Consider the following 57,671-nt stretch of genomic DNA (forward strand, 5'->3'; position numbering starts at 1 on the left):
GCCAGCCGTGACGTACCGATTGGTCCGTTCCGCTGTTTACCGATGATGATTTCAGCAATGCCCTTGTGCTCGGTTTCCGGGTGATACACCTCGTCCCGGTATACGAACATGATCACGTCAGCATCCTGCTCGATCGCTCCGGATTCCCGGAGGTCGGAGTTGATCGGGCGTTTGTTCGGTCGTTGCTCCAGGGAGCGGTTGAGCTGGGACAGCGCCACCACCGGGCAATTGAATTCCTTGGCCAGGGCTTTCAAGGACCGGGAAATCTCGGAAATCTCGTTGGTCCGGTTGTCGCCACCGGAACCTGGAATCTGCATCAATTGCAGGTAGTCGATCATGATCAGGGCGATGTCGCCGTGTTCACGCACCAGACGCCGGGTCCGCGCGCGCATCTCCGAGGGGCTGATACCCGCTGTATCGTCGATGAACAGTTTGCGATCGTTGAGCAGATTGACCGCCGAGGTCAGGCGCGGCCAATCGTCATCGTCCAGGCGACCGGCCCTGACCTTGGTCTGGTCGATACGGCCAAGCGACGACAACATACGCATGATCAGCGATTCGCCTGGCATCTCAAGCGAGTAAACCAGGACGCACTTGTCGCTGCGCAACACGGCGTTTTCCACCAGGTTCATCGCAAAGGTGGTTTTACCCATGGACGGACGGCCGGCGACGATGATCAGGTCGGACGGCTGCAGGCCGCTGGTCATCTCGTCGAGGTCGGTGTAACCGGTGGACAGGCCGGTAATGGCGTTGTCGGTGTTGAACAAGGTGTCGATGCGGTCGATAGCCTTGGTCAGCAGGTCATTCACGCTCACCGGGCCGCCGGTTTTTGGCCGGGCCTCGGCAATCTGGAAGATCTGCCGTTCGGCTTCATCGAGAATCTCTTCAGCCGTGCGGCCTTCAGGGTTGAAGGCGCTGTCGGCAATCTCGCTGGCAATGCCGATCAGTTGCCGCAAGGTCGCTCGCGCACGAACGATCTGCGCATAGGCCTTGATGTTGGCGACGGACGGCGTGTTTTTCGCCAACTCACCCAGGTAACCGAGACCACCGACTTGCGAGGTCTGACCCTCCTTGTCCAATTGCTCGGCAAGGGTCACGACGTCGATCGGCGAGTTCTGATCGGCCAGTTTGGCGATCGCCCGGAAGATCAAACGGTGGTCATGTCGATAGAAATCGCCATCCGAAACCTGATCCAGCACGCGTTCCCAGGCGTTGTTGTCCAGCATCAGACCACCGAGCACGGCCTGTTCGGCCTCGATGGAATGCGGCGGCACCTTCAGGGCAGCGGTTTGCAGATCGTATTGCTCGGGTGCGGAGATATCGTTCATGGCCACTTGAATAGTTGTGTAAATCAGGAACTGCAGAAAGACAAAGGGCACGACCTGTAAACAGGATCGTGCCCGATGTTACCGGCAAGCACCCGAGGGTGCCAGCCGACAAGTGCTGCTTAAGCTGCTACCACGACAACGCGTACGGTGGCTTCAACTTCGGCGTGCAGGTGCACGGCTACGTCGAATTCGCCTACGTTGCGGATGGTGCCGTTCGGCAGACGAACTTCGCTTTTTGCAACTTCAACGCCAGAGGCGGTCAGTGCATCAGCGATGTCGTGAGTACCGATCGAACCGAACAGCTTGCCTTCGTCACCAGCGGTGGCAGTGATAGTCACTTCCAGCTCAGCCAGTTGGGCGGCACGGCTTTCAGCCGAAATCTTACGGTCTGCTGCAGCTTTTTCCAGCTCAGCGCGACGCTCTTCGAACGCAGCCAGGTTGGCAGCGGTCGCAGCGGTAGCTTTGCCGTAAGGCAGCAGGTAGTTACGACCGTAACCAGCCTTGACGTTTACTTTGTCACCCAGGTTGCCCAGGTTGGTGACTTTTTCCAGAAGGATCAGTTGCATGTGAAAATCCTCTTAACTTTTAACCTTCACCGTTCGCGCTATCGGCGTCTTTCGGCGCCGAACGACCGCGAAAATCAATCAGGCTGTCGACGATGGCCAAGACCACCAGCAACGGATAGATCAGCTGCATGAACAGCAACAGCGTGACGTACAACCCCACCAGCCAGAACCTGGCCAGTCGCTTCTTCGCCACCAGCCCGTGAATCAGGGCCAGCCCGGCGAACACCAGCGGAACACTGCACAACGGTGTCAACATCGCCATCTGCGGACCGATGTTCGGCCCCAGAAGCATCAACACCAGCATTGCAATCGCCGGTCCCAGCGGGAATCGGATGGCGCGAAACTCGCGACCAAAACCACCCGGGTTGTACAACAACGCCTGCCAGTAGCGCCCGACAATCAGGCTCAGCACACTGACGATTTGCAACAAGGCCGCAATCAAGCCGGTCAGGACCGGTGCAATCAGGGACGCAAAATGCGCTTGCTCGTCTACCGACAACTTCTGGTAGACATCACCGAGTAGCGACGGCATGACCTTTATCAAGGCCTGCGCCAGCATCTCGATCTGGGGCGCAAAAGCCGCCCCCAGCACCACCGAAAACACCGTTCCCACTGCTACGCTGACCAGCAGCACGCGGACCCAGGACTCGCTTGCGCGCAAAACCAACGCAAGACTCGAAGACCCCAGCAGCACCAGAAGTGCCCGTGGGTCGTCGGAGTAAAGCCACCAGACCAATGCCGGCAGCAATCCCAGAGCAAGTACGCCAATGGCGTCCTTCAATCCGCGCCGCAAGAGCACGAGGCATCCAGCGGCAGCACCCAACCAATACAACAACGGCAATGTTGCGCATCCGGCCACTACGAGAGTGGCCTGCATACGGCCGCGCATGATGAACTCAGCTAAGGCACGCATGCTTTCAATCCTTTGCTACGTGTCGACTGCCCGGTCTCAGCGGCCGTGGCTGTCGGTGTAGGCCAGCAGGGCCAGGAAGCGGGCGCGCTTGATAGCGGTGGCCAGCTGACGCTGATAACGTGCTTTGGTACCGGTGATGCGGCTTGGAACGATTTTGCCGGTCTCGGATACATAAGCTTTCAGAGTGTTGAGATCTTTGTAATCGATCTCTTTCACGTCTTCAGCGGTGAAGCGGCAGAATTTACGACGACGGAAGAAACGTGCCATTTGATAGGCTCCTTAAAAGGTCCGTGGATTACTCGTCAGCGTTATCGCTGTTGTCGCTGTCATCACTATCAGCGCTTTCAGCGCCTTCGTGCTCAGGACGGTCGCGACGCTCACGGCGCTCACTGCGGTTTTCTTCAGCCTTGAGCATCTCGGATTGGCCGGTAACGGCTTCTTCGCGACGGATGACCAGGTTACGGATCACTGCATCGTTGTAGCGGAAGTTGTCTTCCAGCTCGGCCAGGGCCTTGCCAGTGCATTCAACGTTCAGCATCACGTAGTGAGCCTTGTGAACATTGTTGATTGCGTAGGCCAGTTGACGACGGCCCCAATCTTCCAGACGGTGGATTTTGCCGCCGTCTTCTTCGATCAGCTTGGTGTAACGCTCAACCATGCCGCCGACTTGCTCGCTTTGATCCGGGTGGACCAAAAAGATGATTTCGTAATGACGCATGAATGCTCCTTACGGGTTGTAGCCTGCCGCTCAAAAGCGGTCAGACAAGGAGTGAATGACACTAATGGACTTGCTTGCGATAGACACATGCGTGCCTGCCGTCACAGCAAGGGGCGCAATTGTAGAGAAGGGACAGGAGAGGTGCAAGGCAATTGGTGATTATTTGAACAGTTCGTTCAACCGCCTATTTCGCCTCGGCACAAACCACTGTGGGAGCGAGCCCGCTCGCGATTGGGCCGCAACATCCAACATTAATGCAGAATGTTACGCCGCTATCGCGAGCAAGCCCGCTCCCACAGGGATTACCACAGACTTAGGACTTTTTGGTGGTCCCGGCTGCTTTCACGCTACGCTGGCGTTGCGCTTCGAACAGGCAAACGCCAGTCGCCACGGATACGTTGAGACTGCTGACGCTGCCAGTCATCGGCAAGTGCACCAGGTAGTCGCAAAGATCGCGAGTCAGGCGACGCATGCCGCTGCCTTCCGCCCCCATGATCAGGATGGTCGGGCCGGTCATGTCTTGCTGATACAGACTTTGCTCAGCCTCGCCCGCCGTACCCACAACCCACAAGCCGCGCTGCTTGAGCTTTTCCAGGGTGCGCGCCAGGTTAGTCACGGCAACCAACGGAATCACTTCCGCCGCACCGCAGGCGACTTTTCGCACCGTCGGGGTCAGCGTGGCCGACTTGTCTTTCGGAACGATCACCGCCAGAGCGCCGGCCGCATCGGCAGAACGCAGGCAAGCGCCAAGGTTGTGCGGATCGGTCACACCGTCGAGCACCAACAGCAGTGGCGCGCCTTCGGTGCGATCGAGCAGCTCATCGAGCATCGCTTCGCCCCAGACCTGGCTCGGACTCACGTCCGCCACCACGCCCTGGTGCACGCCTTCAACCCAGGCATCCAGTTCACGGCGCTCGGCGTTGCCGACCGCTACGCGATTTTCCGCCGCCAGTTGAATCAGGGTCTGCACACGCGGATCACTGCGGCCTTCAGCCAGCCAGATCTGCTTGACGCGTTTCGGGTGGTGACGCAGCAATGCTTCTACCGCATGCACGCCGTAGATTTTTTCCAACTGACTCATGACTTGGCCTTAGGTTTACGCGCCCCGCCGCTTTTGGCTGGGGCTGAACCCGCTTTCGGCGGGCCTTTACGGTGTTTGCTCGGTTTGCTGCCGGAAGCCTTGTCAGGCGCCGACCGTCCGGTCTTTCCCCCAGACGCCGCTTTACCGCCGCTTTTCGCTTCAGACAGCAACGCCTGTTTCAGTTCACGGCTTTTACGCAGTTCGGCATTTTTTGCCGCAGCATCGCTCGGGCGATACGCCTCGACAGCCTTTTCCTTCGCAGGACGACGACCGGTTTTCTCCGGAGCCGGCTCTGCAGCGGTTTTAGCAGCAGTCTTGGCGGCTGGCTCACTCTTTTCAGTACCGCGCTTCTTGCGGCCGATCGGCGCGCTGATGGTTTTTTCAGCCATCTCGAAGTCGATCTTGCGCTCGTCGAGGTCAACCCGCATGACGCGCACTTCAACGGTATCGCCAAGGCGGAAGCTGCGACCGGTACGCTCACCGGCGAGGCGGTGGTGCACAGGATCGAAGTGGTAGTAATCACCCGGCAGCGCGGTGACATGCACCAGGCCTTCGACGTAGATGTCGGTCAGCTCGACGAACAGGCCAAAACCGGTCACGGCGGTGATCACACCCGGGAACGACTCGCCAACACGATCTTTCATGAACTCGCACTTGAGCCAGTTCACAACGTCGCGGGTCGCTTCGTCGGCACGGCGCTCGCTCATCGAGCATTGCTCGCCGAGCTGCTCCAGCGCTGCTTCGTCGTACGGATAAATGCGCGCTTTCGGAATGGTCATCGCGCCGGCACGGCGAACGTGCGGCGTGTCCTGCTTCGAATGGATAACGCTGCGGATCGCCCGGTGCGTGAGCAAGTCCGGGTAGCGGCGGATCGGCGAGGTGAAGTGGGTATAGGCTTCATAATTCAGGCCGAAGTGGCCCTGGTTATCGGCGCTGTACACCGCCTGGCTCAACGAACGCAGCATGACGGTCTGGATCAGATGGAAATCCGGACGATCCTTGATGCTTGCCAGCAAAGCCTGGTAATCCTTCGGCGACGGGCCGTCCTTGCCTTTGTGCAGGGACAGGCCGAGCTCGCCAAGGAAGGCGCGCAGTTTTTCCAGACGCTCCGGTGGCGGACCGTCGTGGACGCGATACAGCGCAGGGATTTCGTGTTTTTTCAGGAATTCGGCGGTGGCCACGTTGGCCGCCAGCATGCATTCCTCGATCAGCTTGTGCGCATCGTTGCGAACGGTCGGACGGATTTCGGCAATCTTGCGCTCGGTCCCGAAGATAATCCGGGTTTCCTGGGTTTCGAAATCGATCGCGCCACGCACGTGACGAGCGGCCAACAGCACTTTGTACAGTGCGTAAAGCTGCTTGAGGTGCGGCAGGACGTCGGTGTACTCGCCACGAAGCTGACGCGCTTCGGTGAGTTTCGGCGTTTCCAGCATCGCGCTGACTTTGTTATAGGTCAGGCGGGCGTGGGAGTGAATCACCGCTTCGTAGAAGCAGTAGTCGGTCATCTCGCCGGACTTGGAGATGGTCATCTCGCAAACCATGGCCAGGCGATCGACGTGCGGGTTCAGCGAGCACAGACCGTTGGACAGCTGCTCAGGCAGCATCGGCACGACGCGCTCGGGGAAATACACCGAGTTGCCGCGAACCTGGGATTCATTGTCCAGGGCCGAACCGATTTTCACGTAGCTGGAGACGTCGGCAATCGCCACGTACAACTTCCAGCCACCGGAGAACAGGCGCAGCTTGCCCGGCTTGGCTTCGCAGTAAACCGCGTCATCGAAGTCGCGAGCATCTTCACCGTCGATGGTCACGAACGGCAGATGACGCAAGTCGATGCGCTTCTCTTTGTCTTTCTCTTCGACTTCCGGCTTGAGCTTGGCGGCTTCTTTGAGCACCGCCTCAGGCCAGACGTGAGGAATATCGTAAGTGCGCAGGGCGATGTCGATTTCCATGCCCGGTGCCATGTAGTTGCCCACGACTTCAACCACGTCGCCTTGCGGCTGGAAGCGTGGCGTCGGCCAGTGAGTGATCTTCACTTCGACGAACTGACCGATCTGCGCATTGGCGTTACGGCCCGGAGTGACCAGCACTTCTTGCTGGATCTTCGGGTTATCCGCCACAACGAAACCGATACCGCCCTCTTCGAAGTAGCGACCGACGATGCTCTCGTGGGCACGGGACACCACTTCGACGATCATGCCTTCACGGCGACCGCGACGGTCGAGACCGGAGACGCGGGCCAGGGCGCGGTCGCCGTCGAACACCAGACGCATTTGCGCCGGGCTCATGAACAGGTCATCACTGCCGTCGTCCGGGACCAGGAAGCCGAAGCCGTCACGGTGACCGCTGATGCGGCCAAGGATCAGGTCGAGCTTGTCCACCGGCGCGTACGTGCCGCGACGGGTATAGATGAGTTGAGCATCGCGCTCCATGGCGCGCAGGCGGCGACGCAGGGCTTCGATCTGGTCTTCTGTGGTCAGACCAAACTCTTCGACCAGCTGCTCGCGGTTAGCAGGCGAACCCCGATCAGCAAGGTGCTGAAGGATCAGTTCGCGGCTAGGAATAGGGTTGTCATATTTTTCCGCTTCACGAGCGGCCTCGGGATCGAGGGACTGCCAATCGGCCATTAGAGAGTTTTCACCTTGTCTATATGCGGGTTAGTTTGGCATAGGCGTAATGAAACGGGAAATTTCAGGCTGTGACAGCCCATCTAAAGCACTTTATCGACAACCCAATGATGATTTGAATGCCACTGGTAACATTTTTCAGGTTTTTTTAATTCCAGGGGTTTACAGTTAAAAAGACGCTCCGTATAGTGCGCGCCATCGACGACGCACTAGCGCTGCCGATACTGCCCAGATGGTGAAATTGGTAGACACGCCAGCTTCAGGTGCTGGTGACCGCAAGGTCGTGGAAGTTCGAGTCTTCTTCTGGGCACCAATTTCGAGCTTGAGATTAGATCAATTTCAAGGCTCGCACAAAAACCCGCGAAAGCGGGTTTTTTGCATTCTAAACATCTGATTTATTAAATCTAAATCAGGGGTTTACAGATCAAAACGCTCTCCGTATAGTGCGCCACATCAACAGCGGCAACGCTGAAGATCATGCCCAGATGGTGAAATTGGTAGACACGCCAGCTTCAGGTGCTGGTGACCGCAAGGTCGTGGAAGTTCGAGTCTTCTTCTGGGCACCAATTCAAATTTCAGAGTCGATCTGGAATTGCACAAAAACCCGCTAAAGCGGGTTTTTGCGTTTCCGGGCGTTGAAAAGTTATAGCGCACCGCTCTAACAACGCCTTGACAGCCCGGCAAGGCGTACTTGAGAAGCAATATCGTTTATCATTGTTGCAAGTTTTTGCAATGCGACAGTGAGGAACCCTGCGAATGATGTTTCGAAATACCCTGCGCCGCGGCCTGACCTTCACCCTGCTCAGCCTGGCCCTCGCCACTCCCCTCACCCAGGCTGCTGATCCAGTTTCGCTGACACTCTATAACGGTCAACACAAAGAAGTTGGCGATGCCGTCGCCAAAGCCTTCGAAGCCAAGACCGGCATTCACGTCAACGTGCGCAAAGGCAGCAGCAACCAGCTGGCCAGCCAGGTCGTCGAAGAAGGCGATCGCTCCCCCGCCGATGTGATCTACACCGAAGAATCGCCTCCGCTGAACAAGCTTGGCGAACAAGGCCTGTTGGCGCAAACCGATGCCGCCACCCTTGCCGTCCTGCCCAAAGACTACGTCGCCGGCAACGGCACCTGGATCGGCATCACCGCCCGGGTCCGCGTGGTTGCCTTCAACCCTAAACTGATCGACGAAAAAGACCTGCCCAAGTCGGTGATGGAGTTCTCCGATCCGAAATGGCAAGGCAAGGTCGGCTTCGTGCCGAGCAGTGGCGCGTTCCAGGAACAGGCCGTGGCAATCATCAAAGTGCACGGTATGGATGCCGCCGAAGAATGGCTGACCGGCCTGCGCGCGTTCGGCAAGACCTACAGCAACAACATGGTCGCCCTCAAAGCCGTGGAAAACGGCGAAATCGCCACCGTTCTGGTGAACAACTACTACTGGTTCGCCCTGCAGCGCGAAAAAGGCCAGCTCGATTCGAAATTGCATTACTTCACCGGCGGCGACGTCGGCGGACTGATCACCGTTTCCAGCGCTGCCGTGCTGAAATCGACCAAACATCCAAAAGAAGCCCAGCAACTCCTTGCCTACATGGCCAGCGAAGAAGGTCAGCGCGTGATCACCCAGACCACCGCTGAATACCCGCTGCACAAAGGCATGGCATCGGATCGCGGCCTCAAGCCGTTCAGCGAACTGCAAGCGCCAAAAGTCACCCCAGCCGACCTTGGCAACGCCGAAGAAGCCCTGGACCTGGAACGTGACGTTGGCTTGAACTGATGTGCGCATCGCTATCCGCCCCCGCCGACAGCGGGGGTTACGTGCCACGGCCCAAGCGGCCATCGATCTGGCTGCTGCTACCGGTGTTGCTGTTGGTCGTACTCAGCCTGTTGCCGCTGGCTTATGTCGGACTCAAAACCTGGCAGGCCGGCTGGGCCGAGGCGCTGCACCTGCTTTGGCGGCCGTACGTGTTTGGGCTGCTGCGCAATACGCTGGCACTGATGGTCGGTGTAACCGTTGCCTGCGGCGTGATCGGGCTGTCGCTGGCCTGGTTGCTGGAACGCAGCAACCTACCGGGGCGCCGACTGTGGGGCGTGATTCTGTGCTTGCCGTTCGCCGTACCGGCGTTTGTCAGCAGTTTCACCTGGGTCTCACTGAGCGCTCACTTCGAAGGCTTGGGCGGGGCGATCCTGGTGATGACCCTGTCCAAGTACCCGCTGATTTTTCTGCCGGTCGCGGCAACACTGCGCAATCTCGATCCTTCGCTTGAGGAATCCGCCCGGACCCTTGGACAGAATCGCTGGGGTGTGTTTTTCAAAATCACCTTGCCGCTGCTGTGGCCGTCTTTACTGGCCGGCTCGCTGCTGATCGCTTTGCACATGCTGGTGGAGTTCGGCGCGCTGTCCATCATCGGCCTGCAAACCTTCACGACAGCGATCTATCAGCAGTTCGAACTGGAATTCAGTAACGCCAATGCAGCAATGCTTTCTGCGGTGTTGCTGGCGCTGTGCCTGATGCTGTTGTGGCTCGAATTACGGGTTCGCGGCAAGGGCCGGCATGTGCGCACCGGCCAGGGCGCTGCTCGACGCGCGGAGCAGGTTCGGCTGGGGTCTTGGTCGGCGCTTGGCCAGGTTTATTGCCTGGCGCTGGCGGTCATCGGCAGCGGTATTCCGCTGGGCATGTTGGTGTACTGGCTGGCAGTGGGATCCTCTGCCGCATTCCCCGTGGCGGCGATCAGCGAAGCGTTATTGTCGTCGCTGGCACTTTCCCTCGGTGGCGCAGCAGTGTGCCTGGTACTGGCGGTGCCGGTCGGGCTGCTGGTAGTGCGCCATAAAGGTCAACTGGCAATCTGGGCCGAACGCTTGCCGTATCTGCTGCATGCACTGCCAGGGCTGGTGATCGCACTGACGCTGGTGTACTTCGCCCTGCACTATGTGCCGGCGCTGTATCAGACTTCGGCGTTGCTGCTGATTGCTTATGCGCTGCTGTTCCTGCCGCTGGCTCAGGCACCGATTCGTACGGCCCTGAACAAAGCCGCACCACAATTGGAAGAGGCAGCTCGCACGCTGGGGGCGTCGTCATTCAGCGCGTTTTGCCGAGTGACGCTGCCGATCATTTTTCCGGCTTTGGGCGCGGCGTTTGCGTTGGTCTTTCTGGATGCAATGAAGGAGCTGACGGCGACGCTGCTGCTGAGTCCGACCGGGCTTAATACGCTGGCTACTGAAGTGTGGGCGCATACTGCGAACGTGGAGTTTGCGGCGGCGGCGCCTTATGCGGCGTTGTTGATTTTGGTGTCGGGATTACCGGTCTATTTGCTGACGACGCGGATGTATTTGAGCCGTTGAGATAGCCATCGCGGGCAAGCCCGCTCCCACATTTTTCTTCTGTAAATACACAATTTGTGCGCAACAGAATCACTGTGGGAGCGGGCTTGCCCGCGATGGCGCCAACCCTAAAACACACTAAGCCCTGAACTGCCCCAGGCTCGCCTTCAACTGCGCCGCCAAGCCATCCAGCACTTTGCCGCTGGCGGTGGTTTCCACCACCGCCTGTGCGGCTTTCTCAGCCTGAGCGTGAATGGTCTCGACCCGACCCCGCACAGCCTGCGCACCTTGCGCCTGATGCGCCGCTGCCTGAGTCGCCAGACCAATCGCCGCATGCACTTGCTCGACCGACGCCTGCACCGATTGCTGCAACCGCGCACTGTCACGCAGCACCAGCAAACCTTCACTGGCTTGACGCCCGGCCTGGCCAATCGCGGCCACCGCTTCACGCGCCCCTTGCTGCAAGGCCACGATGTGCGCCTGGATGTCGCCTGTAGAGCTCTGGGTCTTGCTCGCCAGCGCCCGCACTTCGTCCGCCACCACCGCAAAGCCACGACCGGTCTCACCCGCTCGCGCCGCTTCGATGGCGGCGTTCAGCGCCAGCAAGTTGGTCTGCTCGGCGATCCCGTGGATCACCGTCAGCACCACTTCAATCTGCTCACTCTGCTGCGCCAGCCGCTCAATGACTTTCGCCCCGGTATCGACCTGACCGGCCAATGCCTCGATCAGGCTGCCGACCTTCGCCGACGTCCGGGTGTTTTCATCCGTGGCCGAACGAATGTCCACCACTTGCTGCAAGGCTGCCTGCATCGCATGGCTTTCAGACTGGGCTTCATCCGCCATCTGCGACAACGCACGCAGGCTCTCGGCCACTTCATCGCGCTGCATGCCGGCCGCTTTATCGGCACCGGCATTGCGCAGGGTCATGGCGCCAATTTCGACACCGGTGCGCTGAGCCACATCGCCCGCTTCGCGCACGATCGGCTGCAACTTGTCGACGAAGCGATTGACCGCCGAGGCCATGTCGCCGATTTCATCCTTGCTGCTGATTTGCACACGCTTGGTCAGGTCGCCCTCGCCTGCCGCCAGATCATCCATGGCGCTGATCAGCATCTTCAAGCGATTGACCACTCGACGCCCCAGCACCACCGCCAGCAACAGCAGCACGCCGCAACCGACCAACGCCAGGCCCATGCCGATGCGCCAGCGCAACGTCGCCGCCGCTTCCTGCACTGTGCTGGTGGTGTTGGCTTTCATTTCAGATGCGGTCGACTGCGCGGACGTCAGGCGTGCGCGCATCGCCGTGGCACTGTCCGCCGCCGCGCCCTTGAGGCTGTCGCCGACCAGCTGATCGCTACTGGCGATCAGCGCCGCGAAGCGCTTGTCCAGGGCGGCCAGGTCGGTTTCCACCGACGCCGTGGAAACACCCATCAAGACCTTGCCGATTTCCACGCCGTTGGGGTTGATCGAGGCTTCGAGGTAGTAGACCGACGGATCGTTCTTCGCCGCATCCAGCACCTTGTCCAGCGCACGCTCGCCCTGGCCTTTCTCCAGCAACGCCTTGTTGATCGGATTTTCCCGATTGAGGTAGCGCGTCAGGTGCTGGCCCGTGGCGTCGTCGTAAACCACGAACAACACGTTGGGGTTGCGCTGCGCGCGGCGGGCGAATTCAGACAGGGTCGGAACGTCGCTGTCCCACATCGCCCGAGGTGCGACCGAGGCCAGCAATTGCGCCATGTCGTTGGCCGAATCTTTCAGATCCTTTTCCAGCGTCGCCCGCAATTGCACCTGCTCGTCCTTGAGTCGCGAAGACAGGCCGGCGGTGAGTCGCTGACGCGTACTGGTGGAAAGGTTGTCCAGGCTCGACGTGACTTCACGCCCGGCCTGCTCAAGCTCGCCAGAAAGTTTTTGACTGTCGGCACCCAGACGCACACCCAAATCAGCTTCAAGCGCAGTCACCGTGCTCCGAGTCAGAGCCACAGCCACCAGCACCTGCACCAAAAGGGCGATACCAAGAGTAACGAACACAGGCCGCAGTAGACGGCTTTGTAACAGTGAGAGAACAGCCGACACTTGATATCCCTCTGCATTGACGCCATTAAATTGATGGCACGCCAGAAGCGATGCTATTAATGAGGATCACACGCAAAGGTCATGCCGTCCGAGAGGCATAAACGACAAAGGGCCCCATAAGGGGCCCTTTGTGTTTTACATCAACGACTTATTAAGCGAACGGGTGACGCAGAACGATGGTTTCGTTGCGGTCCGGGCCCGTCGAAATAATGTCAATCGGCGCACCGACCAACTCTTCAACGCGTTTGATGTAGTTGCGAGCAGCTTGCGGCAGCTCTTCCAGCGTCTTGGCACCAACGGTGGATTCGGTCCAGCCCGGCATCTCTTCGTACACCGGCTCCAGGCCGATGTAGCTGTCGGCATCAGTCGGTGCGTCGATCACTGCACCATCCTGGTTCTTGTAGCCAACACAGATGTTGATGGTTTCCAGGCCGTCCAGCACGTCCAGCTTGGTCAGGCACAGGCCCGAGATGCTGTTGACGTCGATGGCGCGGCGCAGGATGACGGCATCGAACCAGCCGCAACGACGGGCACGGCCAGTGGTAGCACCGAACTCGTGACCACGCTTGGCCAGGAATGCACCCACGTCGTCGAACAGCTCAGTCGGGAAAGGACCCGAACCGACGCGAGTGGTATAGGCCTTGGTGATGCCCAGGATGTAATCCAGGTACATCGGGCCAAAACCGGAACCAGTGGCGATGCCGCCTGCGGTGGTGTTGGAGCTGGTGACGTACGGGTAAGTACCGTGGTCGATGTCCAGCAAGGAGCCCTGGGCGCCTTCGAACATGATGTCTTTGCCAGCGCGACGCAGCTCGTGCAGCTCAGCGGTGACGTCGAGCATCATCGGCTTGAGCAGCTCGGCGTATTCCATGCACTCATCAAGAGTTTTCTGGAAGTCGATGGCCGGCTCTTTGTAGTAATTGACCAGCACGAAGTTGTGGTAATCCAGCAACTCGCCCAGCTTGGCGGCGAAACGCTCACGGTGGAACAGGTCACCGATGCGCAGGCCACGACGTGCAACCTTGTCTTCGTACGCCGGGCCGATGCCGCGACCGGTAGTACCGATCTTCAGCTCGCCACGAGCCTTTTCACGGGCCTGGTCCAGCGCGACGTGATAGGACAGGATCAGCGGGCAGGACGGGCTGATACGCAGGCGCTCACGCACCGGTACGCCTTTCTCTTCCAGCTTGATGATTTCCCGCAGCAGAGCATCGGGTGCAACCACCACGCCGTTGCCGATCAGGCACTGAACGCCTTCGCGCAGCACGCCCGACGGGATCAGGTGCAAGACGGTTTTCTCGCCGTCGATCACCAGCGTGTGACCAGCGTTGTGGCCACCCTGGTAGCGCACTACGGCGGCAGCATGTTCGGTCAGCAGATCAACGATCTTGCCTTTGCCCTCATCACCCCATTGGGTGCCCAGGACTACGACATTCTTACCCATAACACTTGTCCTCATTCGCGCAAACTTGGTGCCGGCGGCGAGCCGGCAGGAAAACTCAAGAAGCCAGCGGCAATACTTGCCAAAGCCCGTTCTGCTGAATCAATTGCCGGTCGCAGTCCGCTTCACGGGCGGCGGCCAAAGGTTGCCCAGGCAATGCCTGAACGACACGCTGACCCTCACTGCGCAACTGGCAAACCTGCTGCCAGAGTGCCGCATCCGTACTGTCAGGCATCCAGATACCGCCAGACGGTAACTTGATCTCAGCACGCCCCAGGGTCACCAGGGTTTTTAAATCGGTGGAAAATCCGGTGGCCGGACGCGCGCGACCGAAATCGGCGCCGATGTCGTCGTAACGACCACCCTGGGCAATGGACTGGCCAACACCCGGCACGAACACCGCGAACACTACACCGGTGTGGTAGTGATAACCGCGCAACTCACCGAGGTCGAAATACAGCGGCAACTCCGGGAATCGCACGGAAAGACGCTCGGCAATCGCCAGCAAATCATCCAGCGCCGCCAACACCGGCGCCGGCGCAGCCGCCAGACGCTCGCGGGCAGCGCTCAATACTTCACGACCGCCACACAGGTCGACCAACGCTCGCAGCATGCCCGACAGATCGGCAGGCAAGCCTTCGGTCAAGGTAATGACCTCGTCGATGGCTTTACGTTGCAACGCATCGAACAACTGCTGCTCGACTTCACCGGACAAACCGGCGGCGCGGGCCAGGCCGCGATAGATCCCCACATGACCGAGGTCCATGTGTACATCCGGCACATCGGCCAGTTGCAACATGGCCAGCATCAGGCTGATGACTTCCACGTCGCTGCTCGGGCTGGCATCGCCGTACAACTCGGCGCCCAGTTGAATCGGGCTGCGCGAGGATGACAAGGCCCGCGGCTGAGCATGCAATACGCTACCGGCATAGCACAGGCGACTCGGCCCTTCGCGACGCAGGGTGTGCGCATCAATGCGCGCCACTTGCGGCGTGATGTCGGCACGGAAACCCATCTGCCGGCCCGATTGCGGGTCAATGACCTTGAAGGTACGCAGATCGAGATCCGAACCCGCACCGGTCAGCAGGGATTCCAGGTACTCGATATGGGGAGTCACGACAAACTCGTAACCCCAGCTCTGGAACAGATCCAACACCTGACGACGCGCGACTTCAATACGCGCGGCTTCTGGTGGCAGTACTTCTTCGATGCCATCTGGCAGCAGCCAGCGGTCTACCGTTGCCATTACGCCATTCCCCTATGATCCGGGCGGCAAGCCGTTGGGCGAGCCTTGAGTGAAGCAGAAAATGATCGGCTCATGTGCAAACAACGCGCATAAACAACGTGGCGAAAAGCCTGAAACCGGCTTCGCCCTACCACTTTCCTCGAAAAACCTGTTGTGCCTGCATAAAACAAAAAACAGCAATCAAACGTGCAGACGCAAAAAAGCCGGGAATTTCCCGGCTGCCGCATCATACACACGTTTTCCCAAAGGATCACCCCGCCCGAGGCTTTAGCCGCCAGGCGGGGGATGATTCAGGTCAACGTCGTATCAAGGCTTGGCTTTTTCCAGGTAACGGAAGAAGTCACTGCTTGGGTCCAGGACCATGACGTCGGATTTGTTCGCGAAGCTTTCACGGTAGGCGCGCAGGCTACGATAGAAACCGTAGAACTCCTGATCCTGGCCGTAGGCCTTGGAGTAGATTGCAGCGGCCTGGGCATCACCGTCACCGCGAACTTCTTCGGATTCACGATAGGCTTCAGCCAGCAGCACGCGGCGTTGACGATCGGCGTCGGCACGGATGCCTTCTGCCAGTTCGTTACCCTTGGCGCGGTGCTCGCGAGCTTCACGCTCACGCTCGGAACTCATGCGTTCGAAAACGCTGCGGTTCACTTCCTTCGGCAGGTCGATAGCCTTGACCCGGACATCGACGACTTCGATGCCCAACTCTTTTTCCGCCATCTTGTTCAACGATGCGGTGATATCGGTCATCAGCGCATCGCGCTCACCGGATACCACTTCATGCAGCGTACGCTTGCCGAACTGGTCACGCAGGCCCGATTCCAGACGACGGGAAAGACGTTCGTCAGCAATCTGCTTGAGGCCGGAGGTCGCGGTGTAGAAGCGCTCGGCATCTTTCACGCGCCACTTGGCGTAGGCATCAACCATGACGGCTTTCTTTTCCAGCGTCAGGAAGCGTTGTGTCGGTGCATCCAGCGTCATCAGGCGTGCGTCGAATTTACGCACCTGGTTAACGTAAGGCACCTTCACGTGCAAGCCTGGTTGAACGTCAGCCTGAACCACACGACCGAACTGCAGCAGCACCGCACGCTCGGTCTGAGCCACGATGTAGAAGCAGTTCCAGGCTGCGATCGCCACGACGACGCCGACAATAAGGGCGATCAGCGATTTATTGCTCATCAGCGACTCTCCCTGGTACGTGCCGGCTGCTGCAGATCAGCTGCTGCACGCGTATTCGCTTCGTTGCTGGTAGCTGCCGCACCGGTCACCGGAGTACTGGTGTTGCGACCACTTTCGACCATCTTGTCCAGCGGCAAGTACAGCAGATTGCTCTGGCCATTCTTGTTGCCAGTCACGAGGACCTTGCTGGTATTGCTGAAGACTTCCTGCATGGTGTCCAGGTACAGACGCTCGCGGGTGACTTCAGGCGCCTTGCGATATTCGGCCACCAACTTGGTAAAGCGATCCGCTTCACCCTTGGCGCGCGATACCGTTTCGTCACGGTAACCGTTGGCATCTTCAAGGATGCGCTGGGCCTGACCACGGGCTTCCGGCACGACGCCGTTGGCATAGGTTTCAGCCTGGTTACGCGAACGCTGCTCGTCTTCACGGGCACGGATCACGTCATCGAAGGCTTCCTGTACTTCACGCGGTGCAGCTGCGCTCTGTACGTTGACCTGGGTGACAGTGATGCCGGTGCGATAGGTATCCATGAAGCGTTGCAGACGCTCCTTGATTTCGCTGGCCATCAATTCACGACCTTCGGTCAGCACCTGGTCCATCGCCGTGGAACCCACGACATGGCGCAATGCACTTTCGGTCGCGTGCTGCAGGCTGATTTCCGGCTGATCGACGCTCAGCACGAAATCCTGCAGGTTGCTGATCTTGTACTGCACGGTCAACGGCACTTCGACGATGTTCTCGTCCTCAGTCAGCATTTGACCCTGCTTGGTATAGGCACGCTCACGCGTGACGTTTTCCAGGTACTTGTGATCGATCGGCGGGAAGTAGATGTTCAAGCCTGGGCCGACCGTCTCGTAGTACTTGCCGAAGCGCAGCACCACGGCTTGCTCCTGCTCGTCGACTACATAGACTGCGCTGTACAGCCAAATAGCTGCCAGCACGACAAGGCCGATGCCGAGCAGGCCGCCGAAGCCACCACTCCTGCCCGGACCACCGCCGTCATCACCGCGTTTCTTACCACCACCGAACAACCCGTTCAGGCTTTCCTGCAGCTTTCGGAAGGCCTCGTCGAGATCCGGTGGTCCCTTGCGGTCGCCGTTATTGCGGCGCTTGCCACCCCAAGGATCCTGATTATTCGAGTTGCCACCCGGCTCATTCCAAGCCATAGCGCTCTCCATCTGATAAAGCAAAGACGCACCCACGGCGCGCCGACCAATGCTACAGAATGCCTGTCACCACGGCACAACCGCTTTCTCAGGCTTTTATTGCAAAGTGTGTTGCTCGATGAAGTCCATCGGCTGCAATCCTTCGCGGCTCACCAGTCGATTCAACTCGATTCGTGGCAAACGAACGGCCAGCAGGCTGACGCCTTCTTCGTCGTGTTCTTCTTTCTGTACCGCACCGGCTTCGAAAAACTGCGCACGCAGTCGAGCAAAACGTTGCGGCAAGCGCAAGGTGCCAACAAACAAATCATTGCCGAGCAGTTCGGCCACGGCCTGCTTGAGCAGGTCCAGACCTGTACCGTCCTTGGCCGACAACCAGACCCGCAGCGGTTTGCCATCGGCATCGCGCTGGATCTGTGGCTCAACGCCCTCAAGCAAATCGAGTTTGTTGTATACCTCGAGGATCGGCAAGTCCTGGGCACCGATCTCGCCCAGTACCACCATCACCTGCTCGATCTGCAACATGCGATCCGGTTCGGCCGCATCGATCACGTGCAGCAGCAGGTCCGAGTTGCTCGACTCTTCGAGCGTAGACCGAAACGCCTCGACCAGTTTGTGGGGCAAATGACGTATGAAACCCACAGTGTCGGCCAGGACAATCGGCCCCAGGTCGTCGATTTCCAGACGGCGCAAGGTCGGGTCCAGCGTGGCAAACAACTGGTCAGCCGCGTACACGTCGGATTTCGTCACGTTATTGAAGAGCGTGGATTTGCCGGCGTTGGTGTACCCCACCAGGGACACGGTAGGAATATCCGCACGCGAACGGCCGCGTCGCGACTGTTCGCGCTGGCTGCGCACTTTTTCCAGTCGGCCCTTGATCTGTCTCAGGCGAACCCGCAGCAAGCGGCGGTCGGTTTCCAGCTGGGTTTCACCCGGGCCACGCATACCGATACCGCCACCCTGACGCTCAAGGTGAGTCCAGCCACGAACCAGCCGGGTGCTCATGTGGTCAAGCTGGGCCAGTTCTACCTGGAGCTTGCCTTCATGGGTACGGGCGCGCTGGGCAAAAATATCGAGAATCAGACCGGTACGGTCGATCACGCGACACTCGAAAACACGTTCGAGGTTACGTTCCTGACTGGGCGTGAGGATGTGATTGAAAATCACCAGATCTGCCTTTTCGGCATGGACCAGGTCGCGCAGTTCCTCGACCTTGCCGCTGCCAATCAGGAATTTGGCGGTTGGCCGATGACGCGGCACGTTAAAAAACGCAACGGTCTCGGCGCCAGCCGAATTAGCCAATTCCTGAAACTCCTGCGGATCTTCGCGCGCCTCAGGGTCCTGTCCATCCAAGTGAACGAGGATTACTCGCTCACCACCACCGTGGCGCTCAAAGAACAAAGGAGACTCCTATCAGGCGTTACCTGGCTCAGCGTCACCTGCTTCGGATTCGGTTGCGCTAGGCAGACGAATTGGACGAACCGGCACCACTGTAGAGATAGCGTGTTTGTAAACCATCTGGCTGACGGTGTTTTTCAGCAGGATAACGAACTGGTCGAAAGACTCGATCGTGCCTTGCAGTTTGATCCCGTTGACCAGGTAGATGGACACCCCAACTTTCTCTTTACGTAAAGTATTCAAGTAAGGGTCTTGTAGCGAATGCCCTTTTGACATGTGCCGCACTCCTTTAAGGATTCAATATAAAAAATAGGTAAACAGATGACTTGTGGCCGTCACACCCCCAAGGATAGACGGCAATTGCAAGGACTCAGCTCAATATGGAGATGGTCCCCAGGTATTTCAAGGCGCGCGGCAGATTGTCGCAATCCAGGCTGTCCAACCAGTGTAAATCAGCCCAGCTGCGCAGCCAGGTGAACTGGCGCTTTGCCAATTGGCGCGTGGCAATGATTCCACGCTCCTGCATCTCGGCTTGCGTCAGCTTGCCATCCAGGTAGTCCCAGACTTGTCGATAGCCTACCGCACGTATAGACGGCAACCCTGAATGCAGGTCACTGCGTTTACGCAGGGCTACGACCTCGTCAATGAATCCCTGTTCCAACATGTTCGTGAATCTTTGTTTAATTCGCTCGTGCAGTACTTGGCGATTTGCCGGAGCAATGGCCAAGTTCGCGACAGTATAGGGCAATTGTTGCAGTCCCGAAGCGGCTGCTTCAGTACTTTGCGCAGATTGTCGCAACCTGAGCTCAGTCATGCTCTGACCACTGACGCGATAAACTTCCAGCGCTCGACTGAGCCGCTGGGGATCGTTCGGATGAATACGCGCGGCAGAGACCGGGTCGATGACCGCCAATTGTTCGTGCAGCGCAGGCCAGCCGAGGCGTGCAGCCTCTTCTTCAATCTGCGCCCGGACATCGGGATCAGCAGCCGGCATGTCCGCCAGGCCTTCGACCAAAGCCTTGTAATAGAGCATTGTGCCGCCTACCAGCAGCGGAATTTTACCCCGTGCGGTGATCTCGGCCATTGCTTCCAGGGCGTCACGACGAAAATCCGCTGCCGAATAACTCTCTGCCGGGTCGAGAATATCGATCAGACGGTGTGGGAATTCGGCCAACAATTCTCTGGAAGGCTTGGCGGTGCCGATGTCCATGCCGCGGTAAACCAGCGCTGAATCGACACTGATCAGCTCGCAAGGCAGGACCTTGGTGAGTTCAATGGCCAGGTCGGTCTTGCCGGCGGCGGTCGGGCCCATCAGGAAAATCGCAGGAGGGAGCTGGCTCATCAACGACCGCGCAAAAACAGTTTGTCCAGATCGTCCAGGCCCAGTTGGGTCCAGGTCGGTCGGCCATGGTTGCATTGACCGCTACGCTCGGTGTTTTCCATGTCGCGCAGCAGACCGTTCATCTCCGGCAGCGCCAGTCGCCGATTCGCCCGAATCGCGCCGTGACAGGCCATCGTGCCGAGCAGTTCGTTCAGGTGCGCCTGAATCCGGTCGCTGGTGCCGTATTCCATCAAATCCGCCAACACATCGCTAACCAGTCGGTTGGCCTCGGCCTGTTTCAGCAACGCGGGGATTTGCCGGATGGCCAGTGTTTCCGGGCCCAAGCGCTGCAGTTCAAAGCCCAGGCGCTGGAACCAGGCGACGTTTTCTTCGGCGCAATCGGCTTCGCGCTGGCTGACCGCCAGGGATTCCGGCACCAGCAAAGGCTGGCCACTCAGCCCTTCACTGGCCATGGCGACTTTCAGGCGCTCGTACATGATTCGCTCATGAGCGGCGTGCATGTCCACCAGCACCAGGCCCTGGGCGTTTTCCGAAAGGATGTAGATGCCTTTGAGCTGCGCCAGCGCATAACCCAGCGGCGGAATATCGTCCTGTCCGGCCGGTAATGCGACGGCGTTGGCTTCTGGCAGCGGTGCAAAAAATTCGCGGTATGCAGCCTGCGCTTCAGCCACCGGGACACCGGACTGAGGCCGGGGGGTGTATTGATACTGATAACCCGCGCCTGCGCCCGAGCCGGCCGGCGTGTTGAACGACGGCTGCGCCTGAGGCTGTTCCAGCAAGGCATTGGCCGCCAGGCGCATTTCGCCCTGTGGACCGAATTCGCCAGCATCGATGCCGGTGGGTCGCACGATGGCGGTCGCCACCGGGCTAGCCAAATGATCTTCCGGACGCACATCGCCCAAGGCGCGGTGCAAGGTGCCATAGAGGAAATCATGGACCATGCGCCCGTCACGGAAGCGTACTTCGTGTTTGGTCGGGTGGACGTTGACGTCGACGCCCGCCGGATCGACTTCGAAAAACAGCACGAACGTCGGGTGCCGGCCATTGAACAACACGTCGCGATAGGCCTGGCGTACCGCATGGGCCACCAGCTTGTCGCGGACCGCACGGCCATTGACGAAGAAATACTGCAAGTCCGCCTGGCTGCGGTTGAACGTCGGTAACCCGACCCACCCCCACAAGTGCAGACCATTGCGCTCGATTTCGATCGGCAGCGCCTGCTCGAGGAAACCGGAACCGCAGATGGCCGCCACACGCCGGGCACGGGCCGCGTCGTCATGGGCTTCGTGCAGACTGAGGATGGTCTTGCCGTTGTGGCGCAAATGGAACGCCACGTCGAAACGCGCCAACGCCAGACGCTTGATCACTTCTTGCAGGTGATCGAATTCGGTTTTTTCAGTCTTGAGGAATTTGCGTCGCGCCGGGGTGTTGAAAAACAGGTCGCGCACTTCGACCGAGGTGCCCACCGGATGGGCTGCAGGCTGCACGCGAGGCGCCATGTCCCGACCTTCGGTCTCGACCTGCCAGGCCTGATCGGCATCCTTGGTGCGGGACGTCAGGGTCAGGCGCGCAACGGAGCTGATCGAAGCGAGGGCCTCACCGCGAAACCCGAGACTCATGACTTGCTCGAGGTCTTCGAGGTTACGAATCTTGCTGGTGGCGTGTCGCGCCAGGGCCAACGGCAAATCATCGGCAGAAATGCCGCTGCCATCGTCGCGAACCCGCAGCAACTTGACGCCGCCCTGCTCCACGTCCACATCGATGCGTCGTGCACCGGAGTCGAGGCTGTTTTCCAGCAGCTCCTTGATCACCGACGCCGGGCGCTCAACCACCTCACCCGCGGCAATCTGGTTCGCCAGCCTTGGGCTGAGCAGCTCGATGCGAGCTGCCGGGGTCACCACCTGATTCATTCCTTGGCCGCCAGTTCGGTGCCAGGAATGGTCAAGGTCTGACCGATTTTCAGCTCATCGCTTTGCAGGTTGTTGGCGCTGCGCAGCGTGGCCGGCGATACCTGATAACGCACCGCGATCATCGCCAGTGTCTCGCCCGGGCTCACCCGGTGATCGCGAGGGCCTTGCACGATTTTCCCGGAGTCACGCAACCAGGCGATGTAAGTACCCGGCGGTGGGTTCTGCTGGAAGAACTGACGCACGCCACTGCTGATCGAACGCGCCAGCGCCTGCTGGTGATTCGCTGCCGCTAGCTTGGACGCTTCGTTGGCATTGGAGATGAACCCGGTTTCGACCAGGATCGATGGAATGTCCGGCGACTTCAGCACCATGAACCCGGCTTGTTCCACGCGCTGCTTGTGCAACGGCGTGACCCGGCCAATGTTGCTCAGAACCTTCTGGCCAACGTTCAGGCTGGAGGTCAGGGAAGCGGTCATCGACAAGTCCAGCAATACGCCCGCAAGCATACGGTCCTTGTCGTCAAGGCTGACGTTGCCGGCGCCGCCGATCAAGTCGGAACGGTTTTCGCTGTCGGCCAGCCAACGGGCGGTCTCCGACGTCGCGCCGCGATCGGACAAGGCAAACACCGATGCACCGAAGGCAGCAGCCGAAGGCGCGGCGTCGGCGTGGATCGAAACGAACAGGTCAGCGCCCTTCTTGCGGGCGATTTCAGTACGGCCGCGCAACGGAATGAAGTAGTCACCGGTGCGGGTCAGTTCTGCGCGGAAGCCTTTCATGCCGTTGACTTGACGCTGCAATTCACGGGCGATGGCCAATACCACGTCTTTTTCCTTCTGGCCGCGAGAACCTGAGGCGCCCGGGTCTTCTCCACCGTGGCCGGCGTCGATCACCACCAAGATGTCGCGCTTGCCAGCCGGTGCGGGCGGCAGCTTCACTGCTGGCTCCGTCGGAGTCACCGGAGTCACCGGAACTGGCGCTACTGTCGCAACGTTGGTTGGCACGGGAATTGGCGCGGCGGCATCGGCGCTATCGAACAGGTCGACCACCAGGCGATTGCCGTATTGGGCGTTTGGCGCCAAGGTAAAACTTTTCGGGGTGACGGCTTTTTTCAGGTCGATGACCACCCGCAGGTCCGTCGGCGTGCGCTGGGCCGAACGCATGGCGGTGATCGGGGTGTTCGAGGTGTTGAGCTTCAGCGGCGCAGCAAGGGTCGCGCCATTGATATCGATGACCAGCCGGTCCGGGGCGCTCAAAGTGAATACGCTGTGTTGCACCGGCCCCGTCAGGTCGAACACCAACCGTGTGTTGTCCGGAGCCCGCCACAGGCGAACGCTGTTGACCTTTGTCTCGGCCACAGCGTCGACGGTCACCGCCAAAAACAACATACCTACGGCAGCTACCATCGCGCGAAAGCGCATACCTAACCCCATCATTTAATTGGTTTCCAATGCCAAAACGGCACACCACGACTCGCCACGCGAGCCTTGGGACAAAATTTTCAGCGAACGCCCGCTGTCTTGCGGGCTAATGGTAATGGTCAGGTCGGGCTTTGGCAAAAAGCCTGCACCCTTCTGGGGCCATTCGATCAGGCAAAGCGCATCGTCTTCGAAATAATCGCGGATGCCCAGGTACTCCAGCTCCTCAGGGTCGACCAGTCGATAGAGGTCGAAATGGAAGGCCCGGATGTCGCCGATTTCGTAGGGCTCGACCAAGGTGAACGTCGGGCTCTTGACCGCCCCGACGTGCCCCAGGCCACGGATGATGCCCCGTGACAGCGTGGTTTTCCCCGCCCCCAGATCCCCTTCCAGAAAAATCAGACCGTGCCCTTGGGTGGTTTTTGCAATGCGTTCGCCAAATGCGGTCATCGCCTCTTCATCAGCCAGATACAGGGTTACTTCAGACACGGTGCTTGCTCCTCCAACAACTGACGAATGGCCGGGATCAGATCACTGGCCGCCAGCCCACGGCCCGATTTACCGACTTGCGCGCCAGCATTGGCGTGCAACCAGACCGCCAGGCAAGCAGCGTCGAACGTGTCCATGCCTTGGGCCAGCAGTGCGCCAACCAGACCGGCCAGCACGTCGCCCAAACCAGCGGCAGCCATTGCCGGATGGCCCTGATGACACACCGCCAGTCGCCCGTCAGGACAGGCGACCAGACTGCCGGCACCTTTCAAAATCACTACTGCTGTATATTTTTTGCTCAGCGCATGGGCCGCTGCCGGCCGATCGGCCTGAACCTCGGCGGTGCTAATTCCCAATAAACGCGCCGCTTCCCCTGGATGCGGCGTGATCACGCAATCCTTGGGCAAGCTCACCTGCCCTTGCGCCAGCAGATTCAGCGCATCGGCATCCCAGACTTGCGGCAACGGTGCATTGGCCGCCGCCGACAATAGGCTGCGCCCCCAGGAAGTCTGGCCCAGGCCCGGGCCGACCACCAGTACGGAAACCTTTTGAAGCAGTCCCATCAGCTGATTGGCCGACGAAACCCCGAGCACCATCACCTCAGGGAGTCTCGCCAACGCCGCCGGAACATGTTCACTGCGCGTGGCCACGGACACCATGCCCGCACCGCTGCGCAGGGCACTTTGCGAACTCAGCAGGATCGCGCCACCCAAGCCACGGTCACCGCCAATCAGCAAAACATGGCCGAATTTGCCTTTGTGCGATGTTGGCGCACGGCTCGGCAGACGCGGCAGGTTACCGGTCGACAGACGGCAAGCGCTGACAGCGACCCCACTGATGGTCTCGGCGCTCGCTTGCAGATCATTGAAAACCAGCTCCCCCACCCCATCCGCCGCGTCACCGGTAAACAGCCCCAGCTTCAAACCAATGAAGGTCACGGTCAGATCAGCACGAATGGCCACGCCGAGTACGCGCCCGGTATCGGCACTCAGTCCGGAAGGAATATCCACCGCCGCCACAGGCAAGCCACTGGCATTGATCGCTGTGATTGCGCTGGCATAGGGCTCTCGCACTTCACCGGTCAGACCGGTGCCGAGCAAGGCGTCCAACACCACACCCCGCAGCTCGGAGTGCGGGGCCCAGGCTTGTACGGCGACGCCTTCCGAAACGGCCTCGGCGTGAGCCAACGCCGCATCGCCCTGCAAATGCAGGGGATCGCCCACCGCCAACACCCGCACGTGCCAGCCGGCACGCCGGGCCAGCACCGCCACCAGATAACCGTCGCCGGCGTTGTTACCGCGACCGGCCACGACCGTCAATTCGTTCGCCGTCGGCCAGTGACGGACCAGCGCACGCCAGGTCGCCCGGGCAGCCCGCTGCATCAATTCGAAGCCCGGCGTGCCGGCCGCGATCAGGCTCGCGTCGAGGGCTCGCACTTGCGCGGCGCTGTACAGCGCGTCGGGTAAATCATCTTTAGTGTGCGGCATGCGTCTTCGGGCTCCGATGTCTGGCAGAATTATACGCACCTCAGCTCCGGTTTCTCTCGCCTCATGCCTGCTATTAACACAGACCTCCCCGCCCTCGCCCAATCCATCAAGGACTGGGGCCGCGAGCTGGGCTTTCAGCAAGTCGGCATCAGCGGCCTGGACCTCGCCGAGCACGAACAGCACCTGGAACGCTGGCTTGCGGCCGGCTACCACGGCGAAATGGAGTACATGGGCGCCCACGGCAGCAAACGTTCGCACCCGGGAGAGTTGGTGCCCGGCACACTTCGAGTCGTATCCCTGCGCATGGACTACCTGCCGGGCGACACCGAAATGGCCAAACGCCTGACTCAACCTGCAAAAGCCTACGTCTCGCGTTATGCCTTGGGCCGCGATTACCACAAATTGATCCGCAAACGCGTGCAACAACTGGCCGAAAAAATTCAGGCAGTGATTGGGCCATTCGGTTACCGCGCCTTTGTCGACAGCGCTCCGGTGCTGGAAAAAGCCATCGCCGAACAAGCAGGTCTTGGCTGGATCGGCAAAAACACCCTGGTCTTGAACCGCAAGGCCGGCAGTTATTTCTTCCTCGCCGAACTCTTTGTCGATTTGCCGCTGCCGATGGACCCGCCACACAGCACCGAGCATTGCGGCCGCTGCACCGCGTGCCTGGACATCTGTCCGACCAACGCCTTCGTCGGCCCCTATGTACTGGACGCCCGGCGCTGCATCTCGTACCTGACCATCGAACTTAAAAGCGCAATCCCGGAAGATTTGCGCCCGCTGATCGGCAATCGGGTGTTCGGCTGCGATGACTGCCAGATCGTCTGCCCGTGGAACCGCTTCGCCCGTCCGTCCGGAGAAAGCGACTTCAAGCCACGGCACAACCTGGACAACGCCGAGCTGGCTGAACTGTTCATGTGGGATGAGGACAAATTCCTCAGCAGCACCGAAGGTTCTCCGCTGCGCCGGGCGGGTTACGAGCGCTGGCTGCGAAACCTGGCGGTGGGTCTGGGGAACGCGCCGTCGAGCATTCCGGTGCTGGAAGCGTTGAAGGCGCGCCGCGACTATCCCTCAGAGCTTGTGCGTGAACACGTCGAGTGGGCGTTGAAGCAACACGGCCTGTAATTTCAAGCCTCGTCGTTGTAAACGAACTTTGGCATTTCCCAGTGAAAACGAATCGCCAGCAACCGCAACAGGAAGCCGCCAAACAGGGTGATCAAAATCGCCTGTTCGCCCGGCAGTTGCAGGTAAATGCAGAGCATGTAGCACCACGCCGCCGCGAACGAGACGCTGGCGTACAGCTCGCGCCGGAAGATCAGCGGGATGTCGTTGCAGAAAATGTCGCGCAGGATGCCACCGAAAACCCCGGTGATCACGCCGCTGACCGAGGCCACCAGCATGCCGTGGCCCATTTCCAGGGCGGTCATGCAGCCGATCAGGGTAAACGCCACGAGGCCGACGGCATCGAGCACCAGGAACAGCGAGCGCAGGTGACGCATCCAGCGTGCAGCGAAGACGGTGAACATGGCCGCGATCGAGGTCAGCACCAGGTATTCCGGGTGCTTGACCCACGTCAGCGGGTAGTGGCCGAGCAGCACGTCGCGCACTGAGCCGCCACCGAGGGCCGTGATGCAAGCAATCAGCACCACGCCGAACCAGTCCATGCCTCGCCGACCCGCAGACAGGGCGCCAGTCATGGCTTCGGCGGTGATGGCAATCAGGTAAAGCATCAGCAACATGGTGGCGGTCCTTGCAGGAAGGCGCGCAGTCTACTCACTTCACTGAAGCCCCAAAAGAGGGCGCCAGAGAATCCAGCCAATCGCCACTGGTGACTGTACTGGCCCATCGCGAGCAAGCTCGCTCCCACAGGGACCGCGCAATCCTGTGGGAGCGAGCTTGCTCGCGATGGGGCCGGAACAGGCTCCGATGGATCAGAACTTGATGAAATGCTTGCGGTAGTGCTGCAGCTCGGCGATCGATTCGCGGATGTCGTCCAGGGCCAGGTGAGTGCTGCCCTTTTTGAAGCTGTCGCGCACATCCGGCGCCCAGCGTGCGGCCAGCTCTTTGAGCGTCGACACGTCGAGGTTGCGGTAGTGGAAGTAGCTTTCCAGGGATTTCATGTGGGTATAAAGGAAGCGACGGTCCTGGCAGATGCTGTTGCCGCAGATCGGCGACTTGCCCTTCGGCACCCATTGTTCCAGGAAGGCGATGGTCTGCGCTTCGGCTTCGGCCATGCTGATGCGGCTGTCGCGAACCCGTTGGGTCAGGCCCGAGCCGCCGTGTTGACGGGTGTTCCACTCATCCATGCCGGCGAGGATCTCGTCGCTGTGGTGGATGGCGATCACCGGGCCCTCGGCCAACGTGTTCAGGTCGCTATCGGTGACGATGGTGGCCATCTCGATGATGACGTCGGTGTCAGGGTTCAGACCGGTCATTTCCAGGTCGATCCAGATCAGATTCTGCGGGTTTTGCATGTGTCGGCTCCTAGGCAATGCTGCGCAGTTTAGCCTAGGGCAGCGGCCGGGCGTGCTAAACTCGCGACCGTTTTACCTAATCGCTGCATTCTTCATACGGAACACCCATGGCCAAACGCCAACTCAATCGTCGTCAAAACTGGCGCATCGAAAAGATTCAAGGCGAACGCGCTGCCCGCGCCGCCAAACGCGAGTCCTCGGCTGTCGAGGCACTTGAAGGTGGCGACCTGGGCCCGGAACAGACCGGCCTGGTGATCGCGCACTTTGGTGTGCAGGTCGAAGTCGAAGCGCTCGATGGCGATTTGGCCGGCCAGGTGTTCCGCTGCCACTTGCGTGCCAACCTGCCAGCGCTGGTGACCGGCGATCAGGTGGTCTGGCGTGCAGGCAACCAGGGCATTGGGGTGATCGTGGCGCAATTGCCACGCAAAACCGAACTCTGCCGCCCGGACAGCCGTGGCCAGCTCAAGCCGGTAGCGGCCAACGTCGACATGATCGTCATTGTCTTCGCCCCGCTGCCCGAGCCTCATGCGAACCTGATCGACCGTTACCTGGTCGCTGCCGAGCATGCCGGGATTCGCCCACTGCTGCTGCTCAACAAGTTCGACCTGATCGACGAGCAGAACGCCCCGGCGCTGAACGCCTTGCTGGCGGTTTACCGCACACTCGGTTACCCGGTGCTGGAAGTCTCCGCGCACCACGGTAACGGCATGGAGCAACTGCAGAAGCAACTGGACGGACGCATCAGCGTTTTCGTCGGCCAGTCCGGCGTCGGCAAGTCCTCGCTGGTCAACAGCCTGTTGCCGGAAGTCGAAGCCCGTGTCGGCCCGCTGTCCGAGCTGTCCGGCCAAGGCACTCACACCACCACCACCGCGCGGTTGTTCCACTTCCCCGGTGGCGGTGAGTTGATCGACTCCCCGGGTATCCGCGAATTCGGCCTGGGCCACGTCAGCCGTGCCGATGTCGAAGCCGGCTTCATCGAGTTCAACGACCTGATCGGCACCTGCCGCTTCCGCGACTGCAAGCACGATCGCGAACCGGGTTGCGCGCTGCTCAAGGCCCTCGACGAGGGTCGCGTGCAGCAGCAACGGATGAACAGCTACCGCTCGATCATCGCCAGCCTGCCCGAAACCAGCTACTAAACAGACACGCCCACCGCCCCGAGCCTTTCGGGGCGGTGGGTGGCTCGTCCGTCCTACAAAAACCCTTGCGAATTAAACGTCAGACCTTTCTGTCAGGCCTCTTCGCGCCTGCTTGAAGGACACGTCTCTTTAACCGCGCAGGCCTTGTTGCCGCCACTCAAGTGCATACATTCAAGCCCTCTTCGCACTCTGGCGATACCGAGGGACAGCCATGCAAACCTACCATTTGTTCATCAGCCATTCGTGGAATTACCCGCACGCCCACGACAATCTCGTGCGCCTGCTGAACGCGAAAACCGACTTCACGTTCAAGAACTTTTCAGTGCCGCCGGACAACCCGATCGTTGGCGCAAAAACCGATGCAGCGCTGGAAGAAGCCATCGAAAACAAGATTCGCCCCTGTTCGGCGGTGCTGATCATGGCGGGGATGTATTCGACCTACAGCAAGTGGATCAACAAGGAAATCGAGATCGCCCAGCGCATGGGCAAGGTGATCATTGCGGTTAAACCGTTTGGTGCCGAGCGGATCTCCACCGTGGTCCGGCGGGCGGCACATGCCGAATGCGCCTGGAACACCAACAGCATCATCAGCGCCATTCGCACTCACGCGGCGGGTTGAACCATGCGCAAGGGACTGTTCATTGGAATCAATCACTACCGCCACGTTTCACCACTCAGTGGCTGCAACAACGACGCGATGGCCATGGCTTCGGTGCTGGAACGCCACGCCAACGGGAGGCCCAATTTCAGCAGCAAGGTGCTTACCTCATCCGAGGAAAACCTGACTCATGCCACGTTGAAGCAGCACATTCAGAGCCTGTTTTCCGGTGATTGCGATGTCGCACTGTTGTACTTTGCCGGCCACGGCCAGTTCGATACCAGCATCGACGAGGGCTTGCTGATCCCGCAAGACTTCGGTCAGGGCATCGAAGGCATTCGCATCAGCGACATCCTGAACTGGGCGGACAACGCCACCCAGATCAAGAACAAAATCATCATCCTTGATTGCTGTCAGGCCGGTGCGGCAGCCGCCATGCGCGGGTTGCGGGGCGGCAGCAGCGTGATCGGCGAAGGCATGACCATCCTCACCGCCTGCAAGAAAGAACAGGTTGCTCTTGAAGGTGGCGGCCACGGCGTCTTCACCGGCCTGTTGCTCCAGGCGCTGCATGGCGGAGCCGCCAATGTATTGGGCAAGGTCACGCCCGGCAGTGTGTATTCCTTCGTCGATAACGCGCTGGGTGCGTGGGAACAACGGCCCGTGTTCAAAACCAACGTCTCGCAGTTCGTTCCCTTGCGCGAAGTCACGCCACTGATTGCCGAAGAGACCCTGCGCAAGCTCAAGGACTGGTTCCCGGAACCGAGCCATGTCTTTGCCCTGGACCCAAGCTACGAACCCACAGAAGCCTCGTACGACCCAGAGCACGGCGACGTGTTCGCCCAACTGCAAAAGTGCAATCGCCACAGCCTGATCGAACCAGTCGACGCCGAGCACATGTATTACGCCGCCCTGAACTCAACAGGCTGCCGCCTCACGGCCCTCGGCGCCTATTACCGCGAACTCGCAATCAAGGGACACTTCTGATGCCAGTGTTTATTAGCTATCGCCATACCGACCGGCCACACGCTATCGCCATCAGCTCCCGCCTGATTCAGGCAAACATCAAGACCTACTTTGACGTGCTGGATCCGGAATCACAGACCACTGACGACATCACCGGAGTCATCACCCGCAACATCACAGCGTGCACGCATCTGATAGCAGTGGTCTCGGACAAGACCGCACTGTCTTGGTGGGTGCCCTTTGAAATCGGTGAAGCGACGATCAGTAACCGACGGATCTGCTCATTCAGGACAGAGCCGACGACACTGCCGCTGTACCTCGATAAATGGCCAAAGCTCAGCACCGACAAGGATCTGGAGTTTTTCATCGATGCCTATCGAGAAGAAGTGGCAACCAAGCGTTCAATGACGCTGGATTCGATCAACGAATCCCTATACGGCACCTACAGTCGCAATGCCGAACTGTTCCACGACCATCTCAAGAACCGCATCAAGCGCGGTTTCTGAGTGTCTAGTCCTGAAATAGGTGTGAACCTGATTCAGGACGAAACAACAGGCACAATCAAGCCGACATTTCTGTCGGCTTGATTGTTGCGGATCACCGCTTTGGAGAATCAGCCGATTGTTGATCGTTCCCATGCTCCGCGTGGGAATGCCGCCGGGGATGCTCTGCGTTCCGCTGTCGACACCAGGCTCGTGTCTTGCGCAAGGTGACGCGGAGCGTCACGGGATGCATTCCCACGCAGAGCGTGGGAACGATCACTACGCGCAAGCGTTGAGCAATCAGGTCGGCCCGTAGGCCGCCTCGCTTTGCTTTGGCGGTGCACGCCCCCTCGAGAGGCCGAGTGGAGGTTCTGCGTAGTGGGCAACCCGGCATGGATGCCGGGTTAGCCGCCCCCGGCCATGGATGGCCGATGGCGGCGGGCCCACGGAGCAGGACCGGAGCGAGGGCATGCCGAGCCTTGGCGAGGCACCGAACGTCAGGGGCAAAAGCGCTTGGTTACTTGGCGCTCTTCCAAGTGACCCGCCGTCAGGGCGGAACCAATAGCCGCCGTTACCGCAGAAACGGATATGCCCCCCCTAGATCGGAAGTGCACAAAAAAGCCGACATCTCTGTCGGCTTGATTGTTGTGGATTACTGCTTTGGCGAATCAGCCGGTTTGGCCGGTCCACCCGGTTTCGGCGCCGCATCCTCGAACAGGTTCAAGCGTTCGCGCAGTTCGTGGGCCGGTACCGGTTGCTGGTCCGGTGGCAATGCATTTGGATCAACCGGTTTGGCAGCGTCATCACCCGGCGCCGTCGCAGGGGCCGGCTCTGCACCTTGCGAACCTTCGATGGCCTCCTGGGCCTTCTTCGTCAGCACGACGATGTCGATACGACGGTTGACCGGGTTGAACGGATTCTTGCGATCGAACAATGCCGACGACGCATAACCCACAACGCGAGCAACCTGCGAATCCGGATAGCTACCGGCAACCAGCGCACGGCGAGCGGCGTTGGCTCGGTTGGCCGACAGCTCCCAGTTACCGAAGTCGCCCGTGCCGGTGTAAGGCTTGGCATCGGTGTGGCCGCTGATGCTGATCTTGTTCGGCACCGCTTTGATGGTGTCAGCCATGGCCAGCAGGATGTCTTCGAAATACGGTTTCAGGCGAGCTGAACCAGAGTCAAACATCGGACGGTTTTCGGCGTCCATGATCTGGATGCGCAAGCCGTTCGGAGTGATTTCGAACAGGATCTGATCCTTGAATTTTTGCAGCTGCGGATTTTCATCGACCTTGTTCTGCAACTCTTGCAGCAACAGTTCAAGGCGCTCCTTTTCCACCTGCTCGGCCATGCCTTCGACCTGATCGGTGTCGACAGTGACTTTGTCCGGCTGCGGCTGGGACTTCACCTCGGGGTTGAGGGTTTTCTCCGGCGCGAGGGTCGGGGAACCGCCCAAATCGATGATGAATGGCGTGCCGCTTTCGCTGAAGCCGACCGGGTCCTTGAAGTAACCGGCGATGGCGATCTTCTGTTCCGGCGTTGCGGTGGACAGCAGCCACAGCACCAGGAAGAACGCCATCATCGCCGTCGCGAAGTCCGCGAAGGCAATTTTCCAGGCGCCCCCGTGATGCCCGCCGGCGATGCGCTTGACGCGCTTGATGATTATCGGCTGGTTATTTTCCATGATTTAGCGACCGCGAACCGCTTGTTCCAGCTCAGCGAAGCTAGGACGGTGCGCCGGGTACAGAACCTTGCGACCGAATTCTACCGCCAGCGATGGCGGCATGCCGGAAGCCGAAGCCACCAGCGAAGCCTTGATGGCTTCGTAGACGTTGAGTTCTTCCTTGGCATCGTGGGCCAGGGAATGGGCCAGCGGACCGAAGAAACCGTAAGCTGCGAGAATACCGAAGAAGGTACCGACCAGGGCCGCCCCCACGTGCAGGCCGATGGATTTCTGATCGCCTTCACCCAGGGAAGCCATGGTCACCACGATACCGAGTACCGCCGCGACAATACCGAAACCAGGCATGGCGTCGGCAATACCGTTCACCGCGTGGGACGGATGCTCAAGGTCTTCCTTGAGGCTGTAAAGCTCCATGTCGAACAGGCCTTCAAGCTCATGGGGAGCCATGTTGCCGGAGGACATGATGCGCAGGTAATCGCAGATGTACGCGGTCATGCGCTCATCTTTCAGGACCGTCGGGTACTTGGCGAAGATCGGGCTCGCGGCGGCATCTTCGATGTCGCCTTCAATCGCCATCATGCCTTCGCGACGGCTCTTGTTGAGGATTTCGTAAATCAGCCCCAACACTTCCAGATAGAACGTGTGGGTAAAACGCGAACTGAACATGCCCAAGGATTTCTTGAGCACGTGCATGGTCATGTAACCAGGGTTGGCCTGGAGGAACGCGCCAAGGGCCGCGCCACCGATAATCATCACCTCGAAAGGCTGAATAAGGGCGGCAATCTTGCCGTGTGAAAGCACGTATCCGCCGAGCACGCTCGCGAATACGACGATGATGCCGATAATTTTAGCCATAGGTAGGAGAGCACTTACTGAGTCGGGTTCAAGGTCATATTCGGAAGTTAAAAAATCTCTTCTTCTACTTATCGGCAAAACTGCGCCAGACTATAGCCAGTTCAGGCGAAAAGCTAATTTAGCCCTCCTCGGGCAAAGGTAATGCAGACGATGATCACGTCCAACCATGGCTAACGAAACGAACATTCCGACCGCGAAACCAACCACGCTTGAAGGCTGGGTCAAACTGCTTGATGGCGTGCGCCTGCCGGTTCCGCAAGACAGTCACGACCGTGTCTGCAAGGCCATTGCCGATAACCGCAGTTCACTTCGCGACATCGCCGAGTTGTTGCAAGGCAGCCCGGCCCTGGCCTTGAGTGTGATTCGCGAAGCCAACCGCCATACCCACGGCAGCATGACCGAGCCTGCTGAAAACCTCGAGGTGGCCCTTAATCGCCTCGGTTTGAAACGCACCGAAGAATTGCTCGCCCGACTTCCCGCCGAACCCGTGTCACAAATACCGGTCGCGCTGCGTCAGCTTCAACTGATAAGTCAGCACGCAACCCAACAGGCCAACGGTTTTTTCGCCAGTCGTCTGGCGCGTTTGTGGCAGGACATCCACTGGGGCAGCCTGCTGTTTCTTTCACCGCTGTGGCCGATGGCGCTGACTCATCCACAACTGCTTGAAGAGTGGGAACTGCGGGTCATTCATAAAGGCGAGTCGGCTCGCATCGTCGAAAAACAATTGTTCGGCGTGCGCTTGCTGGATATCTGCCTGGCACTGGTGGACATATGGCGCCTGCCGATCTGGGTCCAGCAAGGCTATCGACTGCTGCTGAACGAGCAGCGTGAACTGGTTAAAGTGCTGCGCATCGCCCGCGACGTCGACCATCCGCTGCGCCAGCAAAACCGCCTCGATGACGATCCGACCCTGCGCCGGTGGCTCAATCAGCCCGCCAATACGGTGTTGCTGGCCAATGGTCTGGCGCTGTCGGCGCAACATGCCTGGGACAGCCCGCATTGTCAGCGCTGGCAGTACCTGACCAGCCTTTATCTGCAATTGCCAATGAACGAGGTGCAGCAGCAATTGCACCAACAGGCGGCCAACAGCGCGCACCACCATGCCATGCCGGACCTCTGGCACCCGGCCGTCTCGCTAATCTGGCCTACAGGCATGAACCGCATTCACGCCGGTTTGCTCCCGGCCGCGGCCCCCACCGCCGAGGACTTGGCGAACTGGCGCAAGCAATGCGCCGAACTGCTGGTCGAGCCGAGCCGTTTCACCAACGCCATGCACTTGACCACCTCGGCACGGGACGCACTGGTCGCGTGCGGCATGCGGCGGGTCATGATTTTGATGGCAGACCGTACGCACGCCAATTTGCGCGTGCATCAATCGGCCGGGCTGACAAAGGAAGCGCAAGGCCTGAACTTTGTAGTCAGCCAGAGCACCGTGCTGCAACGCTTGCTCTCGCAACAGGCCCAAGTGCGCCTGACGCCGGCCAACAACGCGCAGTTTTCAGCTTTATTACCCGCCAGTTTGCGCGCGCTGTTTCGTGGCGAACACTTGCTGCTGCGATCATTGGTCAACAATGGTCGAGTGATCATGGTCGTTGTTGCCGATCAGGGCGGCGGGCCGTTCTCGGAGATCACCGTGCAAGCCTTCGGTAAAACCGCGCAGTGCATCGAAAAGGCCCTGCACAGCTTTAGCCACCGCGGCCAATAAGGCTGCGTTACAATCCTCTCCCTTTGTGCTCTGGAGACCTCACATGTCTGACTTCTCTGGCTTGGCGCTGGTCATCGAGCCGAGCGACTTGCTCCCTCGCCTTGAGTCCCGCGAACTGATTCTGGTGGACCTGACCAGCAGCGCCCGCTATGCCGCAGGGCATATTCCCGGAGCGCGCTTTGTCGATCCCAAACGTACGCAACTCGGCCAGGCGCCTGCGCCAGGGCTGATGCCGCCGCAAGCGGCCCTCGAAGCATTGTTCGGCGAATTGGGACACAACCCCGATGCCGTCTATGTGGTGTATGACGACGAAGGCGGCGGCTGGGCCGGGCGCTTCATCTGGCTGCTGGATGTCATCGGTCATAAAAAATACCACTACATCGACGGTGGCCTGACGGCCTGGTTGGCAGAAGGATTTCCAATGTCGATCCAGATCCCGCCATCCGCTGGAGGCCCGGTTGCGTTGACCTTGCACGACGAACCCACCGCCACCCGTGAATACCTGCAAAGCCGTCTCGGCGCCGCCGACCTGGCCATCTGGGACGCGCGCGGCCCGCTGGAATACTCCGGCGAGAAGGTGCTGGCGGCCAAGGCCGGGCACATTCCCGGCGCGGTGAATTTCGAATGGACGGCCGGCATGGATCAGGCGCGCAACCTGCGCATCCGCCAGGACATGCCGCAGATCCTGGAACAACTCGGCATCACCAAAGACAAAGAAGTGATTACCCACTGCCAGACTCACCACCGCTCTGGCTTCACCTATCTAGTGGCCAAATCCCTCGGTTATCCGCGGGTCAAAGGCTACGCCGGCTCTTGGGGCGAATGGGGCAACCACCCTGATACGCCCGTAGAAATTCAAGGTTTTTAAGGACAGTTAATGAATAAGCGTTTGTTTATCCTCAGCCAATACCTGCTGCCTCATCACCTGCTGTCGCGACTGGCCGGCTGCATTGCCGAATGCCGCGTGCGCTGGTTCAAGAACGCCTTTACCGCCTGGTTCGCCAAGCGCTATCAGGTGGACATGTCCCAGGCGCTGGTCGAGGACCTGACTGCCTACGAGCACTTCAATGCGTTCTTCACCCGCGCGCTGAAAGACGGCGCTCGCCCGCTGGACGAAACCCCGGGCGCCATTCTCAGCCCGGCCGACGGCGCAGTCAGCCAGCTCGGCCCGATCGAACACGGTCGCGTGTTCCAGGCCAAGGGCCACAGCTTCAGCGTCCTGGAATTGCTCGGTGGCGATGCGGCGAATGCTGCGCCGTTCATGGGCGGTGATTTCGCGACGATCTACCTGTCGCCGAAAGACTATCACCGCGTACACATGCCACTGGCCGGTACCCTGCGCGAGATGGTCTACATCCCGGGGCGGATTTTCTCGGTCAACCAGACCACCGCTGAAAACGTACCGGAGCTGTTCGCCCGCAACGAGCGCGTGGCGTGCATTTTCGACACCGAGCGCGGGCCGATGGCCGTGGTGCTGGTGGGCGCGATGATCGTGGCTTCGATTGAAACCGTATGGGCCGGGCTGGTGACGCCGCCCAAGCGCGAACTGAAAACCTTCCGTTACGACGAAGCTGCCCGTGCACCGATCCATCTGGAGAAAGGCGCCGAACTGGGTCGCTTCAAACTGGGTTCGACCGCTGTCGTGCTGTTCGGGCCGGACCAGGTGAAATGGGCTGAAGGCCTCGGCGCTCTGTCGCCGGTTCAAATGGGCCAGGCACTCGGCCTGCCAAACGCCTGACCTGCCTCATCCGCCCCATCGAATGTGTTCGACGGGGCGGACATCGCGGTAGCACCCTCGCTCGATTTACCACGAAAGCCCCAACGGCACGCGCCTGACAGACAAACAGTCGAGGCGCATAGCTGCTACAGTCACGCCATTCACTGCCCATTTCCCGGTTGGAGTTTTTCCACGGCATGAATGAGACCAGCCCCCACCTGCTGTTACGTGTCCCGATCCCGACGCAACTGCGCCTGTCGTTCTGTGAACCCACGCCGCGCGACCTCAAGCGCTGGATCGCCGACCTGCCCAAAGCCAACATCGGCGAAACCGCTCGCTTGCTCTATCAAGGCTTGAGCGAACTCAACCAACTGCTCACCCCCAGCGACAATCGCCTGCAACTGCTCGAACTGCTGCGGCCCGAGGTGTATTTCGTCTGCAAACACCTGGAACGGCATTTTCTGCATCAAGCCATTGTGCTCGACGAGCGCTCGCGCAAGATCGCCAACCTCTGCCAGGCGCTGCAAAATCACTTGGCGACCGGCTACAAACAGATCGTCGTGCGCATCACACCGCGTTTCAGCAAAGACCGGGCGCCATTGCTGGCACAGGCGCTACAGCGGGCGATCCATTGCCTCAATGGCCCCCTGATCCGTGCGACACAACTCTACTGCCCAGTGCCGGAAGGGCTATGGCTGGAGCTGCATCAGCTGTACCGGATCGCCTGCGCGCATAAGCTCCAGCACTTGAGCCTGCGCGATGAACTGGCCAGCCAGACACGAACCCTGAGCATCGAACAGACTTACGTGGTCGCCCTGCTGCTGGGCGCCGCACGCTGCAATCAGTTGCGCCAGAACCAGATCGCCCGACTCGCCGAGGTACTTGAGCCCTGGAGCCAATGGATCAAGTTGCAGCCCTCCAACCCCCTAGACGGGCTGTTCGCCGTCGCACCGGACCTCGACGTCGCGCCACGCTATCGCTCCAAATTCAGGGCCGAGCAGCAGGCCAGTTTGCTGGGCGTTGACCCTCAGCCCCTGGTCGCCGCCATCGAAGCTCACCTGCAGGGCGATAACAGTGGCTCAACACCGCTGCCGATACCCGCCGGCTTGACCCTGGATACGCTGCAACACCTGCACGCCGCGTGGGGGCAGGCGGCCGAGCGCAGCTTTCAACGTACCGTCGGCCAAGGCACCCTGACCCTATGCGTGGGCATGAGCGCGCTGCACTTTTACCTGGGCGGCGAACGTTCATTCAGCGACATTCTGAAAAACCCCGGCACCCGACTCGCGAAATTCTCGGCATTGCCCCTGACAGGCCAGGGAAAGGACCAATGGAGCCATGCCTTCGATGCTGCGCCCAACGCCAGCACCGATGCCTTGCTGCCTTATGAAGAAATTGAATACCCACACCTGCAGAACGACGACGGCAAGGAAGCCGCCGACAGCAATCGGCATTTTCCGACCTATGCCCTGCCAATCATCAACCACAGCCCGGGCGGATACTGCCTGGCGTGGCCCGGCGCGGTGCCCGCCGAGCTACAGGCCGGCGAGATGGTCGGGATCGAGGACTCCGCCAATAAAGGCTGGAGCATTGCGGTGGTGCGCTGGATTCGTCAGGTGCGTGGTGGCGGCACGCAGATGGGCATCGAACAGGTCGCGCCTTATGCCGAGCCGTGCGGGTTGCAACTGGTACGTTCGCAGGACGATCACAGCCAATATCTGCGTGGCCTGTTGCTGCCCGAGATCAGCGCCATCGACCTGCCCGCCACCCTGCTCGCTCCACGCCTGCCGTTCCAGGAAGGCAATAAAGTGTTGATCAACACCAACGGCCAAGAGCGCCGGGCCGGACTCGATCGGCGAGTGGCGAGCACCAACAGTTTCAATCAGTTTGCTTATCGTTCACTGGAAGCGAGCAGAAACGACAACGCCGCTGGAAGCGGCGTTGAGGAGGAGTTTGATTCGTTGTGGAAGTCGCTTTGAGTGCGGTCTGAAAGACTGAGGTGCCAGCATCGCGGGCAAGCCCGGCTCCCACAGGGTCTCCGCAGGTCACAAAAAGGAGATCTATGGGGTAGCCGGGCTTGCCCGCGATGGGCCACTCAGACAGCGAAGTCCTTAGAGCTGTCCGTCACGATCGCGGAAGCCCAACAGGTACAACACCCCATCCAGCCCGAGGGTGGAAATCGCCTGTTTCGCCGACTGCTTCACCAGCGGCTTGGCGCGGAACGCTACACCCAGACCGGCAATCGCCAGCATCGGCAAATCGTTTGCACCGTCACCGACCGCGATGGTCTGCTCCAGCCGCAAACCTTCCTTGTGCGCCAGCTCGCGCAGCAGATCTGCCTTGCGCTGCGCGTCGACAATCGGCTCGACAGCAACGCCGGTAACCTTGCCGTCGACCACTTCCAGTTCATTGGCAAACACGTAGTCGATGCCCAGCTTGGCCTGCAATTGCTTGGCGAAGTAGGTGAAGCCACCCGACAGGATAGCGGTCTTGTAACCCAGACGCTTGAGCTCGGCGAACAGTGTTTCGGCGCCTTCGGTCAGGCGCAGGGAGGCGCCGATCGAGTCCAGCACACTGACGTCCAGCCCTTTGAGCAAGGCCAGGCGCTCTTTGAAACTGGCGCGAAAATCCAGCTCGCCAGCCATCGCACGTTCGGTGATTTCAGACACCTGATCGCCCACACCGGCAGCCTTGGCCAGTTCGTCGATGACTTCGGCCTCGATCAGCGTCGAGTCCATGTCAAATACCGCCAGACGGCGGTTACGGCGAAACAGCGAATCTTCCTGGAACGCGATGTCGACGTTCAGTTCCTGCGCAACACTGAGGAATTCAGCCCGCAGCGCCTGCGGATCAGCCGCCTCGCCACGCACGGAAAACTCGATGCAGCCCTTGCCCTTGTCGGCCGGGGTATCCAGCGGCATGCGCCCCGACAAGCGGTCGATATGATCGATGTTCAGGCCATATTTGGCGGTGATCGAACTCACGGCCTGCAATTGACCGGCGGTCACTTTGCGGGTCAACAGGGTCACGATGTGGCGTTTTTTGCCTTGATTGCCGACCCACTGCTGGTAATCCTCTTCGGATACCGGGGTGAAACGAACTTGTTGATCAAGCTCGTAACCCTTGAACAGGATGTCCTTGAGCACTGACTTGCCTTGCTCGGTGCCAGGAATCTCAACCAGGATGCCGAACGACAGGGTGTCGTGGATCACCGCCTGACCGATGTCGAGAATGTTCACACCACCCTGGGCCAGAACGCCAGTTATGGCCGCAGTCAGACCCGGACGGTCGACTCCCGTGATGTTTATCAGGACGATTTCGCGCAAGGCGCACCCCCGCAGGTGGAAAAAAACCGCATTCTACCCACTTTCAGTGACCATCGGGCACCGTCAGCGCTTTGCCGGTCTAGGGCCTGTCGCTATACTGCGCGTCAACTTCACGGACAAAAGAGCCGAGCTCAAGTGAACCGGCCCACGCCAGTAAAAACCGATAACTTCTTTCTGCTGATCTTCCGGGCACTGCGCCATCGCCGTGTACCGATTGCATTGCGCATCGCCAGCCATAACGTGATCCTGGTCGCTCTGGCCCTGGTCATCTATGCCTGCGTGATGGGTTTGCAGTTCAAGCAGGCCATGCACGAGCAGGCAGATGCGCTGGGCGAAAGCCTGACCACGCAGACCGCCACCTCCGCCACGGAGCTGTTGGTGTCCAACGACATCCTCAGTCTCAACGTGCTGCTCAACAACCTGACCAAAAACAAACTGGTGGCCCACGCCGCCATTTATAGCGTGGATAACCGCATCCTCGCCGAAGCCGGTCAGCGTCCCAAGCACAGCCTGCTGGGCGAAGCCGAGGGCATGTACCAGAGCAAGATCACCTTCCAGGACGTGACCGCCGGGCAACTGCGCATCAGCCTGGACATGGATCAGTTCCAGCAGCCGATGACCATCAGCCTGCAAAGCATGGGAATTTTGAGTGCGATCCTGCTGGCCCTGTCCCTGGCGCTGAGTTTGCGCCTGGGGCGCAATATCTCCACACCGCTGCTGCAACTGCGCGTGTGGCTGCGCAATATCGACGAATACACCCCCGCCACCGAGCGCCAGGATGAAGTTGGCGACCTCGCCCGCCAGCTGCATGCCAACTTCGCGCCGGAACCGGCAGAGCCTGCGCCTGCGCCACAGCCCGAGGTCGACGATAACGAATACGAAGACACGGACGATAACGAGCCGACCTTCGAAGTGCGCAACCTGCGCGACCCAAGCTTTGATGAATCCAAGCCCGTGGCGGGGCTCAAGCCTGCGCCACGGCGCAGTGTCAGCACTGTCGAAGACGATGATGACGATGACGCGTTTGCCGACTTGATTGACGAATCGGCAACCAGCGCGCCGATAGCAAAGGTAAAACCGGTCGTCTCGAACGTGCCACAGCACAGCGCGGTACTGGCCGTGCAGCTGGGCGCGCAAGATCAACTGCGTCGTCTGCCACGTACCCGTCTGGAAGAACTGCTGAAACGCTATCGCGATTGCCTCGATCAGGCGGCCTCGCTCTACCAGAGCGAGCTGCACACCCTGAACGACGGCAGCACGCTGATGCTGTTCCACACCGAAGACAGCGGTGACGACTACCTGACCAACGCGATCTGCTGCGGTGAGCTGTTGCGAGCCCTTGGCCATCAGCTGCAGATCGAAGTTGCGGACAGCGGCATTACCCTGCAATTGCAGCTGGGCCTGACGCTGGGCGATGAGTTGTTCGGTCTGAGCCAGATCGACCTGCTGCTGACCGAAACCGCTCAGGACGCCTTGGCCCTGTCGCAACACAGCCGCAACCTGCTGCTGGTGGAGCGCAAGATCGGTGACGACGCACTGATTCGTCAACGCGCGCGGATTCGTCCGATTGCCAGCCCTGAGGGCGCTTGTTGCGTGGAACGGTTGATGGAGCCTTATCCGTCGATGCTGGAACGGCAACTGGCGCGGATGCACGAGCGTCGGGCGTAAGCCTTAAAGCCCAGAAGTGAAAAAGCCCGCAGATGAGTGATCGTCTGCGGGCTTTTTGTTGCCTGTCCCGGCCCCATCGCGAGCAGGCTCGCTCCCACATAGGATTTGTGGGGCGCCGAGATCACCTGTGGGAGCGGGCTTGCCCGCAATGAGGCCGGAACAGGCACCGAAGATCTGCACCCTGCAGAAACAACAAAGCCCGCATCTCTGCAGGCTTTGTGTTGAATCAATCCAGCGTCAGAACCTGAACACTTCCATATCCGTGCGGATTGGCGAGGCCATCGGGATCTTCGGCTGTTTATCCTGCTCGGCTGCCGGCGCAGCAGGTTTCGGAGCAGACTTGCGTGGTGCTTCGGCAATAGGTGGCTGGTTCGCCAACGGCTTGAGGGCCACCGACAATTGCTCGGCCAGACGTTGCAGCAACACACCCTGCGCCTGAACCTGAGCCGCCGTACTGCCAGCATGCTGTTCTTGCAGATGAATGATGCGGTTATCGCGAACCTGACCACGACGGTCAATCAGACGCCATTGCGCATCCAGGATCGCTGGCTGCGATTTGCCCGAATCCAGACGGGTAATCGTCAGTAGCACCTGAACATCCGGCGTGAAACCCAAGGTTGCCGGCGCCAGGACAACACGCTGGCTGTCCAGGCGAGCGGCGACCTGACGCAACAACAACTGATCGATGTCTGACGACAAGCTCCCGGCCCAACGACCGTCGGTCGACGCCTGGAGGCTGCCATCGGGCTGCCGCTGGAGCAAGGTTTCACGTTGCAGGTAATCTGCAACCGTTACCGGACCCAACAATACCCCCATGCCCGCGCTTTGCGCAGGCGGAGCCGGACTACCGCTGTCCAGCTGATACAGCGACACCGGTTGGTGAACGCTGCAACCCGCCAGGCCAAGAACGCCAGCGAGCATCAAAATAAAAGGAAGGCGCAGAGCAGTCATCGTCCCATCCAGGTGGTTGCCACAAGGCTTACCACAGTGAAAATACTCAATAAAAATGAAGAACGCTCGGCCACGCCGGCGCTTGAAAGGCCATATCATCCGTGAATATGCGTTCCGACTCCAGCGGCAAAGCGTCGATCTACGCGTTAAATCGTAGATCGAGCGCTCTAGGACGCTTAATTGAGGTTTTCGACGAGCAGCGCATCTACCCTCTGGAAGCCACGTGGCAGTTTGTTGCCACGACGCCCACGTTCACCTTTGTAGTGTTCGAGATCGTCAGCTTTTAGTGACAAGGTACGTTTTCCGGCCTGCAATACCAGCGTGGCGCCCTCCGGCAGTACGGCGATGTCCGTGACATATTCTTCGCGACTGGCCACACGCTCACCGTTGATTCCGATGATCTTGTTGCCTTTGCCCTTACCTAATTGTGGCAGATCGCTGATCTTGAAGATCAGCAGGCGACCTTCGGTGGTCACCGAGGCCAGCCAATTATTCTCGCGGTCCGTTACCGGACGCGGAAGAATGACCTTCGAATTGTTGGGCAGGCTCAACAGCGCCTTGCCGGCCTTGTTCTTGGCTTGCAGGTCTTCACCTTTGACCACGAAACCGTAACCGGCGTCGGAAGCGATCACGTACAGCGAATCGTCTTCCGGCATCAGCACGCATTCGAAGCTTGCCCCTGGCGGAGGTGTCAGACGGCCGGTCAGGGGTTCGCCCTGGCCCCGGGCCGATGGCAACGTGTGTGCGGCCACCGAATAGCTGCGACCGGTGGAGTCGATAAACACCGCAAACTGGTTCGAGCGGCCTGGTGCCAAGGCCTTGAAGCCATCGCCAGCCTTATAGGAAAGCCCGGTGGCGTCGATTTCGTGGCCCTTGGCCGAACGCACCCAGCCTTTTTCCGACAGCACGACGGTCACTTTCTCGTTCGGCAGCAGATCGTGCTCGGTCAGGGCCTTGGCCTCGGCGCGCTCGACGATCGGCGACCGACGGTCGTCGCCGTAGGTTTCGGCGTCCTTGATCAGTTCGGTGCGTACCAGTTTTTTCAGCTTGGCTTCACTGCTCAGCAGGGCTTGCAGCTTGGCCTGCTCTTTGAGCAGTTCATCTTGCTCGGCACGCAGCTTCATTTCTTCCAGTCGCGCCAATTGACGCAAACGGGTATCCAGAATGTAGTCGGCCTGGATCTCGCTCAGGGCGAAACGCTCGATCAAAGCGGCTTTGGGGTGTTCCTCGGTACGGATGATGTGGATCACTTCATCCAGGTTGAGGTAGGCGATCAACAAACCGTCCAACAGGTGCAGGCGACGCTCGACCTTGTCCAGGCGGAATTGCAGGCGTCGACGCACGGTCTGGACCCGGAACTCCAACCACTCGACCAGCAGCGCACGCAGGTTTTTCAGCTGCGGCTTGCCGTCCAGGCCGATGATGTTGATGTTGACTCGGTAGCTCGACTCCAGCTCGGTGCTGGCGAACAGGTGCGTCATCAGTGCGTCGTGATCGAAGTTTTTGCGCGCGCCGGGAATGATCACGATCCTGCACGGGTTCTCGTGGTCCGACTCGTCTCGCAGGTCGGCGATCTGCGGCGCCTTGGACGGTTTGGCCTGCATCATGGCCGCGATCTGTTCCAGCACCTTGGCGCCGGAGACTTGATGCGGCAGCGCGGTAACGATGATGTCGCCATCTTCGATGTGGTACACGGCACGCATGCGCACCGAGCCCTTGCCGGTTTCGTACATTTTCAGCAGATCGGCGCGGGGCGTGATGATTTCCGCTTCGGTCGGGTAATCCGGCCCCTGGATGTGCTCGCAGAGCTGTTCGACGGTGGCTTTGGGCTCATCAAGCAAACGCACGCACGCCGTCGCAACTTCGCGCAGGTTATGCGGCGGCACGTCGGTGGCCATGCCCACGGCAATGCCGGTGGTGCCGTTGAGCAGGATGTTCGGCAAACGTGCTGGCAACACCAGCGGTTCGTCGAGTGTGCCGTCGAAGTTCGGGCCCCAATCCGCGGTGCCCTGGCCCAGTTCGCTGAGCAGCACTTCGGAATAGCGCGACAGCCGTGCTTCGGTGTAACGCATGGCGGCGAAGGACTTGGGATCATCCGGCGCACCCCAGTTGCCTTGGCCGTCGACCAGCGTGTAGCGATAGCTGAACGGCTGGGCCATCAGGACCATGGCTTCGTAGCAGGCCGAGTCGCCGTGCGGGTGGAATTTACCGAGCACGTCACCGACGGTACGCGCCGATTTCTTGTGCTTGGAATCGGCGTCCAGCCCCAACTCGCTCATCGCGTAGATGATGCGTCGCTGTACCGGTTTCAGGCCGTCGCCGATATGCGGCAGGGCACGGTCCATGATCACGTACATGGAATAGTTGAGGTAGGCATTTTCGGTGAAGTCAGCCAGCGACCGGCGTTCTACACCGTCCAGGCTGAGATCAAGGGAGTCGCTCATGCGGGCCTCATTGGTTCGTTGTCTGGCGCAGCAGCATGGTGCCACCGCGCTGGGTAAATTCAAGTTTGTTCAGCGCGCTCATTCCGAGCAGCACTTGATTGCCATCCAGGCCTGGCACGACGATGGCGCGCACATCACGCAACACAATATCGCCCAGTTGCAGCCGGTCGACGCGGGTTCGATAGCCCTCTGTGCGACCGTTGGCCGTACTCAGGGTGACCCCGAAGCCTTGTTCCAGCTTCAGCCTTTCGGCCATTTCTGCCGGGATCGCCACGTCGGTCGCCCCGGTATCGAGCATGAAATTCACCGCCTGGCCGTTGATCTGGCCGCTGGCGACGAAATGCCCTTGTGTGTTACTGGCCAGCTTGACCTCGATAAAACCTTCGCCCTGCTGCGAGGTGACGACGACATTGGGGTTCTGCTGACGCGCCTCCCACTGCCCGAAAAACCGCGTCGCCAAAAACAATGCGGCGCACCAGGCCAACACCATAAAAACGCGACCGGCACGTTTTCCTGGCGTCTGTTGGCTCAAGGCTGGGCGCTCCAGCCACCTTCAGGCGCCGCGAAGCGCCAGACAACCGGGCGGACCTCGCCATCGGCGCGGGGGCCAAAGTTGTTGTCGACGCCAATCCAGGCACCGTCGGCGTCGATGATCAACGCCTCTTCCAAACCGTAGTTCTGCGAATAGCGTCGGTTTTCCTGCAACAATTCGGCGGCATACGACCAGCAGCGCTCGACCTTGGCAGTCTGCGGATCGCGACGACAGATCTGATAAGCGTTGCGCTCAAGGGTAAACAGCTTGCCCTCGAACAATGACAGGTCGGAAAAATCCCGGTTGACCGGTCTGGCCTTGGGAAATTGCGGCGGTTGCATTTCCATGCCTGCTTCGCTCAAAAGCACACAACGACCGTCGCAATCCCAGACAGTCTGTTTGCGCTTGATCAGCAGCAAACCCCGGCTCTGGCGCTCTGCGGCGAGCCACAGTTGGTCGCCTGCCGGATTGATCGCCAGGCCTTCGAATATTGCATTGAATTGCAGCAACATGCCGCTGGCCCGAGCTTCGCGCACCATCATGGGCGAAATTTTCAGCCAATTTGCCGGCCCCGTTGGCGGTACTTGCAGGACGGCCGCATGGCCTTCGCTAACGATGTAACGATTGCCGGCGCTGTCGCAGGTGATGCCTTCGAAATCCAGGTCGCCGCCCCGCACGAAAGAAGCCGCCCAGGTCCGCGCTCGCAAACCCCAGGGTAAACCGGTGTCTGGCACCGGAGGTACGTCGATATGCACGGTTTCGGCTTGCCAGGTGTTGGCCGTCGTGTCGAGACGGTAGATCTGATCATCGTCGCGATCAGAAACCGTCCACAGGTCCTTACCACACCGGGCCAGTCCCGACAGATTGCCGCCGCGCATGCCATCAACGGCATGTTCAGATAACAGACGCAGCTCCGGCGCCGGTTCGGCAGACACCGTCAACGAGGTCAGCAGCAACCCACACGCCAGGGCAAAGCCAACCCGCATCAACCAAGAACCTCGGCCAGATTACCTTTGGATTCCAACCAGGATTTGCGATCCCCGGCGCGCTTCTTCGCCAGCAGCATGTCCATCATTTCCGAGGTCGCGGCAAAATCGTCCAGCGTCAACTGCACCAGACGCCGCGTGTTCGGGTCCATGGTGGTTTCGCGCAGCTGCGGCGGGTTCATTTCACCCAGGCCTTTGAATCGGGTGACCTGCGGCTTGCCGCGTTTCTTCTCGGCCACCAGGCGATCGAGAATGCCATCGCGCTCGGCTTCGTCCAGGGCGTAGTAAATCTCTTTGCCCAGGTCGATGCGGTACAGCGGCGGCATCGCGACATAGACGTGACCGGCATCCACCAGCGGGCGGAAATGCTGGACGAACAAGGCGCAAAGCAACGTGGCGATGTGCAAGCCGTCGGAGTCGGCGTCGGCGAGGATGCAGATCTTGCCGTAGCGCAGCTGGCTCATGTCCGCAGCACCCGGATCGACACCGATGGCCACGGCGATGTTGTGCACTTCCTGGCTGGCCAGCACTTCGCTGCCGTCGACTTCCCAGGTGTTGAGGATCTTGCCGCGCAACGGCAGGATCGCTTGAAACTCTTTGTCACGCGCCTGCTTGGCCGAACCACCGGCGGAATCACCTTCCACCAGGAACAGCTCGGAGCGCATCGGGTCCTGCCCGGCGCAGTCGGCGAGTTTGCCCGGCAGTGCCGGACCTGCCGTGATGCGCTTACGCTCTACCTTTTTGCTGGCCTTCAGACGACGGCCAGCGTTGTTGATGGCCAGTTCCGCCAGCAGCATGCCGGTTTCCGGATTGGCGTTGAGCCACAGGCTAAAGGCGTCCTTGACCACACCGGAGACGAAGGCCGCCGCTTCACGGGACGACAGACGCTCTTTGGTCTGCCCGGAGAATTGCGGCTCTTGCATCTTCATCGACAGGACGAAGGCAATGCGCTCCCAGACATCTTCCGGCGCCAGCTTCACACCGCGCGGCAGCAGGCTGCGAAATTCGCAGAACTCGCGCATGGCATCGAGCAAGCCCTGACGCAAACCGTTGACGTGGGTACCGCCCTGCGCTGTCGGGATCAGGTTGACGTAACTTTCCTGAACGCTGTCGCCACCTTCCGGCAACCACAACAACGCCCAATCGACCGCTTCTTTATTACCGGCCAGGCTGCCGCAGAACGGCTCGTCCGGAAGGCGTTCGAATTCGCTGACGGCATCGACGAGGTAAGAACGCAGGCCGTCTTCGTAATGCCATTCGACCTTCTCACCGGTGGCCTTGTCTTCAAAACTGACCAGCAACCCCGGGCACAGAACGGCCTTGGCCTTGAGCACGTGCTTGAGGCGGCTGATGGAGAATTTCGGCGAATCGAAGTATTTCGGGTCCGGCGCGAAGAACACGCTGGTGCCGGTGTTGCGCTTGCCAACGGTGCCGATCACTTCCAGCTCGGTTTTCTTGTAGCCGTCGGCGAAGGTCATCTGGTATTCGTTGCCGTCACGCTTTACGCGCACCCGGACTTCGGTCGACAAAGCGTTGACCACCGAAATACCCACCCCGTGCAGACCGCCGGAGAACTGGTAGTTCTTGTTGGAAAACTTGCCGCCCGCATGAAGCTTGGTGAGGATTAGCTCGACGCCTGACACACCCTCTTCCGGGTGAATGTCCACCGGCATGCCACGGCCGTCATCACTGACTTCCAGAGAGTGATCGGCATGCAGGATGACCTGCACCGACGTCGCATGCCCGGCCAAGGCTTCGTCGACGCTGTTGTCGATGACTTCCTGGGCGAGGTGGTTCGGCCGACTGGTGTCGGTGTACATGCCGGGGCGTTTACGCACCGGGTCGAGGCCCGAGAGGACTTCGATGGCGTCTGCGTTATAGGAGCTAGCGCTGGGAGTGGCCATGGGGTCTCGTCGTCCGTCTTCTGTAAAAATGTTCAAGGAAAAAGAGGTGAAGGCTCACAGTGCTGTGAAATCAATCGCCTGATACAAATCTGCGCCGATGCCGGCAAAACTGAGCATCGCCGGTAACTGCGCGGCAAAACCCTGAAAACTGTGATCGCCACCGGCCTGAATACGCAAGGCACAGGCTCGGTAATACTGCTGGGCAAGGCGATAGTCCAGCGTTTCGTCGCCGGTCTGCAACCACACCTGAAACCGCTGCGGGTCCTGGGGCGCCGGCACTTCCAGCTCAGCCAGGGCCGTTACATGGTCGTGGGTCAATTCCCAGGCTTCATCGGTATACAGGTTTTTCTGCGTCCCCAGGAACCCGTCGAACATCCGGTGCGGACTGACAGCAGGGTTGATCAACAGAGCCTTCAAGCCATGGCGTTCAGCCAAGTGAGTCGCATAGTAGCCGCCGAGTGAGCTGCCGACCAGCAGTGGCCGCCCCAGCTCCTCAATCGCCCTGTCCAGCTGACCGATGGCCTCACGGGGATGGTGATGCAAGGCCGGGACACGCAACTGATCACTCAGACCCAGACGATCCATCACCTGCATCAACTGAGTGGCCTTTTTAGAGGCCGGCGCGCTGTTGAAACCGTGGATATAAAGGATCGAACCGGACATTTGAGCTCCCTGTGCGTCGGGTAAAAAGGCGCAGTTTACAGGGTGTCGGAGAAATCGGGGATATCCGCAAAAATTGGGGCGCCAGCAAGCCCGCTCCTACAATGAATTTTGTACACCTGCGAGAGGTTGGTCGGCTGGCGGGCCGGCATCGCTGGCAGGCCAGCTCCCACAATGAATTTTGTACACCAGCAGGAGATTGGTCGGCTGTCAGGCCGCCATCGCGGGCAGGCCAGCTCACACAATAAAACCCGAGGCGTAGCGCCCGCTCTTCACCACTCAACAGGCCGAGCGGTAGCTCGCCTGCTGCTCTTGATCTTGATCTACACGCCCCTTCGGAACGCGGAGCGTCCCTGGCTGCATTCCCACGCGGAGCGTAGGGAACGATCAGTGGGGTAGCTGGAAGAGCATGGTCGGCTGACAGGCCGCCATCGCGAGCAGGCTAACTCCCACAATAAAACCCGAGGCGTACCGCCCGCTCTTCACCACTCAACAGGCCGAGCGGTAGCTCGCCTGCTGCTCTTGATCTTGATCTGGCTTTTGATCTACCCGCCCCTTCGGCAGGCTGAGTGGAGGCGTTCATCTGGGGGGCAGGCGCGTAGCGCCGTGCGGCGGAGCCGCACACATCGAGAGGAGGTCGTCGCGAAGCAGACCGGAGGCGATGCCCCCAGATGAATGCCGGAACGAAGGAACACCGAGCCTAAGCGAGGGGCCGGACGCCGGGGCGAGCCTTTTTTTTGCTTACTTTTTTTGAGGCGTTTGTCAAAAAAAGTGAGTCGCCGTCAGGGCGAAACCCTAAGCCGCCGTTACCGCAGCAACGGATATACACCCGCTCAACCCAAAACATGGTCGGCCCAAAGGCCGCCAAGACCAAACCCGTCAATACCCATCAGAACCGTGATCAATCTGGAAGGCAAACCCAGAAACCCGCTCAACGCCAGTCTCAACCCGCCCATCAGGCAAAAGCCGCAACCACCGATACCCCGGCGCCTCATCACTGACACTGAAATCATCACTCCCCGGCTCAAACTGAATGCACGTCGAAGGCGAAGCAATCAACCGCACCCCCTTACGCTCAAGATCAACCTCCTGATGCACATGCCCCCACAAAACCGCACGCACCTGCGGAAAACGATCAAGCACCGCAAACAGCGCCTCAGGATTACGCAACCCGATCGGCTCCATCCAGGCACACCCGATCGACACCGGATGGTGATGAAAACACACCAGATGATGCCGCTCCGGCGCCTCACTCAATGAACGAGCCAACAACTGCAACTGCTCATCCTGCAAATACCCCGGCACCGACCCCGGCACCGCCGAATCCAGCAACGTGACCCGCCAGTTGCCGACATCCACCACCGACTCCAGCAAAGCGCTTTGTACCGCCGCCTCGGCCATGATCCGCGGCTCATCGTGATTGCCAGGAATCCAGCGCGCCGGCGCATCAAGCGACCGCGTCAAATCGCGAAACAGCTGATAGGACTCCAGCGTTCCGTCCTGAGACAAATCACCACTGGCAATAATCAGGTCAATCTGCGGCTGTTGAAGGCGCACCAACTCGATGACCTTTTGCAGACTGTCGCGCGTATTCATGCCCATCAGCGTCCCGTTCGCGTCGGCAAACAGATGACTGTCAGAGAGTTGCACCAATAACGCCGAATCGGCGGTGGTCAAAGTGGATACGCTCGGCAAGGCGTTCTCCCAAGGCTGAATCACGGGATGGATGAGTGCCGCAATTATGCTGGGGGACGATCAAAAGGGGAAACCTGTGAACCGGACGCAGTTCACAACTCACGTTAACGGACGACTTCGTACTCATGCCCCAACGCCAGGCAATGGCTCAGCCATTCGCCCAGAAACATATTCAGTTGAGCCTTCTCGTCTGGCTGATGCATCGAGGCATTCGGATAAGGATAGATGCCACGAAAGCGTCGCGCATGTTCGGCGCTGACCACTTCAGCCATGCAGGCGTCGTGGTAGACCTGAACTTCCAGTTGCGGCACCGGCAACCATGGCAGGCTATGTTCCTGCCGAACCTGCAGCGTCGTGGTGTACGGACAGACTTGAAGCACCTCGAGGGCCAGCACGCCAAGCATCTGGTCACCGTTAGTCACGGCAATGCGCCGCGCCGCCGGCTCATTACGCATGTCCGGCAGCAGTCGCATCAGACGCGCGTAGTTGGCCTCGCAAGAGGCTTGCAGCCCTACAAGGTCAACCCGGTAGCGATCGCGCAGCTTGTTTACGACCATAGCCCCCTCACTTCAACGCGGTTCAAAGCCAGCCATTGCAAAGCAATGATACAAGGCGCGTTGGCAATTCTTCCGTCGCGTACGGCTTGCAAGGCGTCTTCGAATGCCCAGACCGTGACGCGGATATCTTCTGCTTCTTCCTCCAGCCCATACAGGCCGCCGACGCCGGTGCTGTCACAACGCCCCAGGTACAAATGCACAAACTCATTGCTGCCGCCCGGCGATGGAAAATATTTGATCATCGGCCAGAGCGCCCCGAACACAAGCCCAGCTTCCTCCTGCGCTTCGCGGTGAGCAACTTCTTCCGGCACTTCATCCTTGTCGATCAGACCGGCGACCAGTTCGATCAGCCATGGATTGTCGGTCTTGCCCATGGCGCCTACACGAAACTGCTCGATCAGCACCACTTCATCACGCTGCGGATCGTACGGCAGCACGCAGACTGCATCATGGCGGACAAACACTTCACGATTGATCTCACGACTCATGCCCCCGGCAAACAATTCGTGGCGCAAGTGCACACGATCGAGTTTGTAGAAACCCTCGTAGCACTTTTCACGCCGAACGATATCTACGGCGGTCGGAATGGCGTTGGCAAAATCAGTCATGACTATCCTCGTTTACTGCAGTCCGTTACGAGGCTCCTTTTGTGACTTGCAACCTCGACTTCGCGCCATCCTAACGCGCTCGCACCGTTTGATGCAGCCCCTTTCCAGTCAGCGAGATAGACGGTGAGGGCGAAACCAACTCTAATTAGCTTAGTGGCGAACTGACCGCTTCGTTGAGAGTCGAAGCGGATAACTTTTCGCCTTTCCCTGTTTTGTGAAGGACGCCCATGTCGTTTCTTAAAATCGCCTCCGTGGCCGCAATCGCCCTGACCCTGGGTGCCTGCCAGAGTTTGTTCCAGCCCAATTACCGGACACCGCTGGAGACCACCCGCGATGCCTCGGAAACATTGAAGCCGGGGTGCTCCAGTCCTGATTGCCCGCTGGTGAACATCGACACCGTGCACTTTCCGGCCGAGCCACAACTGGACGGCCTCGTGGAAAAAAACCTGCTGCAATTGACCCGCACCCCGGACGCCCCGGCAGCGCCGACCCTGGCCGCGTATCGCGATCAGTTCCTGCGCACCGCCGCACCGCATTCCAGCAGCTACTTGCAAGCCAAGGTACGTGAGCAGCATGACGGCTTGGTGATTGTCGAATTTTCCAGCTACCTGGACACCGGCAACGCGCAAGGCACACCGGGGCGCAGCTTCATCAACTATTCGCGCCAGCAGCATAAAGTGCTGACGCTGTCGGATATGTTGCTGCCGGGACAGGAAGAAGCGTTCTGGAAAGCCGCGCAAGTGGCGCACAACAGCTGGCTGATCAGCACCAAACTCGATCAGGAGCCGGAGTTCCTGAAGACTTGGCATTTCCAGAAAACCCAGAACGTGGCGCTGACCTACGGTGGGGTGATCCTCAAGTACGAAGTGAGCACCATCGCGCCTTACGCGCTGGGCCACATCGAACTGAAGATCCCTTACCCGCGCCTGAACGGCATTCTCAAGCCTGAGCTGTTTCCCGGCCGTAACTGAAGGCCCGACCCAGCACGAGCTGAAGCAACCCTGCCAGAATCAACGACGGCAGGGTTGCGCCGATGTCCGGATACAGATTGGCCAGCAAGTGATAAGTGCTCACCCCGCCCAACCAGGCGAGTAACGCCGGCCAGCGCAATGCGGCTGACGCCACCTGAGCACTGCGTTTGCGCAAGATGAAGTGATCCACCAGCACCACGCCGAACAGCGGCGCAAACACCGAACCGATCAACAGCAAAAAGTTCTGGTACTGGGCCAACGGCGCCAGGCACGCAATCAGTGTGCAGATCACGCCAATCGCCAGGGCCAGATGTTCGACCTTCAAGCGCAACAGAATCCCGCTGGACACCGCCGCCGAGTGAATATCGGCAAAGGCATTTTCTGATTCATCCAGCAGAATCAGCAGCAGCGGAATCCCCAGACCTGCACCAGCCAGTGCCAACAACAAGGCATTCACTTCACCGCTCGGCGCGAACGCCAGGGTGTACGCAACGCCCAGGCTCATCAGCCAGAAGTTACCGATAAAGAAACCCAGTGCCGTGCCACCGAACACGTCTTTCGCACGCTTGCCGAAACGTGAATAGTCGGCAATCAGCGGCAGCCACGACAGCGGCATGGCGATCGCAATGTCGAAGCCGACGGCGAATGGCATCGAACCGTCACCGGCCTGCGCCCACAAAGCGGCCAGATCGGCTTTGGTGAACAGGTTCCAGGTCAGCCAGATGCACGCCGCCAGCAACAGCCAGATGCCCCACTTGCGCAGAATCTGCCGCACGAATGTCAATGGCCCGCTGACTGCCAGCAAGGTCGCCAGTGCGCCGAAGAACAAGGTCCAGAGCAGCGGATTCGACAGCAGGCTGCCTTCGCTGAAGGCCCGCGCGCCGAGCAGGCTGGCCGCGTCGCGCATGACGATAATTTCGAACGAACCCCAACCGATCAGTTGCAGCAGGTTCAACACGGCCGGCAGGCTGGCGCCGCGTTTGCCGAGGCTGAGTTTGAGCGCAGCCATCGAGGACAGGCCTGTGTCGCTGCCGATCACACCGACGGCGGCCAACAGCAGAACGCCGACCAAGGTGCCGAGGAAGATCGCCAGCAACGAGCCGGACAGGCCCAGACCTGGCGCGAGCAAAGCGCCGGTTTGCAGCACCATCAAACCGATGCCGAGGGAAAACCACAGGGAAAACAGATCGCGACCGCCAAAGACTCGTTTGTCCGTCGGCACCGCGATGTCTGGAGAATAAGTACTGGGTTGAATGCTCAAGGGTGTTATCTCAGAGGGACATTTGTTGTTGTGTAGATCTCAATCGCCAGCAGGCTGGCTCCCACAGGGGACTCGTGAACGCCACAGATCCAGTGTGGGAGCCAGCCTGCTGGCGATGGGGCCTGTGCAGGCCCCACCGTTTCAGGTCAGATCAAACCTTCTTGTACAGCTGACTGCCTTCCTGCTTGAACCGCTCGGCCTGATCCGCCAATCCCTGGGCGACTTCGGCATCGACGGTTTCGATCCGTTGGTTGGCCGCGTATTCGCGGACTTCCTGGGTGATTTTCATCGAGCAGAATTTCGGCCCGCACATGGAGCAGAAGTGCGCGACCTTGGCCGAATCCTTCGGCAGGGTTTCATCGTGATACGAGCGTGCAGTGTCCGGATCGAGGCCCAGGTTGAACTGGTCTTCCCAACGGAATTCGAAACGCGCCTTGCTCAAGGCATTGTCGCGGATCTGCGCGCCCGGATGCCCTTTGGCCAGATCGGCGGCATGTGCGGCGATCTTGTAGGTGATGATCCCGGTCTTCACGTCATCCTTGTTCGGCAGCCCCAAGTGCTCCTTGGGCGTGACGTAGCAGAGCATCGCGCAACCAAACCAGCCAATCATCGCCGCGCCAATGCCCGACGTGATGTGGTCGTAACCCGGCGCAATGTCGGTGGTCAGTGGGCCGAGGGTGTAGAACGGCGCCTCGTCACAGCACTCGAGCTGCTTGTCCATGTTCTCTTTGATCAACTGCATCGGCACGTGGCCCGGGCCTTCGATCATGCACTGCACGTCATGCTTCCAGGCGATCTTGGTCAGCTCGCCGAGGGTTTCCAGCTCACCGAATTGTGCGGCGTCGTTGGCGTCGGCAATCGAGCCCGGACGCAGGCCATCGCCCAGCGAGAAGCTGACGTCGTAGGCCTTCATGATTTCGCAGATGTCTTCGAAATGCGTGTAGAGGAAGTTTTCCTTGTGATGCGCCAGGCACCACTTGGCCATGATCGAACCGCCACGGGAGACGATGCCGGTCACGCGTTTGGCGGTCAGCGGCACGTAGCGCAGCAGCACGCCGGCGTGGATAGTGAAGTAGTCGACGCCTTGCTCGGCCTGTTCGATCAGGGTGTCGCGGAACAGCTCCCAAGTCAGGTCTTCGGCCGCACCGCCGACTTTTTCCAGGGCCTGGTAGATCGGCACTGTGCCGATTGGCACTGGCGAGTTACGGATAATCCACTCGCGGGTTTCGTGAATGTGCTTGCCGGTGGACAGGTCCATGACCGTGTCCGAACCCCAGCGAATGCCCCAGGTCAGTTTCGCCACCTCTTCTTCGATGGACGAGCCCAAGGCGCTGTTGCCGATGTTGCCGTTGATCTTCACGAGGAAGTTACGGCCGATGATCATCGGTTCCAGTTCGGTGTGGTTGATGTTGGCCGGAATGATCGCGCGACCGCGAGCGATCTCGTCGCGGACGAATTCGGGGGTGATGATTTTCGGCACGCTGGCACCGAAGCTGTGGCCGGCGTGTTGCTGGTCCAGCAGACCGGCAGCGCGGGCGACTTCCAGCTTCATGTTTTCGCGGATCGCGACGTATTCCATCTCGGCGGTGATGATGCCTTTGCGCGCGTAGTGCATCTGGCTGACGTTGGCACCGGCCTTGGCGCGGCGCGGGTTGTTCACGTGGGCGAAACGCAGCTTGGTCAGCTCGGCATCGGCCAGGCGTTCCTGGCCGAAATTGGAGCTCAGGCCGGGCAGGCGCTCGGTGTCGCCGCGGGACTCGATCCACGGCGAGCGCACATCGCCCAGGCCTTTGCGCACGTCGATGATGACGTTGGGATCGGTGTACGGGCCCGAGGTGTCGTACACCACTACCGGCGCATTGACCTCGCCGCCGAAGTCGGTCGGGGTCACATCGAGGCTGATTTCGCGCATCGGCACGAGGATGTCCGGACGGGAGCCCTGAACGTAGATTTTTTGCGAGCGGGTAAACGGCTGAACCGACTGTTGATCGACTTGGGCCGAGTCACTCAGGTTCGTATGGTCTTTTAGTTTTATCGTCATCACGGGCTCTCCGAACACATCCAGGCAGTGGATTTTTGTCGGAGCGAACCTGTAAACGAATGGACGCACGTGCGCTGGGAAAACCAGCTGTGCTGTGCTCAGTGCTCGAGGGGTGTTCGATTGTCGAACAACATCCCGGACGAAGCACAAGAGGACTCGCCGGGTGACGAGAAATCTTGTTCCCTACGCAGGCGCTAACCTGATCAGGTTCAACGGGATCCGAAATTATTCGATCTCAGCCTCATAGCAAGGCACCCCGACAAGAACCCGGCCAGTCTAGACACAACCAGCAAAGAACGCCAACACCGCGGTAAACACCATGATGAATGGCGCAATTAACGGATTGTTGCCGAACGTGGCCACCACTACACTCGCAAGCCATGCCGCGCCTTGACGCTGTGTGGCCCGCGCCGTAGCCTTGGCGCTCAAATTATCAGCGTAATTTTCTTAGGGATGGCCTCATGCTGCGCAAACTCTCACTGGCCCTTGCCGTGTCTTGTGCGTCCAATGGAATGGCCTGGGCAGCAGAAGCGCCCTTATCGACAAAAAACGATCTGGTCAGCGTGTATCAGGAAGCGAAGGACAACAACGCCGACCTGGCCGCCGCCGTTGCTCAATATGGCGCGCAGAAAGAAGTCGTGCCTCAGGCTCGCGCCGGGCTGCTGCCCAATATCTCGGGCGGCGCAGAAATGGCCAACGTGCGCACTGTCATCGATCAGCCTTCGGCGACCGCCAACCGCAACGCCCACTCCTACCAGGCGAC

At 59.8% G+C, this 57,671-nt stretch carries 49 protein-coding genes, 2 tRNA genes and 1 riboswitch (2 of these 52 cut by a window edge); of the genes, 16 read left to right on the top strand and 35 right to left on the bottom strand.

All coding sequences use genetic code 11. The annotated features are described in order from the left end of the window. The 7 genes from dnaB to rnr all read right to left on the bottom strand — a co-directional run. A protein-coding gene (gene dnaB / locus ACM6I0_RS02015) for a replicative DNA helicase (RefSeq protein WP_285431800.1) crosses the window boundary here: on the bottom strand, positions 1–1,328 show its 5' portion. The gene continues 67 nt to the left of window position 1, outside the view; only the first 1,328 of its 1,395 coding nucleotides appear in the window; it begins with the start codon at positions 1,326–1,328; its stop codon lies beyond the left edge, outside the window. A gap of 119 nt (positions 1,329–1,447) precedes the next feature. Then, positions 1,448–1,894, bottom strand: coding sequence for a 50S ribosomal protein L9 (rplI, locus tag ACM6I0_RS02020; protein WP_033055552.1), 447 nt, complete (start codon positions 1,892–1,894; stop codon positions 1,448–1,450). Positions 1,895–1,913: 19 nt separating this feature from the next. Continuing rightward, positions 1,914–2,807, bottom strand: coding sequence for a hypothetical protein (locus tag ACM6I0_RS02025; RefSeq protein ID WP_090176231.1), 894 nt, complete (start codon positions 2,805–2,807; stop codon positions 1,914–1,916). 36 nt (positions 2,808–2,843) lie between these two features. Then, on the bottom strand, positions 2,844–3,074 hold the full coding sequence (gene rpsR / locus ACM6I0_RS02030; protein ID WP_002551829.1) for a 30S ribosomal protein S18: 231 nt from the start codon (positions 3,072–3,074) through the stop codon (positions 2,844–2,846). Positions 3,075–3,102: 28 nt separating this feature from the next. Then, a complete protein-coding gene (gene rpsF / locus ACM6I0_RS02035; protein ID WP_003217491.1) occupies positions 3,103–3,525 on the bottom strand; it encodes a 30S ribosomal protein S6 in 423 nt (140 codons plus the stop codon). A gap of 313 nt (positions 3,526–3,838) precedes the next feature. Continuing rightward, complete coding sequence (gene rlmB / locus ACM6I0_RS02040; protein ID WP_285431797.1) at positions 3,839–4,606, bottom strand: 23S rRNA (guanosine(2251)-2'-O)-methyltransferase RlmB; 768 nt, start codon at positions 4,604–4,606, stop codon at positions 3,839–3,841. Beyond that, on the bottom strand, positions 4,603–7,233 hold the full coding sequence (rnr, locus tag ACM6I0_RS02045; RefSeq protein WP_285431795.1) for a ribonuclease R: 2,631 nt from the start codon (positions 7,231–7,233) through the stop codon (positions 4,603–4,605). Before rnr ends, rlmB begins: the two co-directional genes overlap by 4 nt. A 226-nt stretch (positions 7,234–7,459) precedes the next feature. On the opposite strand from rnr, the gene ACM6I0_RS02050 reads away from it, so the two are divergent. The 4 genes from ACM6I0_RS02050 (at position 7,460) to ACM6I0_RS02065 (ending at position 10,565) form a co-directional block, all read left to right on the top strand. Next, positions 7,460–7,546: transfer RNA gene (locus ACM6I0_RS02050), tRNA-Leu, on the top strand. 166 nt (positions 7,547–7,712) lie between these two features. Continuing rightward, a tRNA-Leu gene (locus ACM6I0_RS02055) sits at positions 7,713–7,799 on the top strand. A 190-nt stretch (positions 7,800–7,989) separates the two neighbouring features. Then, positions 7,990–9,000 (top strand): extracellular solute-binding protein, encoded by a 1,011-nt coding sequence (locus tag ACM6I0_RS02060; RefSeq protein WP_222589540.1) that lies wholly within the window; start codon positions 7,990–7,992, stop codon positions 8,998–9,000. Further along, complete coding sequence (locus tag ACM6I0_RS02065) at positions 9,000–10,565, top strand: ABC transporter permease (RefSeq protein ID WP_414921358.1); 1,566 nt, start codon at positions 9,000–9,002, stop codon at positions 10,563–10,565. The genes ACM6I0_RS02060 and ACM6I0_RS02065 overlap by 1 nt, the downstream gene beginning before the upstream one ends. 117 nt (positions 10,566–10,682) lie before the next feature. Here the strand turns inward: ACM6I0_RS02065 and ACM6I0_RS02070 are convergent, their stop codons facing one another. From ACM6I0_RS02070 to ACM6I0_RS02125, 12 genes are all read right to left on the bottom strand, one after another. Further along, on the bottom strand, positions 10,683–12,617 hold the full coding sequence (locus tag ACM6I0_RS02070; RefSeq protein ID WP_285431792.1) for a methyl-accepting chemotaxis protein: 1,935 nt from the start codon (positions 12,615–12,617) through the stop codon (positions 10,683–10,685). A 151-nt stretch (positions 12,618–12,768) separates the two neighbouring features. After that, on the bottom strand, positions 12,769–14,061 hold the full coding sequence (locus ACM6I0_RS02075; protein ID WP_010464193.1) for an adenylosuccinate synthase: 1,293 nt from the start codon (positions 14,059–14,061) through the stop codon (positions 12,769–12,771). A gap of 55 nt (positions 14,062–14,116) precedes the next feature. After that, positions 14,117–15,304: an ATP phosphoribosyltransferase regulatory subunit gene (locus ACM6I0_RS02080; protein ID WP_285431789.1), complete on the bottom strand. Its 1,188-nt coding sequence runs from the start codon at positions 15,302–15,304 to the stop codon at positions 14,117–14,119. A gap of 306 nt (positions 15,305–15,610) precedes the next feature. After that, entirely contained in the window at positions 15,611–16,480 is an 870-nt protein-coding gene (hflC, locus tag ACM6I0_RS02085) for a protease modulator HflC (protein WP_059405812.1), read from the bottom strand. Further along, a complete protein-coding gene (hflK, locus tag ACM6I0_RS02090; protein WP_285431787.1) occupies positions 16,480–17,649 on the bottom strand; it encodes an FtsH protease activity modulator HflK in 1,170 nt (389 codons plus the stop codon). The genes hflC and hflK overlap by 1 nt, the downstream gene beginning before the upstream one ends. Before the next feature lie 96 nt (positions 17,650–17,745). Further along, positions 17,746–19,047 carry a ribosome rescue GTPase HflX gene (gene hflX / locus ACM6I0_RS02095; RefSeq protein WP_285431786.1) on the bottom strand — a complete coding sequence of 434 codons (1,302 nt, stop codon included), beginning with the start codon at positions 19,045–19,047 and terminating at the stop codon, positions 17,746–17,748. A 12-nt stretch (positions 19,048–19,059) separates the two neighbouring features. Further along, positions 19,060–19,320, bottom strand: coding sequence for an RNA chaperone Hfq (gene hfq / locus ACM6I0_RS02100; RefSeq protein WP_007902656.1), 261 nt, complete (start codon positions 19,318–19,320; stop codon positions 19,060–19,062). 94 nt (positions 19,321–19,414) lie between these two features. Then, positions 19,415–20,386 (bottom strand): tRNA (adenosine(37)-N6)-dimethylallyltransferase MiaA, encoded by a 972-nt coding sequence (miaA, locus tag ACM6I0_RS02105; protein ID WP_414921359.1) that lies wholly within the window; start codon positions 20,384–20,386, stop codon positions 19,415–19,417. Continuing rightward, the gene (mutL, locus tag ACM6I0_RS02110; RefSeq protein WP_285431973.1) at positions 20,386–22,284 is read right to left on the bottom strand and encodes a DNA mismatch repair endonuclease MutL; all 1,899 of its coding nucleotides are present in this window, start codon (positions 22,282–22,284) and stop codon (positions 20,386–20,388) included. The genes miaA and mutL overlap by 1 nt, the downstream gene beginning before the upstream one ends. Positions 22,285–22,292: 8 nt before the next feature. After that, complete coding sequence (locus ACM6I0_RS02115) at positions 22,293–23,681, bottom strand: N-acetylmuramoyl-L-alanine amidase (RefSeq protein WP_414921374.1); 1,389 nt, start codon at positions 23,679–23,681, stop codon at positions 22,293–22,295. A gap of 48 nt (positions 23,682–23,729) precedes the next feature. Further along, on the bottom strand, positions 23,730–24,200 hold the full coding sequence (gene tsaE / locus ACM6I0_RS02120) for a tRNA (adenosine(37)-N6)-threonylcarbamoyltransferase complex ATPase subunit type 1 TsaE (RefSeq protein ID WP_285431784.1): 471 nt from the start codon (positions 24,198–24,200) through the stop codon (positions 23,730–23,732). Beyond that, complete coding sequence (locus ACM6I0_RS02125; RefSeq protein WP_285431783.1) at positions 24,188–25,687, bottom strand: NAD(P)H-hydrate dehydratase; 1,500 nt, start codon at positions 25,685–25,687, stop codon at positions 24,188–24,190. Before ACM6I0_RS02125 ends, tsaE begins: the two co-directional genes overlap by 13 nt. Positions 25,688–25,750: 63 nt before the next feature. Between ACM6I0_RS02125 and queG the strand changes: the two genes are divergently transcribed. Beyond that, the gene (gene queG / locus ACM6I0_RS02130; protein WP_285431782.1) at positions 25,751–26,812 is read left to right on the top strand and encodes a tRNA epoxyqueuosine(34) reductase QueG; all 1,062 of its coding nucleotides are present in this window, start codon (positions 25,751–25,753) and stop codon (positions 26,810–26,812) included. A 2-nt stretch (positions 26,813–26,814) separates the two neighbouring features. Here the strand turns inward: queG and ACM6I0_RS02135 are convergent, their stop codons facing one another. Then, positions 26,815–27,426 carry a trimeric intracellular cation channel family protein gene (locus ACM6I0_RS02135; protein WP_007945604.1) on the bottom strand — a complete coding sequence of 204 codons (612 nt, stop codon included), beginning with the start codon at positions 27,424–27,426 and terminating at the stop codon, positions 26,815–26,817. A 192-nt stretch (positions 27,427–27,618) separates the two neighbouring features. Next, on the bottom strand, positions 27,619–28,161 hold the full coding sequence (orn, locus tag ACM6I0_RS02140; protein WP_090176271.1) for an oligoribonuclease: 543 nt from the start codon (positions 28,159–28,161) through the stop codon (positions 27,619–27,621). Positions 28,162–28,268: 107 nt separating this feature from the next. Between orn and rsgA the strand changes: the two genes are divergently transcribed. The 4 genes from rsgA to ACM6I0_RS02160 all read left to right on the top strand — a co-directional run bounded on the left by rsgA (position 28,269) and on the right by ACM6I0_RS02160 (position 31,367). Then, positions 28,269–29,300, top strand: a complete 1,032-nt coding sequence (gene rsgA, locus ACM6I0_RS02145; RefSeq protein WP_285431781.1) for a small ribosomal subunit biogenesis GTPase RsgA — start codon at positions 28,269–28,271, stop codon at positions 29,298–29,300. Positions 29,301–29,511: 211 nt separating this feature from the next. Further along, entirely contained in the window at positions 29,512–29,919 is a 408-nt protein-coding gene (locus tag ACM6I0_RS02150) for a TIR domain-containing protein (protein ID WP_285431780.1), read from the top strand. Positions 29,920–29,922: 3 nt separating this feature from the next. Further along, the gene (locus ACM6I0_RS02155; RefSeq protein WP_285431779.1) at positions 29,923–30,882 is read left to right on the top strand and encodes a caspase family protein; all 960 of its coding nucleotides are present in this window, start codon (positions 29,923–29,925) and stop codon (positions 30,880–30,882) included. After that, on the top strand, positions 30,882–31,367 hold the full coding sequence (locus tag ACM6I0_RS02160) for a toll/interleukin-1 receptor domain-containing protein (RefSeq protein ID WP_285431778.1): 486 nt from the start codon (positions 30,882–30,884) through the stop codon (positions 31,365–31,367). Before ACM6I0_RS02155 ends, ACM6I0_RS02160 begins: the two co-directional genes overlap by 1 nt. A gap of 628 nt (positions 31,368–31,995) precedes the next feature. On the opposite strand, the gene motB is transcribed toward ACM6I0_RS02160, so the two are convergent. Together motB and motA are read right to left on the bottom strand one after the other, a co-directional pair. After that, positions 31,996–33,027 (bottom strand): flagellar motor protein MotB, encoded by a 1,032-nt coding sequence (motB, locus tag ACM6I0_RS02165; RefSeq protein WP_285431777.1) that lies wholly within the window; start codon positions 33,025–33,027, stop codon positions 31,996–31,998. 3 nt (positions 33,028–33,030) lie between these two features. Further along, a complete protein-coding gene (gene motA / locus ACM6I0_RS02170) occupies positions 33,031–33,882 on the bottom strand; it encodes a flagellar motor stator protein MotA (RefSeq protein ID WP_222589527.1) in 852 nt (283 codons plus the stop codon). 166 nt (positions 33,883–34,048) lie between these two features. Here motA and ACM6I0_RS02175 point away from each other — a divergent pair, with 166 nt between their 5' ends. The 4 genes from ACM6I0_RS02175 (at position 34,049) to ACM6I0_RS02190 (ending at position 39,283) form a co-directional block, all read left to right on the top strand. Further along, complete coding sequence (locus tag ACM6I0_RS02175; protein ID WP_414921360.1) at positions 34,049–35,587, top strand: HDOD domain-containing protein; 1,539 nt, start codon at positions 34,049–34,051, stop codon at positions 35,585–35,587. Between the two features lie 43 nt (positions 35,588–35,630). After that, complete coding sequence (locus ACM6I0_RS02180) at positions 35,631–36,455, top strand: rhodanese-like domain-containing protein (RefSeq protein WP_285431774.1); 825 nt, start codon at positions 35,631–35,633, stop codon at positions 36,453–36,455. A gap of 9 nt (positions 36,456–36,464) precedes the next feature. After that, entirely contained in the window at positions 36,465–37,325 is an 861-nt protein-coding gene (gene asd / locus ACM6I0_RS02185) for an archaetidylserine decarboxylase (RefSeq protein ID WP_285431772.1), read from the top strand. A gap of 176 nt (positions 37,326–37,501) precedes the next feature. Continuing rightward, entirely contained in the window at positions 37,502–39,283 is a 1,782-nt protein-coding gene (locus ACM6I0_RS02190) for a molecular chaperone (protein WP_285431771.1), read from the top strand. A gap of 132 nt (positions 39,284–39,415) precedes the next feature. On the opposite strand, the gene serB is transcribed toward ACM6I0_RS02190, so the two are convergent. Then, on the bottom strand, positions 39,416–40,630 hold the full coding sequence (serB, locus tag ACM6I0_RS02195) for a phosphoserine phosphatase SerB (RefSeq protein ID WP_090176300.1): 1,215 nt from the start codon (positions 40,628–40,630) through the stop codon (positions 39,416–39,418). Between the two features lie 135 nt (positions 40,631–40,765). Between serB and ACM6I0_RS02200 the strand changes: the two genes are divergently transcribed. Next, a complete protein-coding gene (locus ACM6I0_RS02200) occupies positions 40,766–42,298 on the top strand; it encodes an AhpA/YtjB family protein (RefSeq protein ID WP_285431769.1) in 1,533 nt (510 codons plus the stop codon). 237 nt (positions 42,299–42,535) lie between these two features. Here the strand turns inward: ACM6I0_RS02200 and ACM6I0_RS02205 are convergent, their stop codons facing one another. From ACM6I0_RS02205 to ACM6I0_RS02245, 9 genes are all read right to left on the bottom strand, one after another. Further along, a complete protein-coding gene (locus tag ACM6I0_RS02205) occupies positions 42,536–43,249 on the bottom strand; it encodes a membrane integrity-associated transporter subunit PqiC (RefSeq protein WP_285431767.1) in 714 nt (237 codons plus the stop codon). Positions 43,250–43,425: 176 nt separating this feature from the next. Beyond that, complete coding sequence (parC, locus tag ACM6I0_RS02210) at positions 43,426–45,693, bottom strand: DNA topoisomerase IV subunit A (RefSeq protein ID WP_285431766.1); 2,268 nt, start codon at positions 45,691–45,693, stop codon at positions 43,426–43,428. A 7-nt stretch (positions 45,694–45,700) separates the two neighbouring features. Continuing rightward, positions 45,701–46,225, bottom strand: coding sequence for a TIGR02281 family clan AA aspartic protease (locus tag ACM6I0_RS02215; RefSeq protein WP_285431765.1), 525 nt, complete (start codon positions 46,223–46,225; stop codon positions 45,701–45,703). Continuing rightward, complete coding sequence (locus tag ACM6I0_RS02220) at positions 46,222–47,211, bottom strand: esterase-like activity of phytase family protein (protein WP_285431763.1); 990 nt, start codon at positions 47,209–47,211, stop codon at positions 46,222–46,224. The genes ACM6I0_RS02215 and ACM6I0_RS02220 overlap by 4 nt, the downstream gene beginning before the upstream one ends. Continuing rightward, positions 47,211–49,115: a DNA topoisomerase IV subunit B gene (gene parE, locus ACM6I0_RS02225; RefSeq protein WP_222589517.1), complete on the bottom strand. Its 1,905-nt coding sequence runs from the start codon at positions 49,113–49,115 to the stop codon at positions 47,211–47,213. The genes ACM6I0_RS02220 and parE overlap by 1 nt, the downstream gene beginning before the upstream one ends. A 54-nt stretch (positions 49,116–49,169) precedes the next feature. Continuing rightward, on the bottom strand, positions 49,170–49,778 hold the full coding sequence (locus ACM6I0_RS02230) for a YqiA/YcfP family alpha/beta fold hydrolase (protein ID WP_285431761.1): 609 nt from the start codon (positions 49,776–49,778) through the stop codon (positions 49,170–49,172). A gap of 876 nt (positions 49,779–50,654) precedes the next feature. Next, entirely contained in the window at positions 50,655–51,470 is an 816-nt protein-coding gene (cpdA, locus tag ACM6I0_RS02235) for a 3',5'-cyclic-AMP phosphodiesterase (protein WP_285435975.1), read from the bottom strand. A gap of 104 nt (positions 51,471–51,574) precedes the next feature. Next, on the bottom strand, positions 51,575–52,027 hold the full coding sequence (locus tag ACM6I0_RS02240) for a DUF1249 domain-containing protein (RefSeq protein ID WP_090176324.1): 453 nt from the start codon (positions 52,025–52,027) through the stop codon (positions 51,575–51,577). Further along, positions 52,018–52,635 carry an NUDIX domain-containing protein gene (locus ACM6I0_RS02245; RefSeq protein ID WP_090176327.1) on the bottom strand — a complete coding sequence of 206 codons (618 nt, stop codon included), beginning with the start codon at positions 52,633–52,635 and terminating at the stop codon, positions 52,018–52,020. The genes ACM6I0_RS02240 and ACM6I0_RS02245 overlap by 10 nt, the downstream gene beginning before the upstream one ends. A gap of 227 nt (positions 52,636–52,862) precedes the next feature. Here ACM6I0_RS02245 and ACM6I0_RS02250 point away from each other — a divergent pair, with 227 nt between their 5' ends. Further along, entirely contained in the window at positions 52,863–53,606 is a 744-nt protein-coding gene (locus tag ACM6I0_RS02250; RefSeq protein WP_285435974.1) for an RsiV family protein, read from the top strand. On the opposite strand, the gene cytX is transcribed toward ACM6I0_RS02250, so the two are convergent. Next, positions 53,575–54,867 carry a putative hydroxymethylpyrimidine transporter CytX gene (gene cytX / locus ACM6I0_RS02255; protein WP_285435973.1) on the bottom strand — a complete coding sequence of 431 codons (1,293 nt, stop codon included), beginning with the start codon at positions 54,865–54,867 and terminating at the stop codon, positions 53,575–53,577. The two genes, ACM6I0_RS02250 and cytX, sit on opposite strands and share 32 nt — an antisense overlap. A 151-nt stretch (positions 54,868–55,018) precedes the next feature. After that, complete coding sequence (thiC, locus tag ACM6I0_RS02260) at positions 55,019–56,908, bottom strand: phosphomethylpyrimidine synthase ThiC (protein ID WP_285435972.1); 1,890 nt, start codon at positions 56,906–56,908, stop codon at positions 55,019–55,021. A gap of 163 nt (positions 56,909–57,071) precedes the next feature. After that, a riboswitch (TPP riboswitch) is annotated at positions 57,072–57,177 on the bottom strand. Between the two features lie 192 nt (positions 57,178–57,369). Between thiC and ACM6I0_RS02265 the strand changes: the two genes are divergently transcribed. Further along, positions 57,370–57,671, top strand: partial view of a TolC family outer membrane protein gene (locus ACM6I0_RS02265; RefSeq protein WP_285435971.1) — the beginning only. Its footprint extends 1,138 nt past the window's final position; 302 of the gene's 1,440 nt are visible here — the first part of the coding sequence; the start codon lies at positions 57,370–57,372; its stop codon lies off the right edge, out of view.

The sequence above is a fragment of the Pseudomonas sp. IT-P294 genome (assembly GCF_949767865.1).
Taxonomy (GTDB): Bacteria; Pseudomonadota; Gammaproteobacteria; order Pseudomonadales; family Pseudomonadaceae; genus Aquipseudomonas.

Coding starts and splice junctions, on each gene's coding strand:
- rplI (WP_033055552.1), bottom strand. CDS start 1,894: ATGCAACTGATCCTTCTGGAAAAAGTCACCAACCTGGGCAACCTGGGT.
- ACM6I0_RS02025 (WP_090176231.1), bottom strand. CDS start 2,807: ATGCGTGCCTTAGCTGAGTTCATCATGCGCGGCCGTATGCAGGCCACT.
- rpsR (WP_002551829.1), bottom strand. CDS start 3,074: ATGGCACGTTTCTTCCGTCGTCGTAAATTCTGCCGCTTCACCGCTGAA.
- rpsF (WP_003217491.1), bottom strand. CDS start 3,525: ATGCGTCATTACGAAATCATCTTTTTGGTCCACCCGGATCAAAGCGAG.
- rlmB (WP_285431797.1), bottom strand. CDS start 4,606: ATGAGTCAGTTGGAAAAAATCTACGGCGTGCATGCGGTAGAAGCATTG.
- rnr (WP_285431795.1), bottom strand. CDS start 7,233: ATGGCCGATTGGCAGTCCCTCGATCCCGAGGCCGCTCGTGAAGCGGAA.
- ACM6I0_RS02060 (WP_222589540.1), top strand. CDS start 7,990: ATGATGTTTCGAAATACCCTGCGCCGCGGCCTGACCTTCACCCTGCTC.
- ACM6I0_RS02065 (WP_414921358.1), top strand. CDS start 9,000: ATGTGCGCATCGCTATCCGCCCCCGCCGACAGCGGGGGTTACGTGCCA.
- ACM6I0_RS02075 (WP_010464193.1), bottom strand. CDS start 14,061: ATGGGTAAGAATGTCGTAGTCCTGGGCACCCAATGGGGTGATGAGGGC.
- ACM6I0_RS02080 (WP_285431789.1), bottom strand. CDS start 15,304: ATGGCAACGGTAGACCGCTGGCTGCTGCCAGATGGCATCGAAGAAGTA.
- hflC (WP_059405812.1), bottom strand. CDS start 16,480: ATGAGCAATAAATCGCTGATCGCCCTTATTGTCGGCGTCGTCGTGGCG.
- hflK (WP_285431787.1), bottom strand. CDS start 17,649: ATGGCTTGGAATGAGCCGGGTGGCAACTCGAATAATCAGGATCCTTGG.
- hfq (WP_007902656.1), bottom strand. CDS start 19,320: ATGTCAAAAGGGCATTCGCTACAAGACCCTTACTTGAATACTTTACGT.
- miaA (WP_414921359.1), bottom strand. CDS start 20,386: ATGAGCCAGCTCCCTCCTGCGATTTTCCTGATGGGCCCGACCGCCGCC.
- ACM6I0_RS02115 (WP_414921374.1), bottom strand. CDS start 23,681: ATGTTGTTTTTGGCGGTGACCGTCGACGCTGTGGCCGAGACAAAGGTC.
- ACM6I0_RS02125 (WP_285431783.1), bottom strand. CDS start 25,687: ATGCCGCACACTAAAGATGATTTACCCGACGCGCTGTACAGCGCCGCG.
- queG (WP_285431782.1), top strand. CDS start 25,751: ATGCCTGCTATTAACACAGACCTCCCCGCCCTCGCCCAATCCATCAAG.
- ACM6I0_RS02135 (WP_007945604.1), bottom strand. CDS start 27,426: ATGTTGCTGATGCTTTACCTGATTGCCATCACCGCCGAAGCCATGACT.
- orn (WP_090176271.1), bottom strand. CDS start 28,161: ATGCAAAACCCGCAGAATCTGATCTGGATCGACCTGGAAATGACCGGT.
- rsgA (WP_285431781.1), top strand. CDS start 28,269: ATGGCCAAACGCCAACTCAATCGTCGTCAAAACTGGCGCATCGAAAAG.
- ACM6I0_RS02150 (WP_285431780.1), top strand. CDS start 29,512: ATGCAAACCTACCATTTGTTCATCAGCCATTCGTGGAATTACCCGCAC.
- ACM6I0_RS02155 (WP_285431779.1), top strand. CDS start 29,923: ATGCGCAAGGGACTGTTCATTGGAATCAATCACTACCGCCACGTTTCA.
- ACM6I0_RS02160 (WP_285431778.1), top strand. CDS start 30,882: ATGCCAGTGTTTATTAGCTATCGCCATACCGACCGGCCACACGCTATC.
- motB (WP_285431777.1), bottom strand. CDS start 33,027: ATGGAAAATAACCAGCCGATAATCATCAAGCGCGTCAAGCGCATCGCC.
- motA (WP_222589527.1), bottom strand. CDS start 33,882: ATGGCTAAAATTATCGGCATCATCGTCGTATTCGCGAGCGTGCTCGGC.
- ACM6I0_RS02175 (WP_414921360.1), top strand. CDS start 34,049: ATGGCTAACGAAACGAACATTCCGACCGCGAAACCAACCACGCTTGAA.
- ACM6I0_RS02180 (WP_285431774.1), top strand. CDS start 35,631: ATGTCTGACTTCTCTGGCTTGGCGCTGGTCATCGAGCCGAGCGACTTG.
- asd (WP_285431772.1), top strand. CDS start 36,465: ATGAATAAGCGTTTGTTTATCCTCAGCCAATACCTGCTGCCTCATCAC.
- ACM6I0_RS02190 (WP_285431771.1), top strand. CDS start 37,502: ATGAATGAGACCAGCCCCCACCTGCTGTTACGTGTCCCGATCCCGACG.
- ACM6I0_RS02205 (WP_285431767.1), bottom strand. CDS start 43,249: ATGACTGCTCTGCGCCTTCCTTTTATTTTGATGCTCGCTGGCGTTCTT.
- parC (WP_285431766.1), bottom strand. CDS start 45,693: ATGAGCGACTCCCTTGATCTCAGCCTGGACGGTGTAGAACGCCGGTCG.
- ACM6I0_RS02220 (WP_285431763.1), bottom strand. CDS start 47,211: ATGCGGGTTGGCTTTGCCCTGGCGTGTGGGTTGCTGCTGACCTCGTTG.
- parE (WP_222589517.1), bottom strand. CDS start 49,115: ATGGCCACTCCCAGCGCTAGCTCCTATAACGCAGACGCCATCGAAGTC.
- ACM6I0_RS02230 (WP_285431761.1), bottom strand. CDS start 49,778: ATGTCCGGTTCGATCCTTTATATCCACGGTTTCAACAGCGCGCCGGCC.
- ACM6I0_RS02240 (WP_090176324.1), bottom strand. CDS start 52,027: ATGGTCGTAAACAAGCTGCGCGATCGCTACCGGGTTGACCTTGTAGGG.
- ACM6I0_RS02245 (WP_090176327.1), bottom strand. CDS start 52,635: ATGACTGATTTTGCCAACGCCATTCCGACCGCCGTAGATATCGTTCGG.
- ACM6I0_RS02250 (WP_285435974.1), top strand. CDS start 52,863: ATGTCGTTTCTTAAAATCGCCTCCGTGGCCGCAATCGCCCTGACCCTG.
- thiC (WP_285435972.1), bottom strand. CDS start 56,908: ATGACGATAAAACTAAAAGACCATACGAACCTGAGTGACTCGGCCCAA.